Raw genomic sequence first — 55,151 nt, 5'->3', positions numbered from 1 at the left:
CGCCCGCCCTGTCGCTGACCCGGCCGCAGCTGATCACCTCGGCGCTGGCGTACAGCGAGTGGGTCCTGGAGGCCCTGCACTCCCGCGGGCTCGACGACCAGTCGGCCTTCACCGCGCACCTCACGCTGCTCAACTACATCCGCGGCCTCGCCCAGAACCTGGAGACGGAGCGGGAGGCGGAGGCGCAGAGCGGTCTCGACAGCGAGGAATGGATGGACACGCAGGAGTCCGCGTTCCGCGCGACCCTGGAAACCGGCCGGTACCCCGGGCTCGCGCGGCTCACCGGGACCGGGTACGACCTGGACCTCGACGGCCTCTTCGAGTTCGGGCTCCAGCGCCTGCTCGACGGCCTCGCGGTGCTCCTCGACGGGAACTCCCCGTCCGGCGGCCGAACCGGCGGAACCGCCGGATCCGTCGGCTGAACCCCCGGATCCGCCGGCTGAACTCCCGGGTCCGGTCCGGAGACCGGGCCCTGTGGGTCCGCGTGGGTCCGCCGCTGCGGCGCGTCAGTCGGGGGCGACCTGGAGGGCCACGACGTAGTGCTCGCCGTCGGTCCCCGCGACGACGCTGTCGACGAACGGGGAGACGCCGTTCACGGCGCCGCACGAGGCGTCGTGGTTGGTCCACCAACTGCCGTCCGGGCCGAGGAGCGAGACCGCCCGGCCCGCCGCGCGGTCCGCGACCTCGGCGGGGAGGTGCCGGTGCGTCGGCCAGTACAGATCGACGGCCGCGAGCCGGGCCAGGAACGGGGCGGCCTCGTGCGGCTCCAGCGGTTCCAGCGCGGCGCAGAGTTCCGGGACGGGCGGCGGTACGTACCCGGGGGCGAAGCGCCGCCACGCCTCGTCCGCCGCCATCTCGGCCAGCAGGAGGCCGATCCGGGCGGCCAGCTCCGGCAGATCGGGGTCCGGCTCGGTGAACCGCCCGGCCGCCACGTACACGCGCACCGGCGTGGCCAGTTCGGCCGCGCACGCGCGCAGGCCCGCCAGGACCGCCCCGTCGGACGTCACTCCGCGCCGCCGCAGGACGGCCGGGTGCCGAGGGGCTCGCCGGCCCCCGGGGAGACCGGGGACACGCCGAGCCGCCGCAGGACGCGCTCGCGCAGGAGTACGTACTCCTCGTGGAGCCTGCGCCACTCGGCGAACGGCGGGCGGGGGATCACTGTGCCGGCGGTGACGGTCTCCTCGGGGCCGAACTGCTCGCGGGTGAGGTCGATCTCGACGCCCTCCCCCAGCCGGTTCCACCAGTGGTAGTCCACCCGCACGCCGTCGACGTGCACCTCGCCGCGGAGCAGTTCGCCGCCCAGCAGGTCGTTGACCACCATGGCGGTCACCCCGCACTGGTCACGGGCCGGGTTGTCCCGGGTCCAGCGGGACCGGAACTCGGGCGTGCACGTCTCGGCGCTCCAGCTGTCGCGGACGGCCCGTTCGATGTCGGAGAGAAGCAGCGGCGTCATGCCGGTGATCCTGCCAGCCACCACCGACGGCCGGGGCCGCCCCGCACCGGGGACCGGTGCCCGCAGGGCCCGGTCGGAACCCGGCGACCCGTGGACGGACCCGCAGGCCCCGGGCAGAACCCGGCCGTCCGCACACGGGCCGGCGGCCCGGAGGACGGACGCACGTGCGAGGATCTCCGGGAGGCGGGGCACGGGGGCGGGTCCGGCCGACTCTTGCGGAGAGGGGCACGGGCGGAGTGGACGACGACGAGATGCGCCGCCGGTTCGACGGCGGCAGCCGCGTCGCCCTGACGTTCACCCGCCGCTACACGGCGGCCACGGGGCAGCGGGCCGAAGCGATCGGGCACGCGCTCGGCTACCGCCTGCTCGCCGTGGAGAACGGCGGCTGGTACAGCGTCCGGCTCGTCTTCGCCCGCGACGAGGCTCCGGACGCGCGCCGCCGCCGCGAACTGACCGTCGCCCGCCTCCGCGCCGACGGCCCGCTCCTCCCGCCCCTGGAGACCCCACCGCCGCCGCCCCCGCTCCCCCCGCCGCCGGCCGCCCCGCCGGCACGCGCCACCCGCCCGCGCACCGGCGGCCTGCCCCCGTCCCCTCCCCCGCCACCACCGGCGCGGCCGCCCCGCCCCCGGATCCCGCCGAGGCCGGCCGTGCCACCGCCGCCTCCGCCCGCGCCGCCCGCGCCGCCCGCGCCGCCGGGGCCGGGCTCCTGAGAGACGGCGGCGCTTCGACCGTGTTCCGGCGGGGCCACCGATCCCGCCGCTCCGCCCGCCGCCAGCGGGGCAGGAACTCCTGTCGCGGGGTGCCGAGGACGCGGGCCGCCTCCGGCCGACCCGGCTCGCGGCAGCGGGCCGCCGGCGGGATCCGGGAGAGGGTCCTCGCTCCCCGCTCGGCCGGGCGGACGGCACTCACCCCCGCGGTCCGTCGACGGTCCTCCGCTTCGGCCCCGGCGTGCCGGGAGGCCGGAGGGCAGCAGGAGGCCCGGCCGTGGTCTCACGGGGGCTCCGGTTGAGGAGGAGGAGTCCGGCGACGATGGCGAGTCCTCCCGCGACCGCCGTCGTCCGGGGGTGCTCACCGAGCCAGACGTAGGAGATGACCAGCGTGGCGACGGGAACGAGGTAGAGGGCCGCGGTGGCGGTGGTGACGCTGAGCCGGGCCATGGCGTACCCCCACGCGACGAAGCCCGCGGCCGAGGGCAGGAGGCCCAGGTAGACGGCGGCGGCGGTCGGCCCGGCCGGGGCGTCGAGAAGGGCCCGGACCGTACTGGGGGCGAGCGGGACGAGCAGGGCCGTTCCGGCCCAGGTGGCGTAGGCGGCGACCTCCAGACCCGTGTGGCGCAGGAGCAGGGGCTTGATCGTGAGGTGGTAGAGGGCCTGGCTGAGGGCCGCGCCGAGGACGGCCCAGGCCGCCCCGGTGTACCCGCTCTCCTTGCCGGACAGCGCGATGAGCGCCGCGCCGCCGAGCGCGATCAGCGACCCTCCGGCCTTGGCCCGGGTGAGCCGCTCCCCGGCGAAGCGCACGGCCAGCAGGGCGCTCATCGCGGGGACGGCGGCCACGATCAGGCCGGCGGTGCCGGCGGGCACACGGACCTCGCCCCAGTTCAGGAGGAGCTGGTAGGCGCTCATCCCGGCCGCGCCGGTCACGGCGATGCGCCAGAGGTCCGCACGGGCGGGGCGTCTCACTCCCAGCACCGGGGCGACGGCCGCCAGAGCGGCGGAAGCCACGGCGAGACGCAGGAGGGACAACTGCGCCGGGCCGAAACCCTCCAGGGACACACGGATCGCGGGGAATGCGGAGGCCCACAGCAGCACGGTGGCGGCCAGGGCGAGCAGGGTCTTGTCGAACTTCACCCGATCGACCCTGCCCGTTAGGATCGGTTAGGTCCATTTGCCTTTTCTTCCGTAAACATAAAGAGGATCTTCCTTGTTGGATGTTCGCCGTCTCCGTGTCCTGGCCGAGTTCGCCGCCCGGGGAACCGTCGCGGCGACCTCCCGGGCCCTCCACCTCACCGGCCCGGCCGTCTCCCAGCAGCTAGCCGCGCTGGAGCGGGAGGCGGGCCTGCAGCTCCTGGAGAAGCGAGGACGGACCCTCCACCTCACCGCCGCCGGACAGCGCCTCGTCGACCACGCCCACGTCGTCCTCGGTGACCTCGCCGCGGCGGAGTCGGACCTGGCGGTCCTCCGCGGAGGCGGTCACGGCACCGTCCGCATCGCGGCGTTCCCCTCCGCCGCCCGCATCCTCGTCCCCCGCCTGTGGCCGGAGCCCGGCACCGCACCGGACCCCCGGGACCCCGTCCTGCACCTCACCGAACACGAACCCCCCGCGGCCGAAGCCGCACTCCTGCAGCGCCAGGCCGACATCGCCCTCACCCACTCCTACAGCCTGCTCCCCCGCCCCCTGCCCCCCGGCTGCGAACAACGCACCCTCTTCGAGGAACCCGTCCACCTCGTCATGCACCCGGCCGTCGCCGCCGCCCACCACCTCGCCCCGGACGACCCGGCGGACCTCCGCGACTTCGCCCACGACCCGTGGCTGCTCCCCGACACCCGTACGGCCTGCCACGAGATGGCCCAGCGCGCGTGCGGCGCCGCCGGCTTCGCCCCCACGGCCACGGCCGTGGCCGGCGACTTCGCCGTGCTGTCCGCCCTGGCCGCCCGCGGCGCGGGCGTCGCCCTCATCCCGCGCATGGCCCTGCCGCCCCACGGCCCGGACCTCAGCGTCCACCCCCTGCGCGCCCCCGTGCACCGCGGCGTCCACGCCCTGTACCGCTCGGGAACCGCACGGCACCCCGCGATCCGGAACGTCCTCGACCGTCTCCCCACGACGAGCGGCTGAAACGACGCCCCGGGTCGCCGGCGGCGGAGCCGCGTCTCGCGGACGACGACCGTCAGGGGCGCAGGACGGGGAAGCCGGTGCGCGCCCAGAGGGCGCGGTCGGGGGCGGGGCGGTCCGTGGCCTGCTGGTCGCCGGGGGTCCAGACGTGGGCGGTCCGCTCGGTGGTGTCGGTGACCGGGGGCCAGCCGGGGTCGCCGGTCGCGGCGAAGTCGGACCAGGCGCGGACCATGCGGCGGGACAGTTCGCGGTCCTCGGCGCCGGGCGCGCCTCCGATGAGGAAGGAGAGGCGGGGGTCGTCGAGGGTGCCGAAGACGAAGGGGACGTCCGCGCAGTGCCAGGCCCGGACGGGCGCGCCGTCCGGGCCTCCGCGGCGGCGGTCGAACACGGAGCGGTGGGCCCGGCCGCCGCCGGCGGCGTGGGCCTCGGCGAGCCGGTGGGTGAACTCGCCGAAGAGCAGGTCGCCGAAGAGGGCGAGGTGGACCTCGGGGACGGAGGCGCCGGGCAGCGCGGAGCGGTAGCCCTCGACCAGGTCTCCGGAGAGCCCGAAGTCCGCGGCGAAGCGGTCGAGTTGCGCGTCGGTGGTGAGCTTCGCGCAGCTGCCGACGGCGTCGAGGAGCCAGTACTCCTCCGTGGTGTGGCAGACCAGCAGGTCGACGTCGCGGGCGGCTCCCGCGGCGAGGGCCGCGAGGGGGTCGGCGGGCAGGGTGGCGCCGCCGAGGACGGGGGCGAAGAGGGAGGGGTCGTAGTGGCGGGAGCCGGAGGAGGGATCGTTCCGGTACGCGTCGACCACCTGGTCCGAGGCCGCGACCAGGGCCTGCGGCGTCGCCGCGGCGAGGCCGGCGGGGGTGGCGTCGCAGCCGGCCGCGGCGGCGATCTCGCGGGTGGTCGCGGCGGCGATCTCCCGGGTGTGGAAGGGGCCGGCGGGGCTGTGGGCGATGGCGCGGCGGAACAGGCCGCGAGCCGCGTCCATCACCATCAGGCAGGCCACGGCGGTGGCGCCGGAGGAGTGGCCGGCGACGGTGACGGCCTCCGGGTCGCCGCCGAACGCCGCGGCGTTGTCGCGGATCCAGCGCAGGGCGGCGATCTGGTCGAGCAGTCCCCGGTTGTCGGGCGGGGCGGTGCCGTCGGCGCCCGGGGGCACGTGTCCGAAGCCCTCGAAGCCGAGCCGGTGGTTCAGCGTGACCACGACCAGCCCGGCCCGGGCCGGCACGGTGCCGTCGAAGTCGGGCTGGGCGGAGGAGCCGAAGGTGTAGGCGCCCCCGTGGATCCAGACCAGGACGGGCAGGCGGCCGGCGGCGGACACCGGGGTCCAGACGTTGAGGGTGAGGACGTCCTCGTCGCCGGGCGACCAGGAGGGGGCGCCGGGGAGTTGGGCCGACTGCGGGGCGACCGGCCCGAAGGCCGTACCGTCCCTGACCCCGCTCCACGGTGGGGCCGGGCGCGGCTCCCGGAACCGGTCGGCGCCGAACGGGGGCGCGGCGTACGGGATGCCGAGCACGGCGACGACGTCGTCCGCGGCGCGGAATCCGCGGACCGCGCCGCTCTTCGTCTCGAACACGTCGTCCATGGGACGGCCTCGTTTCAGGGGGGGGCGGGCGGGTTGCCGAAGATCAGCTTCGCGTTCCGGCGGCCGCCCGGTCCAACACCGGGGCGCCCTCGATCCACGCGCGCGCGTTGTCAATGGGGCCGTCCCGGCAAAGGCGCGCCCCGGCCCCGGGGGGAGGCGCCCGCGGGCCCGTGCGGGGCCGCTGCTAGGTTCGACGCCCATGCGATCACGTGACTTCGACCTCGACTTCCGCGACCGTGCCCTGCGGACGAGCCGCTGGGGCATGGGGCTGCTGGGTGTGGCCGCGCTCCTGTGGGCCTGGTGCGCCGTGCTGCTGCTCACGCCGTACGAGGTCGACCGGAAGCCCGACGACAAGTACCCCGCCCAGTGCGAGTCGCGCCTGTTCACCGAGCGCTCCACCGCCAACCAGGGCAGCGCCCGCGGCAGTTGGTGCCAGGGCGAGCGCGACTGGCCGGAGGCCCTGGCCGTGCTCGGGCTGTCCCTCCCCGTCTCGATCGCCGGCGTGGCCCTCTTCACGACCGGCCTGGTGAGCCGGCGGATGAGCGCGCACTCCCAGGCGATGCGCGAGCTGGAACGGCTCGCGGAGTCCGCCGACGCGTGACCTCCACGGGCCCCGAAGACGGGTGTGCGTAGTCGGGGTACAGGAAATCCCGGCGAGAACGAGCACGGTCCGGTCGGCGAGAGTGCGCTGCCCCCGTCCTCGTACGCGCGGCGACCCTTGCGCCGGGCCGGGCCGGGACCGCGGCGAGGCCCTGGGCGCCGCCGCGAACCCCTCGATCGCACGGGTTCACGGGACGCGCCGCCCACCTGTCGCCAAACGATCCTTCACCGACAGCCAGGCGCTCCGGCCGCCCCGCCCCCTCGAGGTCTACGCGGGGCCCGGGGGCAGGTGGACGGTCATGATCAGGTGGCAGGTCCCGGTGCCCGTGCCGCGGTAGGTGTGGGTGGTGTGGGCGTCGAAAGTGGCGGTCTGTCCGGCGGCGACGGGGTAGTCGACGCCGTCGACGACGAGGACCATCTCGCCGGCGGTGACGCTGACGGTCTCGGTCACGCCCGCCTGGTGGGGGTGGCTGGGGTACTCCTCGCCGGGCTCCAGGGTCCAGCGCCAGACCTCGGTGGCCGCCGGGCCGCCGGTGGTCAGCATCAGCCGGGCCTCGCTGCCGCGCTCGCCCTTCCACAGGGGCATGACGGCGTCGGCACTGACGACCCGCACGCGCTGGTCGGGGCTGCCCTCCAGGAGCGCGGAGACGGAGACGCCGAGGGTGTCGGCGAGGCGGACCAGGGTGGCGAAGTTGGGGTTGCCCTGGGCTTTCTCCAGTCCGACGAGGGCGCCCTTGCTGACCTTGGCGCGGCGGCCGAGCTCGTCCAGGGAGAGTCCCGCGCGGGTGCGGGCCGTGCGGACGTTGTGCGCGAGCGTCCGCAGTGCCGCCTCGGTCTCGGCCATCGGTTCGTCCCTCCAGCAGCAGGTCGGTTCGCTGCACCACGCGGTCGTTCGGTTGACGACCGGCGGTCGGTGCGTTGTACGGTGTGGTCGTTCTGTTGATAGTAAGGGATGTACGTACCGTGATCGCTCTCCTGCTGGCCCTGGGCAGCTCCCTAGCCTACGGGTGCGCCGACTTCCTCGGCGGCCTGGGCGCCCGCAAGGCCCACGTCCTGCGGACCGTGATGATCGCCGCACCGGCCTCGCTCACCGTCGAGCTGCTGCTGTGGCCCTTCCTCGGCGCCTCCTTCGCCCCGGCCACCCTCGCCTGGGGCGCGGCCTCCGGCGTGGCGTCGGCCGCCGCCTTCGCCCTGCTCTACAAGACCCTGGCGATCGGCCCGATGAACGTGCTGTCGCCGATCACCGCGCTGGTCTCGGCGATGCTGCCGGTCGGCGTCGGCCTGCTGCAGGGCGAGCACCTGGGCCCGGCCGGGCTGATCGGCCTGCCGCTGGCGCTGGCGGCGGTGGTGCTGGTCAGCGCCGGGCACGGCGCGAAGTCGGCGCGGCCGTCGCGCACCGCGCTGCTGCTGGCCTTCGGCGCCGGCGCCGCGATCGCCCTGCAGCTGGTCTTCCTGCACCAGGCGCCCTCCGACAGCGGCGTCGGTCCGCTGATCGTCGGCCGCGCCGTGTCCTCCGCCGTCATCCTGGCCGCGGCCGGCGTGATGTTCCGGCGCCTGGGCCCGGAGAAGCCCGCGTACGCGATCTCGGCGACGGCCGGCGTGCTGGACTCGGTGGCCAACCTGCTGTTCCTGCTCGCCGCCCGCAGCGGCGACCTCGCCGTCGTCGCCGTGATCACCGCCCTGTACCCGGCCGGCACCGTCCTGCTCGCCCGCAGCGTCCTGGCCGAGCGCATCCACCGGGGCCAGCTGATCGGCCTGGGCACCGCCGCCGTCGCCGTCAGTCTCCTCGCCCTCACCTGACCGCACACCACCCCCGGAACGGACCCTCCGATGACCACTGTCTTCCGCCTCGCCCCCGGCGTCGCCGGTGCCTTCCCCGACACCCTCGTCGCCGTCGTCACCGCCACCGGCCTGCGCGGCCGCGAGCCGTGGCCTGCCACGACCGCCGCGCTGGAGGAACTGGAGGCCCGGCTCGCCGACGGCTCCTGGTCCCCGGCCGACGAGAACGACCCGCGCATCGAGGCGTGGCATGCCGTCTACCGCGCCTTCGGCACCAACCCCCGCCGCATCCGGCCCAGCGTCGACGCCCTGGGCCGCCGCCTGGCGAAGAAGGGCTCCCTGCCCCGGATCAATCCGGCCGTCGACTCCTACAACGCCGTCTCCGTCCGCCACGGTCTGCCCGCCGGCGCCTTCGACCTCGACCGGGTCACCGGCGACGTCGAGATCCGCCACGCCGACGGCAGCGAGAGCTTCACCCCACTCGGCGAGCCCGGCACCACCGAGACGCCCAAGCCCGGCGAGGTCATCTACACCGACACCACCGACGTGCTCACCCGGCACTGGAACCACCGCGACGCCCACCGCACCCGCGTCACCGAGGACTCCACCCGCGTCGCCTTCGTCCTGGAGACCGTCGCCGCCACCCGCGACGGGCAGCTGCTCAAGACCGCGGCCGGCGACCTGCGGGCCCTCCTGCAGCCGCACTGCGAGAGCAGCACCGTGCACCACCTCAGCCCGGCCCACCCCGACGCCACCGCCTGACCGCCCCGGCCCGTCCGCTCAGCACGGCGGCGGGGCCACAGCCCGCCGCCGAAGGTCCGCCCCCCCGCTCCCTCTTGGAGGCCCGTCCTGTTCACCGGCCTGAGCGCCTTCCCGCTCACTCCCGTCCCCGGCAACGGCAACGTCGACGAGAAGGCGTACGCCGCGCTGGTCCAGCGGCTCGCCGCCGCCGGCGTCGACTCCATCGGCGCGCTGGGCTCCACCGGCTCCTACGCCTACCTGTCCCTCGAGGAACGCGCCCGCGTCGCCCGCCTCGCGGTCGAGCACGCCGACGGCGTGCCGGTCATCGTCGGCATCGGGGCCCTGCGCACCCGCCAGGTCCTCCGGGCCGCCGAGGACGCGCAGAACGCCGGGGCCTCCGCCGTCCTGCTGGCGCCGGTGTCCTACCAGCCGCTGACCGAGGAGGATGTCTTCGGACTGTTCGAGGAGGTCACCGCGAACCTGTCGGTCCCGCTGGTGATCTACGACAACCCCGGCACCACGCACTTCACCTTCACCGACGAGCTCTACACCCGCCTGGCCCGGCTGCCGCAGGTCGCCTCCGTCAAGATCCCCGCCCTTCCCGCCGATCCCGAACAGGCCCGGGCTCGCGTCGAGCACCTGCGCCGGCTCCTGCCCGAGACGGTGACCATCGGTATCAGCGGAGACGCCGCCGCGGCCCGGGGGCTGAACGCGGGATGCGACGCGTGGTACTCGGTGATCGGCGGCACCTTCCCCCGGCCGGCTCTCGCCCTCACCCGCGCGGCCCAGGCCGGCCGGCACGAGCAGGCCGAGCAGGAGTCGCAGCGGCTCCAGCCCCTGTGGGACCTGTTCGTCCAGCACGGAGGCTCCCTGCGCGTCGTCGCCGCGGCCGCGGCCCACCTGGGCCTGACCGCCCACCGCAACCTCCCGCTGCCGCTGCGCGGCCTGGACGCCAAGGAACGCGCCCACCTCGCCACGGTGATCGAGCAGCTCCGGCTCCACACCTGACACCCCGCCGCCGCCCTCCGCGCCCCGGGAGGGCGACGGCGCTCCGGACTTCCTTCCGCCCCACTCCCCCGCTGGAGAACGCGCGGCCATGCGCCCCCGCACCGACCAGCACGGGGCGGGCCGTAGCCGGCGCCGGCACCCTCTCGACGGTCTTTCCTCGAACCCCAGCGAGGCCGCAGAACGGTCTGCCGGCCGGCCGAGATCGATCTCACGGGATCCCCTGTGCCCCGACTGCTCACACCCGGAGGAGACGGACGTCACCGTGCGCGCTTCCGGCCGACCAGCTGGAGGAGACGGGCGGTGTGCATGTACGGGTGGCGCGCGGTGAGGGCGAGTTCGAGGCGTTCGAGGTCGGCGTAGAACGCGGGCTCGTGCTTGCGGGCGTCGTCGGTGATGTGGTCGCAGACGTTGCGGATGCCGTAGTGGCGCACGTCCTCGCAGCCCAGGTCGGTCAGGTGACGGGTGAGTTCCTCGGCCGTGTGCAGGGCGAGCGACGAGCCGAACATCCGCGTTCCCGCCCGGTCGGAGTCGAGCGCGGCCGTCGCCGCGGGCAGGTCGAGCTCGCGCACGGCGAGGGTCAGCGGCTGGGAGTGGCGGTTGATCGCCATCAGCGAGTAGAGGCCGCCGGGCCGGAGCGGGGCGAGGGAGGCGGCGAGGGTGCGCCGGGCGTCGTCCGTGTACGCGAGGAGGTTGTGGCACAGCACGACGTCGAAGGCGCCGTCGGCGAGGTCGTCGGGGAGCCGGTGCACATCGCCCTCGACGCAGGCGACGCGGTCCGCCAGTCCGCACGCTGCGGCCCGTTCGGCCGCCGCGGCGAGCATCGCGGGGGCGTGGTCGACGATCGTCACGTGGTGCCCGCGCGCCGCGAGGCGTACGGCGTCCCCGCCGTCGCCGCCCGCCAGGTCGAGGACGCTCAGCGGGCCGTCGCCGAGCGCCTCGGCGTGCCGGACGAGGTTCGCCTCGGCCGTCGCGTAGCGCAGGCGCCCCCAGGGGGCCTCCTGCCACTCCCGCCACACGGCCAGGGCGCTGTCGAACGTCCCGGGAGCCGGGGAGACTTCATGGTCTTCGGACATCCGCCGACCCTAGCGCCCGCCGCCGCGAGACCACCGGGGGCGGCGGGGAGCGGGCCTGGGCGGCCGAAAGTGGGCGGGTCGGCCCGGGGGCGGTCAGGGGGGCGGTCAGGGGGCCCGGGAGGCGGCCCCGGGGGGCGGTCCGGGGGGTGGGGCAGCCGAGGGCGGGTCGGGGCGGCCGCCGGATCGAGGCGGCCGCAGTGCCCGGGAGGAGACGGCACCCAGGGGGACAGCGTCCCGGCAGGCCCCGGATCTGGCTGGGCGCGGGATCTGGCCCGGCGCCGGATCTGGCCGAGGCCCGGGTCGGATAGGGCAGAGAATCGGGTCGGACAGGGCAGAGAATCGGGCCGGAGCCCCGGGGCGGATCGGGCCGGGGGCTGGGGCCGGGCCCTCCGGCGGGTGTAGGACCAGCGTCCGATGGGCGGGCGGGCGCCCGCTCCCTACGCTCGGTGACGCCCGCCGGTTCGCCCAGGACCGCGCCCGACGAGGAGGTCCTCCCGTGCCCGCCGACGCCACGGCCCACATCCGCATCGCCCGCCCCTCGCGTGACCTCGGAGCGGCGGAACGCTTCTGGGTGTCGGGGCTCGGCCTCGACGTCCAGTACCGGCACGGGGCCGACGGCACGCGGGGCCTGCACTCCCTGCTCATGGTCGGGTGGCGCGGGGCCTCCTGGCACCTCGAACTCGTCCACGACCCGGCCGCCCCGACGGAGCCCAGGCCGACCGCCGAGGACCTGCTCGTGGTCTACCTCGGCGAGGAGGTCCCGGACGCGCTCGTCCGCCGGCTCGAAGAGCACGGCGGCAAGCGCGTGCCCGCGCACAACCCGTACTGGGACACGTGGGGCGTGACGCTCCGGGACCCGGACGGCTACCTGCTCGTACTCTCGACCCGGGACTGGTCCATCGCCTGAGCCCGCGACGGCCCCGCCGCCCGGTCCGCCCCGGCCGACGCCGGGCGTCCCGCGCGGGCCCTCGCTCCTCCGCCCCCTCCCGGCGAGGGGAAAGCGGGCGGCCGGTTCCGTACGCTGGCGGCATGCGCATGCGGCCGACTTTGAGCTGGACACCGACCGGGGACCTCCCGCCGGCGACGACGGACCTGGAGCCGGTGGCCGACGTGGTACGGGCCGGCGGCGTGCTGGTGCTCAGCGGGGCCGGGATCTCCACGGAGTCGGGGATCCCGGACTACCGGGGCGAGGGCGGCAGCCTGACCCGGCACACGCCGATGACCTACCAGGACTTCACCGGCGGCGAGCGCGCGCGGCGGCGGTACTGGGCGCGCAGCCACCTCGGGTGGCGGACCTTCGGGCGGGCGCGGCCCAACGACGGGCACCGGGCCGTGGCCGCCTTCGGGCGGGCCGGGCTGCTGACCGGGGTCGTCACGCAGAACGTCGACGGACTGCACCAGGCCGCCGGGAGCGAGGGGGTCGTGGAGCTGCACGGCGGCCTCGACCGGGTCGTGTGCCTGGGGTGCGGGGACGTGAGCGCGCGGCGGGAGCTCGCGCGGCGCCTGGAGGAGGCCAATCCCGGGTTCGACCCGGTGCCCGCCGCGGTCAATCCCGACGGGGACGCCGACCTCACGGACGAGCAGGTGGCCGGTTTCCACGTGGTGCCGTGCGTGGTGTGCGGCGGGGTGCTCAAGCCCGACGTGGTGTTCTTCGGCGAGACCGTGCCCGCCGAGCGGGTGGAGCGCTGCCGGGAGCTGGTGCGGGGCGCCGCGTCGGTGCTGGTCCTGGGCTCGTCGCTGACGGTGATGTCGGGGTTGCGGTTCGTCCGGCAGGCGGCGCAAGCCGGCACGCCCGTGGTGATCGTCAACCGGGACCCGACGCGGGGCGACACGCTCGCCGCCGCCCGGGTGGCCCTGCCCCTCGGAAAGGCGCTGACCACGGTCGCCGAACGGCTGGGCCTCTCCGTGGAGTGAGCACCGGGCCCCGGGGACGTCCGGCCGGTCATGCGACCGCTCCGGGACCGGGCCGTCGTCGTGGGCACGGGGCGGGGCGGTCCGAGCGACGCCGAGGGGGAACGGCCTCGGCCGCTCCCGCCGGCGAGAGTCCGTGGCCTCACGGACGGCGATCGTCCCGGCTAGGCGGGCGGAGGACGGGATCGATTCCCGCCAGGCTCGCACGCAGGCGGCGGGCGCCCCGGGCGACACGGTCGTCGGCGTCGTCCGACATCTCCTCGCAGAGCCGGAGCGCCTCGTCCAGGTCCTCCGCGAAGATGCCGAAGGCATTGACGACCGCGGTGTGGATCCAATCGGCGTGGTTGTCGTCGGCGACCGCCAGGGCGGACGCGACGATCGCCAGGCCGGCCCTGTCCTTCCGTCGCAGCAGACCCTCCGCGGTCCGCAGGGTGACGTAGGTGTCGCCCGGATCGAGCACGAGCTCCAGGAGGGGCCCCACCGCCTCCTGCGTCTCGGCGAACCCCGCCAGGCTGTGGCCGGCGTCCGCCCGGTCGTGCCAGTCGTCGCTCCGCCCGAGTGCGGCGAGCGACACGACGGCCGCACGCCGCAGGTCACCGTCCACGGATCCGCCCGCCCCCTCCCACGATCCCGGTCGAAGGACCACCGTGCCGCTCTCCCCGTGACGGTGTCGGGTCCGCGAACGAGGCCGGCCACGCGACGTCGTCGATGGCGAGCCACGGCGCGGCGGCCACGGCGGTGGAGGTCGCCCCGGTGAAGGCTTTGACCTCGCGGTGGAGGTGGGCCTGGTCGGCGTAGCCGCCGGCGGCCGCCACCCGGGCGGCGGCCTCACCCGCCGCGAGGAGGTGGGCGGCGTGGTCGAAGCGCACCAGCCGGGCGGCCTGCTTGGGGGTGAGGCCGATCTGGGACCGGAAGCGGGACCACAGGCGCTTACGGCTCCATCCCAGCTCGTTCGCCAGCTCGTCGACCCGCACCCGTCCCCGGCCGGTGCGCATCAGCCGCCAGGCGGCGGCAACCTCCGGATCGAGCGGCGGGCGGGCGCTCATCCGCCGGCCGAGGGCGTCCGCCGCGATCGTGAACCTCTCGTCCCACGACGCGGCGGCGCGCAGCCTCTCCTCGGTTCTCCCGGCGTCGCGGCCCCAGACGTCCTCCCAGGAGACCACCGTCCCGCTGAGGTCGGCCGACGCTCCGAACACCGCGGCCGCCCAGACGGGCGACAGGCGGATCTGGAGGCACGCGATCCTTCCTGCCGCCCGGCCCCCGAGCCGAAGGGCGCCCGGCACCAGCCCGGCGACCGTGCTGCCGCACGCGCGCCGGCCGTGGGCGTCGCGGACGAGACCGTCTCCGTCGCTCAGGTCCACGAACAGCGTCACCGAGGGGTGCGGGACCATGGCGATGTCCACGTCCACCGCGGCGCACTGGCGGAACCCGGCCATGCTGACGCCGGGCAGCAGACCCGGCCTGCGGGGCACGGCGACCTCCACCGACGCCCAGTCGGGTGGTGATCCGGTGGGCTTCACGGCACCAGACTAGGCGATGGGCGTCAGCGGCCCGTCTCCGCGAAGCGCAGCAGCAACTCGCCGGTCGCCTCCGGCGCTTCGAGCATGGGGAAGTGCCCGACGCCGGACAGCTGCTCGACCCGCGCGTTCGGCACCGTGTCGTAGTGGTGCGCCGAGGCCGGATCCCAGCGGGGGTCGGCGGCGCCGAAGACCACCAGGACCGGGACGTCGAGCGCGGCCAGGCGCGCGGGCACGCTCCGCTCGGCGATGTACGCGCCGTTCCGGCGCAGCACCGTCCTGAACGTGCGGTACCCGATGTCCCGTACGTCGGCGACCAGGTCGTCCGGGACGTCCACCGGAAGGTTGCACACCGCGGTCACCCCCCGGCGGAGCATCGCGTCGGAACGGACCCTCCAGAGGAGCGGGCCGAGCGGCGGGGCGATCAGGGCCCGGAGGAGGGCGGGCTGCGGAAGGAGCGCGTCGGGGCTCGGACCGCTGCTGATCAGGGCGAGCGAACCCACCAGGTCCGGGCGCTGTTCGGCGAGGGCGGTGGCGATGTACCCGCCGCTGGAGTGCCCGGCCACGGTGACCGGGCGAAGGCCGAGCTCGTCGAGCGCCGCGGCCAGCCTGGCCGCCTGCCCGGGCACGTCGTACGACGTCGCGGGCGGGGACTGGCCGTGGCCCGGGAGGTCGATCCGGATGACGTGGTGCCGGCCGGCCAGTGCGGGGACCACCGGGCTCCAGGAGCTGCCCGCGGCCCCCGATCCGTGGATGAGGACGAGCGGCGGCGCGTCCCGCGGGCCGTCGTGGACCACGCGCATCCCGTGCGTCTCGTGTACCCCGTGTACGTGCTTGCCGTCGTGGAGAGCCATACCCGGGAGGATGCCGGGGCGGGCGGCCTCCGGTCTTGTACGAATGTCGTCGCGGGGCCGGACATCGCCGGAACCGCCGTCTCCACGGCGGGCGGTCGCGGAAGGGGGAGCCGTCAGGTGAGGGCCTGGAAGGCGTAGAGGGCGCCGACGGCGGTGGCGAGCGTGGCCAGGAGGAGCCGGAGGGCGCGTTCGGGCAGGCGGGGCTGGAGGCGGGCGCCGAGGTAGCCGCCGACGAGGCCGCCCAGCCCGCAGGCCAGGCCGAGCCACCAGTCGGGGGCGATGTCACCCGAGCCGGCCAGGGAGAGGACGGCGTACGCGGCGGCGCCGACGACCGAGGTCACGAAGGTCGTCGCGAGCGCCGCCGGGGCCACGCGGGACACGGGCAGCCCCCGGGCGACGAGGGCCGGGCCGATGAGCGAGCCGCCGCCGATGCCGTAGATCCCGCCCACCACGCCGACGGCCAGGGCGAGGGCGGTCAGTGCGCCGGGGGACGGTTCCCGGGGCGCGCCGGTCCGGTGGCGGGCCGGGCGGAGGGTGCGGACGAAGAGCCACGCGCCCAGCGGCAGGAGGAGCGCGGCGATGAGGAGCCGGAAGACGGCCGGGCCCGGGAGGACGTACACGCGGACCACCGCGCCGGCGACGACCCCCGGCAGGGTGCCGGCGACGAGGCGCCGGGCCAGCGGGCCGCGCAGGGCGCCGTCCCGGCGGTAGCGCCAGAGGGCGCCGGGGCCGGCCACCACGTTGAAGAGCAGGTTCGTCGGGGTGACCGCCGGGTTCGGCACGCCGAAGACGCTGAGGTGGACCGGCAGCAGGAAGACGGCGCCGGAGACCCCCACGGGGGCGGTCACCACCGAGATCAGGAGGCCGGCCGCGAGGCCCGCCCACACCGTCCACTCCACGTTCCCCGTCCCCTCCTCGTCCCTGCTGGTGGCTCGCCCTCCCGGCTACTCGCCGCTCCCCACTGCTCGCTGCTCGCTGCTCGCTGCTCGCTACCCGTCGTTCCCCGCTGCTCGTCACTGCAGGCGGCCCATCCTTCCCGACGGCCCGCCTTCCCGGTGGCTCGCCGCCTCCGGTGGCTCGCCGCCGCCGGTGGCCCGTCCCTCTCAGCGGGGTGCCCGGATACCCCAGGCCGCCGCGCGTGCGGCGGCCGCGGCGCGGTTGGGGAGGTCGAGCTTGGCGAGGATGTGCTCGATGTGGGTGCCGACGGTCCGCGGGGTGATGTACAGCCGTTCCGCGATCTGCCGGTTGGTGCGCCCGGCGGTCAGTTCGGCCAGCACCTCCAGCTCCCGGGGCGAGAGCCCGCCGGGCCGGCCCGGGGCGGGCTCCGGGGGCGCCCCGCCGGGCGCCGGGTCCTCGCAGGAGGCCACGGCGGCGGCGAGGGCCTCGGTGAGCAGGGTGACCACGGCGCGGGCCGGGTCGGGGGTGCGGCGCGGCCGGCGGATGCTGACGTTCAGCATGCCGACGTACCGCCCGTCGGCGGCGAACAGGCACTGGGCCACGCCGTCCTCGATGCCGAGCGGGGCGAGCACGTCCCGGAAGCCCGGGGAGGCGGCCAGGAGCGGCGGGGGGACGTCCCCGAGCCACAGGCCGCCCCGGTCCGGGCTGCGCAGCACGGGGAAGACCGGGTCGTGGTGGAGGCGGCCCTCGATGTACGCCGTGGCCTCCTGCGGGTAGCTCCCGGCCAGGGTGGTGTGGCGGCGGCGCTCGGGGTCCCAGCGGGCCAGGGAGGCGTGGTCGTGCTCGACCACCTCCGCCAGCGCCGTCAGGACCGTGCCGACACCGGTCGCGCCCGCGGTGGCGCTCCTGGCGGCTTCGCGGACGTGGACGGCGGCGTCCAGGAGGTCCGCTGTGCTGTGCCGTGCTGCCATCCCCCCAGGATGATCATCTGTCCGGGATACGTCAATCGCGCGGTTCGCCGGGCAGGGCGTCGTACACGACCCGTCCGTCCAGGACGGTGAGGACGACGGGCATGCCGGGGATGGCGCGGGGGTCGGCGCCGAGCAGGTCGCCGTCGACCACGCAGAGGTCGGCGGCCTTGCCGGTCTCCAGGGAGCCCTTCCAGTCGTCGGCGAAGTCCTGCCAGGCCGCGTCGATCGTGTACGTGCGGATCGCCTCGGCCAGCGCGATGCGCTGCTCCGGCCCGCTGACCCGGCCGGCGGCCTTGGACTCGCGCAGCACCATGGTGGCGACGCCCTGCCGCCAGTCGGGGTGGGTGACGGGGGCGTCGGAACCGCTGGCGACCCGCACCCCGGCGTCGAGGGCGTCGCGGTACGGCCAGGCGTAGGCGGCCCGGCCGGCGCCGACGAACTCCTCCTCCATGTCGGCGACGGTCCACTTGATGGTGGGGTTCATGTTGACGCCGTAGTCGTGCGCGGCGAGGACCTTCATGGCGTGCGGGGTGAGGAAGTCGCCGTGGATGACGTAGTGGCGGGCGTCGTCGCGCGGGTGCGCGGCGGCGGCCTCGGCGAAGGCGTCCGCGACGGTGTCGATGGCCCGGTCGCCGGTGGCGTGGACGCCGAGCTGGTGCCCGGCGGCGTGGGCGTGGCGGACCATGGCCCGGATCTCGTCGACCCGCTCGTCGTCGAGGTCGCCGCCGACGCAGAGGGAGCCGCAGCCGCCGCCGACGTACGGCTCGTGCATCCAGGCCGTCTTGTTGGGGACGATGCCGTCGGCGAAGACCTTCACGCCGTGGATCGTCAGGCGGCGCGGGTCCCGCTCCTCGGGGAGGTCGAGGGCGTCGAGGTTGCGGGCGAACTCCTCGGCGGTGCTCGTCATGCCGGTGGGGAGGACCAGGACGCCGACGCGGGCGGTCAGCTCGCCGTCCGCGAGCAGCTCGCGGTAGACCTCCAGGGTCTCGGTGCCGAGCGCGCCGCGCATGATGCCGTCGCCGCCGGGGCCGAGCCCGGGCTCGGTGTAGCTGGTCACGCCGAGGGCGGCGAGCGTGGCGAGGGTAGAACGGATCGCGTCGGTCCGCTCCTGCCTGCTGAGCGGGGGCAGCGCGTTCTGCACGAGGGCCTGCGCCCCCTCGTGGAGCAGCCCGGTCGGCTCCCCCGCCCCGTCGGTGACGATCGCGCCACCGGGCGGGGCGACGGTGTCCCGGTCGACGCCGATCAGCTCCAGGGCCTTGGAGTTGACCCAGGTGGCGTGCCCGGAGAAGGAGTACAGGACGACGGGGTGGTCAGGGCTCACCGCGTCCAGATCGGCCCGGGAGGGCTGCCGCGACGGATCGGCCGCGCACTCCGCGAGGAAGCCGGTGTCCCACCCGTGCCCCGTGACCCACTGCCCCGCGGGGGTCCGCCCGACCGCCTCCCGCACCGCCTCCGCCACGTCCGCGAGGGACGAGACGGCCGGATGCCCGACCTCCACCGACAAGGGCGGGGACGCCATCCCGAAAGCACAACCGTGCAGATGGGAGTCGTTGATGCCGGGAAGCAGCGTCGCCCCCTCCAGGTCCACGACACGGGTGGAGGGTCCGACGAGCGGCGCCACGTCCTCCCGCGTGCCCACGGCGCTGATGACCGACCCGGTCACCGCCAGCGCCTCCGCCACGGAGAACTCCGCGTCGACCGTGACCACCCGGCCGCCGACGAACACCAGATCCGCATACGTATCCACACAGGGTCCTTTCGAAGAACGGGCGCGCCACAACCGCCCGCGAACGATCTCCGAGAACTGTCGCCGAACCCGCCCCCGCCCCACATCGGTCATCCCACCGATACGAGCCGCGCGGATCGGACCGCCCCCTGGCGCCCGTCCGGACGGGAAGGGGGCGGGAGGGCGCGAGGGTCTGGCGGTGAGCGTCGCCGAGGGCCGCGGTGCCGGGCGCGGACCGGCACCGGCGAGATCGGCGAGGCGGATGCGGCGTGCGGGCTGTCGTGACGCGTACGCCGGGGCGGGGCGGGTAGCAGCCGGGGGCGGCGCACGACGGGTGCGCGGTGCCCGCAGGGAAGGACGGACCATGGCCGCCGGAGGCGCGTTCGAGCGCGATCGGAGCTATCTGACCACCCGCATCACGGCCGACGGGCGCGACGGGCGCCCGGTGGAGGCCGGCCGCTACCGGCTGGTCATCGCCAGGGCCTGCCCGTGGGCGAACCGGGCCGCGATCGTGCGGCGGCTGATGGGCCTGGAGGGCGTGTTGTCGCTGGGGGTGGCCGGGCCGCTGCACGACGAGCGCAGCTGGGCGTTCCACCGGGATCCGGGCGGGCGGGACCCGGTCCTCGGCATCGAACTGCTGCGGGAGGCCTACGAGCGGCGGCAACCCGGTTACCCGCACGGCATCACCGTGCCGGCGATCGTCGACGTGCCGAGCGGCGAGGTGGTGACCAACGACTTCGAGCGGATCACGCTCGATCTGGGCAGCCAGTGGCGGGCCCACCAGCGGGACGGCGCGCCGGAGCTGTATCCGGAGCGGTGGCGCGACGAGATCGACGAGGTCGCCGACGCCGTGTACCGGGACGTCAACGACGGGGTGTACCAGTGCGGGTTCGCCCGGGAGCAGGGGGCGTACGACGAGGCGTACGCGCGGCTGTGGGGGCGGCTGGACGCCCTGGAGGAGCGGCTCGCGCGCCGGCGCTATCTGGTCGGCGACACCCTCACCGAGGCGGACGTCCGGCTCTTCCCCACGCTCGTGCGCTTCGACGCCGTCTACCACGGCCACTTCAAGTGCAACCGCCAGAAGCTGACCGAAATGCCCGCGCTGTGGGGCTACGCGCGGGACCTGTTCCAGACCCCCGGCTTCGGCGACACCATCGACTTCGATCAGATCAAGGCCCACTACTACGTCGTCCACCACGCCATCAACCCGACCGGGATCGTGCCGCGCGGTCCGGACGTCCGCGCCTGGCTCTCGCCCCACGGGCGGGAGGCCCTCGGGGGCCGTCCCTTCGGTGACGGGACGCCGCCGGGGCCGCCGCCCGCGTCCGAGGCGGTGCCGCCGCTCACCTGATCCGGCGGGCCGGCGGTTCCGGGGGCGTACGTCTCAGAGCAGGTCGCGGCGCTCGTCCTCGGTGACCGTGGGGGCGACGGGCGGCACGACCATGCGGCGGCGGCGCAGGATGCTGGAGTAGACGGCGGTCCCGACGATGCCGACGGCCATGAGGATCAGCCCGACGAGATCGAGGTTGACCGATTCCGCCTGCCAGTCGGTCGCGAAGGTGAGGATGGCTCCGACCGCGATCAGGATGATGCACAGTCCCAGGCCCATGTTGGTTCTCCTCGCTGATGGGTTGGATGGGCTGCGCGTACCCCCGGGTCCTCCGTTCATTCCGGCCGTCCGGCTGCCCGGTCGTCGGCTGTCGGCCGGCGGCTTTCGGGACGCCTGTCGTCATCGGGCCTCGTGGTCGGGCGAGTTGGCCCCGCACGGGAACGGGACGCGCCCACGCCGGGGGTGCCGGCGTGGGCGCGGGAGTGCCGGGGGCGGGTGGCGCCGGGTCAGAAGACGCTGACGCCGTAGGCGCTGAGGGCCTCCGTCACCGGCTGGAAGAACGTCGTGCCGCCGGAGGAGCAGTTGCCGCTGCCGCCGGAGGTGAGGCCGAGGGCGGTGGTCCCGGAGAACATCGCGCCGCCGCTGTCGCCGGGTTCGGCGCAGACGTTGGTCTGGATCAGGCCGTAGACGATGTCGCCGTTGCCGTAGTTGACGGTGGCGTTGAGGCCGGTGACCGTGCCGCCGCGCAGACCCGTGGTGCTGCCGCTGCGCTGGACGGACTGGCCGACGTAGGCGTTGCCGGCGGCCGTGATGTCGCGGTAGCTGCCGTTGTAGAGGTAGACGCGCCCGTCGGCGGCGGAGGCGTTGGAGTGGCGGATGATGCCGTAGTCGTTGGTGGGGAAGCTGGAGCCGGCCCGGCTGCCGAGCAGCGTGGTGTTGGCGGAGTTGGTGTACCAGGTGCTCGCGGAGTCGGTGCAGTGACCGGCCGTCAGGGCGTAGTAGGTGCTGCCGCTGCGGACGTTGAAGCCGAGGGAGCAGCGGCCGCCGCCGGAGTAGATGGCCTGGCCGCCCGCGATCAGCTTGTTGAGCTTGCCCGTCGTGCGCTCGATCCTCAGGTGCGCGGCGTTGTCGCCCGCGGCCTTGCGGAGGGTGGCGATCTCCGCCTGCGAGACGGTCGAGTCGACGGTGACGACCACCTTGCCGGTGGCCTGGTCGGTGTACCAGGCGGTGCCGGGGACGTCCGCCCGGAGGACGGCGTCGCTGGTGACGGTGAGCGCGGCGGCGTCGGCGCGCGCGGCGTCGGCCTGCTGCGCCGAGGAGGTCGGGACGGCCAGGGCGGTCGCGGCGACGAACGCGCCGAGGACGGCGAGCAGGCGGGTGCCCTTGGCGCGGCGGTCGCCGCGGGTGCCGGTGCTCGTGCGGGTGGTGCGGGACGGACGGTTCACTGAATCCTCCATGGGGGGCGAGCCGCTGGGTGGGCGGCTCACGGCGGAGTGCGATCGGGGACGGCGCGACGAGGATGACGCGCGCCGCCATGAACCTGACAACTTCGACTACGGGAGGAATCCTCGGCTCCGCCGACGGTCGCGGCAAGGCGCACTTTCGGCCGCTCTACGCGCGTCCACCCCTCAGGGGGGAGGAGTGGATGCGCGAAAGGACCCCGTGGGGCGCGGCATTGAAGTTCCGTCAGAAAATTTCCGAGAGACGTTGCAGTTCACCGGCGGGGCGACCCGCCCCCGGGCCGCGCTCGCCCGGCGCCTTCCGGCACCGGGCGAGCGGGTGGGGCCGACCGCCCCGGCCGGAGCCGTACGGGGCGCTCGTCCGCCTTCGCGGCGATCCGCCCGCTGGCCGGATCGCGACCCTCCGGCCCGAAGCCCTCCGAGGCCGGGAACCCCCAGAGGCCGGAAACCTCCTCGGACCCGGGGCTCCCCCGGGCCCAGGACTTCCTCAGGCCCGGGACTCTCCCAGGCCCGGGACTTTTTCAGGCTCGGGACTCCCTCAGGCCCAGGACTTCCTCAGGCCCGGCACTCCCTCAGGACAGGAGCTCCCCGTCCCGTGCCACGACCACGCCGCCGTGGACGACGACGTCCCGCTGCGGCATGTCGACCACGACCTGCGGCAGGCCCTGCCCCTTGACGAGGACGAAGTCGGCGGGGGCGCCGGGCTTCAGGTCGGCGTGCGGCAGGCCCATGACGTCGGCGCCTCCGTGGGCGGCGGCGCGGTAGCAGTCGGCCAGCTCCTCGTCGAGGCGGACGTCGGTGACCCAGCCGAGGATGTGCGCGCGGTGGAGCATGTCGGCGTTGCCGAAGGGGCTCCAGGAGTCGCGGACGCCGTCGGAGCCGAGGCCGACGCGGACGCCGTGCTCGCGCAGCCGCGCGACCGGGAGGACGAGGTCGCGGGAGGGGGCGACCGTCGTGAGGGCGATGTCCTGGTCCGCGAGGTCGGCCGCGAGGGCGTCGAGGTCGCGGTCGGACAGGCCCGGCAGGCAGAAGACGTGGCTGATCGTCACCTTGCCGACGAGGGACAGGGCCCTGGTGCGGTCGATGATGCCGCGGATGGCCCGGACGCCTTCGTCGCCCCCGTCGTGCAGGTGGATGTCGACGCCGACGCCGTGCCGGTCCGCGATGCCGAAGACGGTGTCCAGGTGCTCGTCGAGGGCGTGGTCGAAACCGATGGGGTCGATGCCGCCGATCATGTCGACGACGCCCCTGCGGGCGCCCTCCTCCAGGAGGCGGGCCGTGCCGGGGGTCCTGATGACGCCGTGCTGCGGGAAGGCGACGATCTGCACGTCCAGCGCGTGGGCGAGGCGGCGGCGGGCCTCGGCCAGCCCCTCGACACCCGCCAGGCCGTACGCCGGGGCCACGTCGGCATGGGCGCGCATCCCGCGCGTACCGCGGCTGACGGCGTGGCTCATGAGGCCGTACGCGCGCTCCGCCACCGAGCGGGTCTGGGCCCGGAAGAGCTCCACGTCCTGCTCGACGAAGTCGGCGATCGTCTCGGCGGGCCGCCGCGAGACCCACGCGCCGCCCCACGTCGTCTTGTCGGGGTGGATGTGGGCGTCGACCAGCGACGGAAGCGCGATCCGTCCGCCGCCGTCGACGCTCTTCGCCCCACGGGGCGCCGGGCCGTCCGTGATCCGGCCGTCGACGACCACCAGGTCCGTGGCCGCCGCGCCGAAGGGGCGGACGTTGCGGAAGACGACGGTCCGCGCCCTGCGGTCCGCCCTGCCGGGCGCCGCGGGAGAGGCCGCCGGGGCCGTGGCGGAGGGCGCGGCGGAGGCGGAGGGCGCGGTCACGGCCGCCGCGGCCGTCGTGCCGGCGACGGCCGCGGCGCCGGCCAGCATCGAACGGCGTGACAGCGCACCGGTGGGCGCCGGGGACTTCTGCATCGACAACTCCATGGGTGAGGGAGAGAAAAGAGGAGGGGGAAGGAAGTCGGAAGGGCGGGAGGGATCACACGGGGACGCCCGCGCGGACCACGCGGACCGGGCTCCTGAGGAGCGAGAGGTCCGCGAGCGGGTCGCCGGCCAGGAGGATCGCGTCGCCGGCGTAACCGCGGGCGAGGCGGCCGGCCGTGCGGTCGAGGCCGAGGAGGCGGGCGGCGCCGGTGGTGGCGGTGCGCAGGGCGTCGAGGGCGGGGAGCCCGGCGGCGTGCATGAGTTCCACCTCGCCGCCGACCGGGTCGACCGTGCCCCCGGAGGAGTCGGTGCCCGCGGCGAGCGGGACGCCGAGTTCGTGCGCGGCCAGCACGGCCCGCTCGAGCACGGGCAGGAAGGTGCGGCCGCGCTCGGCGAGGACCGGGTCCGGGCTCTCGGCGAGACCGGCGATGGCCGTGAGCGTGGGGGTGAAGTACGTGTCGCGGCGGCGCATCTCGCGCAGGGTGCGCTCGCCGACGAACACCCCGTGCTCCAGGGAGCGGACGCCGGCCGTGACGGCGTCGTGGCAGCCCTTCTCGCTGTAGCTGTGGCAGAGCACGTCCTTGCCGTGGCGGCGGGCCGCCGCGACGATCCAGGACAGCTGCTCGTGCGAGTAGACCTGGGTGAGCGGGTCCTGGTCCGGCAGGCCGGCGCGTTCGTTGACCCTGGTCTTGACGACGTCCGCGCCGCGGGCGGCGTTGACGTCGACCACCCGGCGCAGCGCCTCGGCGGACCGGACGCCGTCCTTCGACCGCGCGAGCGGGGTCAGGTCGGGGTCGGCCAGGACCGTGTCGCCGAGGACGGGCGTGACGAAGACGCCGGCGGCCCTCAGCCGGGGCGCGCGTTCCGGGCTGTGCCGGGCCAGTTCGCGCAGGGCGATGTCCTGATAGAAGGAGGTCGAGCCGCTGCGCGCGCTCGTCACGCCGTGGCGGAGCGCGGCGCGGGCCTCGGCGGTGCCGCTGAGGTGGATGTGCGCGTCCGTGAGGCCCGGCAGCACCCAGTGCCCGTGCGCCTCCAGGACGGGCGGGCCGTCCGGGACCCGTACGGAGCCGGCGCGGCCGACGGCGGTGACGGTGCCGCCCCGGATGACGACCACCGCGTCCTCGGTGACGTCCCCGGTCGCGGGGTCGAGCAGCGTGCCGCCCCGGATGACCAGGTCCCCGGTCCGCGCACGCGCGGGGGACGTCGGCGCGGCGGCCCGGGCGGTGCCGGTCGCGACCGCGGTGCCGGCGAGCACGGCGGCACCGGCGAGGACGCCGCGACGGGTCAGGGCGGCGGGAACCGGCTGGGTGGCGTCGACGCACATGGGGACTCCTCGGGGGCAGGACGACCACGGGTCCCCGTTTTGTATACCAAGTTCAGGATGCGGAACAAGGGGTACCGGACGAGAGGAGCCTTGGATACAGGGATTTTCCCCTTCCGCCGAGGGTGCGAGGTTTAAAGACCTCGCCCTGGGGGATTTTTGGTATACGCAAACGTCGGCGGGTCCCCCTCACTAGCCCGTGGACCACGGGCGGCCCGGAGCCCCCGGGGGCCAGGGCGGGCGGGGGGAAGGCTTCGGCTGCTGTTCACGGGGGAAGTCCGGGCCGGAGGGGCGGCGTTCGGATGGGACCGCGAACGTCGTGGCGCTCTGCCCCTCGAACTCCAGGACGGACTTCCGTGACCGTTTCGCGTGCACGCCGCCGGCGCCGTGATCTGACCCTCGTCTTCGCCGCCGTACCGGCGCTCCTCCTCGGGGCGCTGACCGCCGCGCCGGCGCACGCCGCGCCCGCCGACGACATCCGCGTCAACGAGGTCGTCACCACGGGGTCCGTCGAGGACTCGATCGAGCTCTACAACAAGGGCACCGCGACGGTCGACGTCTCCGGCTGGATCCTCAAGGACGACAACAACGGCTCGAAGTACACGATCGCCGCCGGCACCACGCTCGCCCCGGGCGGCTTCCGCGCCTTCGACGTGCACGCCAGGTTCGGGCTCGGCTCCAGCGACAAGGCGCGCCTCTACCTGCCCGACGGCAGCACGCTCGTGGACAGCCACAGCTGGAGCAGCCACTCCTCGCCGTCCTGGTCCCGCTGCCCCGACGGCACCGGCGCGTTCAAGGCGGCCGCCGTCACGCTCGGCGCGGCCAACGCCTGCGGCGGAACCGGCGGTACGGGCCCGGCGGCCTGGCCCGGCGCCGGCGCGGTGGCCACGGCGGACGCGGCGGACGTCTTCGGCGGCGACCTGAGCGGGCTGCACCAGGAGGGCGACGTGCTCTGGGCCGCGCAGAACAGCGGCAGGCTGTGGCGGCTGGTCCGGGACGGCTCCGGCGGCTGGACCCCCGACACGGCGAACGGCTGGGCCTCCGGCAAGACCCTGCGCTTTCCCGGCGGTTCCGGCACGCCCGACGGCGAGGGCGTGACGGTCACCGGCGCGGGCGCGGCGGGCGGCGTCTTCGTGGCGAGCGAGCGGAACGGCGACGCGTCCGGCACCAGCCGGCTGTCCGTGCTCCGGTACGACGTCACGGGCACGGGCGCCACCCTGACCGCCACCCGCGAGTGGAACCTCACCGCGGACCTGCCGGCGACGGGCTCCAACGCCGGGTTCGAGGCGGTCACCTGGGTCCCCGACGCCGCCCTCACCGCCGCCGGCCTCGAGGACTCCTCCACCGGCGCCCCGTACGCCCCCGCCGGATATGGTGCCCACGGCGGCGGCGTGTTCTTCGTCGGCGTCGAGGGGACCGGGGCGGTCCACGGCTACGTCCTCCAGGACTCCGGGGCCTTCACCCGCGTCACCTCGGTGGCCACCGGCATGGCGGGCGTCATGGAGGTGCAGTGGGAGCCGCAGGCGTCCCGGCTGTGGGCCGTGTGCGACGACACCTGCGGCGGGCAGCACCGGACGCTGAAGGTCGACGCCTCCGGAGCCTTCGCCGTCACCGCCGCGTACGCCCGGCCCACCGGCATGCCCGACGTCAACAACGAGGGCTTCGCCCTCGCGGGCGCGGACGAGTGCGTGGCCGGCGGCAAGCCCGTCTACTGGTCGGACGACTCCAACACCGGCGGCCACGCCCTGCGCAGGGGCACCGTCACCTGCTGACCCGCGGCCGCCCGGCCGCCGCCCGGCGGGCCGACCGTCCGGCCGGCCGACCGTTCCGGCGCCCGGCCCCGGCGTCCACCGCCCCGCCCCCGCCCTGCGGTCACGACCGCTTGGCGGGGGCCTTCTTGGCGGGGGCCTTCTTCGCCGGCGCCTTTTTGGCGGGGGCCTTCCTGGCGGGGGCCTTCTTGGCGGGGGCGTTGTTCGCGGGCGCCTTCTTCTCGGGCGCCTTCTCGGCAGGGGCCTTCTTCGCGGGGGCCTTCTTCGCCTGCGCCTTCTTCGCCGGCGCCTTCTTCGCGGCGGCCTTGTCGGCGGACGCCTTCTTGGCGAGGGCCTTCTTGGCGAGCGCCTTGTCGGCCGGCTTGTGCTTCGCGGAAGCCTTCTTCGCCACCGCCTTCTTCGCCGGCTCCTTCTTGGCGGACTCCTCCTTCGCCGGCTCCTTCTTCGCGGAGGCCTTGGTCGGCTCCTTCTTGCCCGCGGGCTTCTCCGGGGCCTTCCGGTCGGCGACGACCTTCGCCGTCACCGGCTTCTTCGACGCGGGCTTCCCGGTGCCCCGGATGGGCCACTTGAGCTCCACCTCGATCTCGATCTCGCCGTCCTCGACGGACAGCTCGATCTCGCCGCGGAGGTCGTCGGGGATCCGGAGGTTCAGAACGCCCCCGCCCAGTCCGAGTTCCGCCTCCCCGCCCTTCCGGAGGGCGTCGGCCAGGGCGGACAGCTGGTCGGCGGCGTCCGCCCGGGAGAGCGAGCGCTTCCGCTCGTACTTGAAGTCCTTCATGACGGCCTCCGGTCGTCGTACGGGGTGTCGCGTGGCGTTACGGGGTCGTACGGGGTCATACATTCCGGACAATACTATTGATCTTGGTTGGCCGCTGGGCGGGTGAAGGCCGAACGGATTCGGTGCGGCGGGCGGGGACCTCGTACGCGGCGGTGGTAGCCGTCGGCCATGCAGCCGCAGTCAGCGGGGCCGCCCCAGGTGGCGCCCTTCCTCCGCACGGCCGCCGCGTACGCGTGGCGGCTGCTCGTCGTCGGTCTTCTCGTCTACGCCCTGTTCGCCCTGCTCGGGCGGTTCCACGAGATCGGGGTGGCCCTCTTCCTCGGGCTCGTGGTCACCGCGCTCCTGCGGCCGGTCGCGGACGTCGTCGCGCGCGGCCTGCCCCGTCCGCTCGCGGTCGCCCTCACGCTGCTCGGCGGGCTCGCGCTCGTCCTGGGCGTGCTCGCGCTGGTGGGCGAGGCGGTGGCGGACGAGCGGACGACGCTGGTGCGGGAGTTCCGGGACGGCGTCGACCGCATCCAGCGGTGGCTGGAGGCACCGCCGTTCCGCGTCCGTCCTGAGGCGCTGACGGATCTGGAGGCGAGGGCCGGGCAGTTCCTGTCCAGCCATCGGTCGGCGCTGGTCGGCGAGGCGGTGAGCGGCGCGCACCACGTGGTGGCGGTGCTGACGACGCTCGCCCTTGCGGTGTTCTCCTCGGTGTTCTTCCTCCACTCCGGGGACCGCCAGTGGACGTGGTTCCAGGAGCAGCTGCCGGAGCCGGTGCGGGAGCGGGTGGCGGTCGGCGGCCGGGCGGCGTGGCGGACGTTCACCGGGTACACCCACGGGATCGTGCTGGTCGCGGCCGTGAACGCGGTCCTCGTCGGGGTGGCGCTGTGGCTGCTGGGCGTGCCGCTCGCGGTGCCGCTGGCGCTGCTGGAGTTCGCGGCGGCGTTCGTGCCGCTGATCGGTTCGCCGATCGCCCTGGCGGTGGCCGCCGTGGTGGCGCTGGCGGCGAAGGGCCCGCTGGTGGCGGGGCTGGTGGTGGCCCTGATCGTGGTCATCGGCCAGATCGAGGGCCACGTCCTGCATCCGCTGGTGATGAGCTGGGCGGTACGGCTCCACCCGCTGGTGGTGGCCATCTCGGTGGTGGCGGGGTCGATCGCGGCCGGCATCGTCGGGGCGGTGGTGGCGGTCCCGCTGGTGTCGGTGGTGTGGTCGGTGCACTCGGCGCTGCGCGAGGCCCGGAGGCGTACGGACGCGGCCCCGGGGCGGGCGGAGGGAGTCGGGACGGCGGACTGACGCCCCCGGGGAGGGAACCCGGGCGGCGCCCTCCCCCGGCCCGGCCCGGCTCGACGGTCCGGTCCCACCGGCCCCGTCCGCGGTCCGGTCCACCGGCCCCGTCCGCGGTCCGGTCCACCGGTCCCGTCCGGCGGGCCGGTCCGCCATAGGTCAGGGCGCCGGGATCGCCGCCTCGGCCGCCGCCTTGATGCGCCGTCCGAAGTCGGGGGCGTCCTTGCGGGCCGCGGCGAGGGCGAGGCCGACGAGGAGCCTGCCGATGCCGTGGCCCTCCAGGACGTTGTGGATCCGGACCCGGGTGCCGCCGCTCGGCAGCGGCTCCAGGTCGTAGCCGCCGCGGGCCGCGGTGACGAGGTTCTTGGACTCCTCGGCCCAGCGGAGGGTCCGGGGCGGTTCGACGGCGGTGACGCGGAAGACGCGCGCGGTCTTCATCCCGGCGTCCTTGACGGTGCTGCGGAAGACGGTGCCGACGGCGGTGGGGCCCTCCGGGATCCGGTCGATCCGGAGCACCCGGGGGCTGAACTGGGGGTCGTTGCGCCCGTCGGCGAGGTAGGCGAACACCTCGTCGACGGGCCGGTCGACGTCGACCGTGGCCTCGAACTGGCCGGACATGGCAGCGCCTCCTGACGCGCGGGGAACCGGACGGACGGGCTCATCGTCACAGGCCGGCGCGGTTCGGGGCGTTCGACGCTCCGGACGGCTCAGTCCGCGGCGCCCGGTCGGAGCGGCGGGAGGGGCTCGCGGGCGGCGTGCCAGGCGGCCGGGAGGGCGGTGACGCCCGTGCGGCGGCGATCACGCCGCCGGCGACGGCGCAGGTGGTGTCGATGTCGCCGCGCCCGGCGACGGTGGTCCAGAGGCCCTCGTGCAGGTCGTCGAGGTGCCCGGCCGCGCACCACAGGGCGTAGGGGACGGTGTCGGGGCCGGACATGCGGTAGCCGGAGCCGAGGACCTCGGCGGCGTGCCGGACCGAGGTGCGCGCGGGCATGCGGGCGGCGATGCGCAGTCCGGACCGGACGTCGCCGTCGGGGAGGCGGTCGGCGACGGCCCGGAGGAAGTCGGGGCGGTCGGGGGCGGGGGCGCCCCGGCCGCGGACCGCCGGCGCGGCGGCGAGGGCGACGGCGACCGCTCCGGCGACCGCCTCGGGGTGGTGGTGGGAGACGACGGCCTGCCGGGCGGCCTGCTCGGCGGCGGTGTCGAGGTCGTGGGCGTGCCAGGCGCCGAGCGGGGCGACGCGCATGGCCGCGCCGTTGCCCCAGGAGCCCTGGCCGCCGAACTGGCCGGGAACGACCTCCCGCCAGGGCTCGCCGGCGCCGATCCGGCGCAGGACGTCGTGCATGGAGGCGCCGTAGCCGCGGTGGGTGTCGGCGGCGTAGGCGGCGGCGAGGGCGCGGGCGAGGCGGTCCTGGTCGACGGCGCCGGAGTTCCGGGCGAGTTCGCGGACGAGGACGAGGGCCTGGGCGGTGTCGTCCGTCCACCGCCAGGTCTCCTCGGCCGGCGGCGTCCGGGCCGCCAGGGACGCCTCGCCGTCGCGGCGGAGGATGCCGAACCAGCGGTCGCCGAAGGCGTCACCGAAGGCGAGCCCGCGCAAGGAGTCCCGTACGGCGGTCGGTATCGCGGTCATCGCGGGAGTATCGCAGCGTGCCGGAGGCTCAGGCACCCGGTTTCGGCGCGAGCGCGCCGCCGAGCACGAGGTCGACCAGCCGGGTGGCGAGGTCCTCGTCGAGGGGGGCGCCGCTGATGAGGGCGCGGGTGAAGAGGGGCCCCGCGAGGGCCTCGATGACGAGGGCGGGGTCGGTGCCGGCAGGGAGTTCGCCGCGGTCGACGGCGCGGCGGACCATGACGGCGCCGCGGTCGAGGCGGTCGGTCCAGTAGGCCAGGCGGTGGTCCGGCAGGCCGGAGTCGCGTTCGGCGCTGAGGCGGAGCAGGGCCTCTCCCTGGGGGGTCGCGAGGAGGCGGGCCAGGGCTCCGAAGTAGCCGACGAGGTCGGACCGGAGGTCGCCGGTGTCCGGGAGGGGCACGGCCGCGTCGAGCTGTTCGGCGAGGGCCTCCAGGATCAGCTTCTCGCGGGTGCCCCAGCGCCGGTAGACGGAGGTCTCGTGGACGCCTGCGGCGCGGGCGACGGCGCCGACGGTGGTGCCGGCGAGGCCGTGCTCCGTGAGGACGTCGACGGTGGCGGCGAGGACGGCGGTGCGCATCCGCGCGCCGCGGCGGCGCAGCGGCGGGACGGACGGGTCGGTGGGGGCCATGTGCCGAGCCTAACGCAAGTCGACTTGCTTTACAGGAGGCACGGGCGTACGTTTCATCGCAAGGCGACTTGCGTTAAGGGGGTCCCGAACCCCGGGTCGCCGTCGTGTCGAGGAGGTCACGTGATGGAGCAGATGCTCGCCGCCCGGCTGCACGTCCCCAGCCGCACCCTGCGGATCGAGGAGGTGGCGAAGCCCGCGCCGGGACCCGGCCAGGTGCTCGTGAAGGTGGAGGCCGCCGGCGTCTGCCTGTCGGACGTCCACCTGATCGACGGCACCCTCACCCCGCTGCTACTGCCCGGCGACACGGTCACCCTCGGCCACGAGGTGTCCGGCACCATCGCGGAGACCGGGCCCGGCGTCACCCGCTGGACCCCGGGGCAGCGGGTCGTGCTGTACGCGGGCGAGGTCCGCGACGGCGTCACCCACACCCGCGGGGTGGACTACGACGGCGGCTGGGCCGAGTACGCGCTCTCCGCCGAGGACGCCCTCACCGAACTGCCCGACGCCATCCCCTTCGACCAGGGCGCGATCATCCCGGACGCGGTCTCCACCCCCTGGGGCGCGATCACGGTCACGGGCGCCGTCCGGCCGGCCGAGGCGGTCGGCGTCTGGGGCGCAGGCGGACTCGGCGTGCACGCCGTCCAGCTGCTGCGGGCCGTCGGGGCGTACCCGATCGTCGCGGTCGACCCGAACCCGACGGCCCGCGAGCGCGCCCTCGCCCGGGGCGCGGACCTCGCGCTCGACCCGGCCGACCCGGCGCTGCGCGAGCGGATCGGCGCGGCGACCGGCGGGGCCGGTCTCGCGGCGGCCTTCGACTTCGCCGGTGTCCCGGCCGTCCGGGCGCAGGCGCTGTCGGTCCTCGCCCCCAAGGGCCGGCTGGTCCTGGTGGGCCTGACCGACCAGCCGCTCACCGTCGCCGACGGCACCCGCTTCAGCTACCTCCAGCAGCAGGTCCTGGGCCACTACGGCTCCGACATGCCGGTGGCGCTGCCGCAGCTGCTCGCGCTGGTCCGGGGCGGCCGGCTCGACTTCTCCGGGTCGATCAGCGGCGAACTCCCGCTCGCCCGGGCCGCCGAGGCGGTGGAGCGGCTGGAGAGCAAGGCCGGCGACCCGATCCGGCTGATCCTGCGCCCCTGACCCGCGGCCCCGGACCGACCGGCCGCGCCCGGCCCCCTGATCCGGCCCCCTGACCGGGCGCCCTCGAACCGGCCGGCCGAACCCGCGCCCTCGTGACCGGGCCCCCCGAACCGGGCCCGTGCCGTCCCCACCCCTGGCGGCGCGGGCCCGTCCGCGTGCGCGGCGGCGCCCGGTGGGCTAGAACGTCTCCCCGGCCGAGTCCGCGAGACGGCGGCGGGCCGTGCGGACGGCGGGGGGCAGGGCGGCGAGGGCGCCGGTCGCGGTGACGGCCAGGACGAGGGCGCCGAGGAGCGCGGGGCCGGGGAGGCGGGCGACGCCCGCGCCGAGGCCGGTCGCGGCGGCCTCCGCGTCGACGAGGCGGTGGCCGAGGGCCGCTCCGAGGGCCGTGCCCAGCAGGGCGGCGGCCAGGGCGGTGAGGGCGGCGGCGGTGACGACGACGGCGCCGATCTGGCGGGGCGTCAGGCCGACGGCCCGCAGGGCGAGCAGGTCACGCGCCCGGTCGCGGACCCCGGTGCCGATCAGGGTGAGCAGTTCGACGAGGGCGATGAGGGCGAGGACCGCGGCGAGGGCGGCGAGGACCCCGCGCGGGGCATCCTCGCCGCCCGCCGGGTCGGCCGTGGAGCGGATCTCGGCGTCGCCGCCGGTCGCGGCGGCGACGGCGGCGGCGGTCCGCCGGGGGTCGGCGCCGGGGCGCAGGACGAGGGCGTGGAAGGCGGGGCGGAGGTCGGGGACGGCGTCGCGGAGGGTGTCGAGGGTGGTGGAGACGACCCGGCCGCCGTGGTCGGGTTCGATGCTGCGGCCGACGAGGTGGAGGATCTGCGGGCGGCCGCCGACGGTCATCCGCACCCACTCCCCCACCCGGACGCCGAGCAGGTCCAGGAGGCCCTGCCCCGCGACGGCCTCGTCGGGTCCCGCGGGGGCGCGTCCCTCGGCGATCGTGTGCGGGTAGGGGGCGTCGGCCGTGCCGAGGCCGCGCAGGGTGATGGTGGCGGTCTGGCCGGGCACGAGGGCGAGGAACTCGGCGCCGGGGACGGCGTCGGCGACGCCGGGGACGGCTTCGAGCGCGGCGGCCCGGTCGGCCGCGGAGTCCGGCTGCTCGGTGCGTACGGTCAGGGCGGCGGCGCGGCCCACGCGGGCCGGGTCGGTACGGAACTGGCCCAGGGTCGACCAGGCGACGAGGGCCACGGTCATCAGGGCGATCGGGAGGGCGAGCCGGGCGGTGGCGCCGAGGGCCCGGGCGCGGCCGGGCGCGGTGAAGGCGGAGCGCCAGCCGAGGACGAGGACCGGGGAGAGGCGCAGTCCGAGGGCGCGGCGGCCGAGGGCGGAGAGCGGGCGGGCGGCGGGGTGGGCCCGGCGGGCGGCGGGGACCGGGGGGACGCGGCCGGCCCGCCAGGCGGCGAGCGCGGTGGCGGCGGCGATGAGGAGGACGGCGGCGACGGGGACGCCGGTCACGGCCGCGCGGTGACCGGGCATGCGGGGCCAGAGGGCGACGGCGTCGCCGACGCGGCCGGGGATCCACCGGCCGCAGGCGAGGGTGGCCGCCGTGCCGAGCGCCGCGCCGGCGACGGCGAAGCCGAGGTGCTGGAGGAGGAAGCCGCGGATCACCTGACCGGGGGTGAAGCCGACGGCCTTGAGGACGGCGATGTCGCCCGCCTGTCCCCTGACGCGGGCGCGGACCGCGCCGGCGACGGCGACGGCCGCGGCGAGGAGGGCGGCGAGGCCGAAGGCGGCGAAGATCTGGCCGAGGAGCCGGTCGTCGCCGCCGAGGTCGGCCCTGGCCTGCTGCCAGGTGGTGACCTGGTCGATCCGCTCGGCGCCGAGGAGGGTGACGGCGCGCTGGACGGCGTAGTCGGTGTCGTCGGGGTCCTTCAGGCGCAGCCCGACGGTCTGTCCGGTGGCGGCGGGGTCGAGGCGGTCCAGGGTGTCGGGGAGGAGCCAGCCGACGCCGTTGCCCTGGCCGGCGCGGTAGCGGGGCTCGGCGGTCTCGGCGACGCCGGCGACGTACAGGGTGCGGGTGGTGGGGCCGTGGCGGCCGGAGAGGGTCACGGTGACGGTCTCGCCGGGTTCGGCCCACAGGGTGCGGGCGAGGGTGCGTTCCAGCACGATCTGGTCGCGCGGGGGACCGGCGGTGAGCCAGCGGCCGTCGGTGAGGAGGGGGCGGGCGGTGTCGGGCGGCCGGGTGCCGGTGGCGCGCAGGGCGACGCCGGCGCGGGTCCCGCCGGCCTCCAGGGTGGCGGCGGCGGTCCGGAAGGGGCCGGAGACGGCGGCGACCTCGTCGAGGGAGGCGAGCGGGGCGAGGGCGGCCGGGTCGAAGCCGTCGCGTCCGTCACGTCCGTGGAGCCAGACGTGGCTTCCCTGGGACTGGTGGAAGACGCGCTGCCAGGGGCTGACCGCGTAGCCGAGGAGGGCGGCGGCGAGGAGGAGGGAGGCGATGACGCCGGCGCTGGCGAGCACGGCGAAGAGAGCTTCGCCCCGGTGGGTGCGGAGGTCGGAGTGGACCCACCGCCAGGTCGCCCGCATGCGCTCCGCCCTCCCTCTTCTCCTCGGCCGCTCCGGCGCGGCCCGTACCGTGCGGTCCGGGTCGCTTCGGGTGGGTCCCGTCGGTCCCGGTCAGTCCGCCAGGTCGAGCACGCCGGTCACCCCCAGGCGTGCGGGGGCGGGGCCGCCGAGGGCGGCGTCGTCGGCGATCCGGCCGTCGAAGAAGCTGATGACGCGGTCGGCGGCGCTCGCCATCCGGGCGTCGTGGGTGACCATGAGGATGGTCTGGCCCCGGGCGTGGAAGCGGGCGAGGAGGCGCAGGACGTCGCGGGTGCCCTTGCTGTCGAGGCTGCCGGCGGGCTCGTCGGCGAGGAGGAGCGCGGGCCGGTTGACGAGGGCGCGGGCGAGGGCGACGCGCTGCTGCTCGCCGCCCGAGAGGGCGCCCGGGAGGGCGTTCTCCCTTCCCTGGAGGCCGAGTTCGGCCAGGAGGCCAGCGCGGCTCGCGCGGGCGGCGCGGGGGGAGGCGCCGGCGAGGAGGGCGGGGAGTTCGACGTTGTCGGCGACGGTGAGGTGGGAGACGAGGTTGAAGAACTGGAAGACGATGCCGACGCCGCGGCGGCGCAGGACCGCCCAGCGGGCCTCGCCGTGGCCGTCGACGCGTTCGCCGCCGATCCAGAGGCGGCCGGCGTCGGGGCGCTCCAGCCCGCCGACGAGGTGGAGGAGGGTGGACTTGCCCGCTCCGGAGGGACCGGTGATCGCGACGAACTCGCCCTCGCGGACGGTGAGGTCGACGCCGCGCACCGCGTGGACGGGGGCGCGGTCGCCGCGGTGGGTCTTGGACAGGCCCTCGGCGCGCACGATGACGCCCGGCGGGGGCGGCTTCCCCGCGGTGTCCGGCTCGGTCATTCGAGCTCCTCCTGACAGCGCTCCAGCCAGTCGAGGTCCGCCTGGAGGTGCAGCATGGCGCCCTCGATGAGGAGTTGGGCGATCTTGTTGTCGCGGTCCTCGCCGGCGGCGAGCCGGGAGAGGCTGCGCATGGTGTTGAGGTGCTGCCGCCGCTGCCGGTTGATCAGGGCGATCGGGTCGGCGAGCCCGGAGAGGGGGGCGAGGGCGAGTTTCATGAAGAACCCGTCGCGCACCCTGGGCTCGTCGGTGGTGTCCTCGAACCACGCGGCGACGGCCTCCCGTCCTGCGTCCGTCAGGCGGTAGATCCGCTTGTTGGGGCGGCCCGTCTGTTCGACGTCCTCGCCCTCGATGAGTCCGCTCTTCTCCAGCCGGCCGAGGGTCACGTAGACCTGGCCGACGTTGGGCTGAGGGTAGGCGGAGCCGAGGAGTTGTTCAAGGCCCTGCTTGAGCTCGTAGCCGTGGGCGGGGCCCCGGGTGAGGAGTGCCAGCAGCTGCTGCCGCACGCGCTCCCCCTTCCGTGTCGTGCGCCGTTCCCGGCCGGTGGCGGCGGCCCGGGGGCCGCTGGACCGGCGGTCGCCGGGTCCGCCGGACCAGTATCACCGATGCGGCCCGCGCCGGGTCCTGCCACGATGGACCGTCGCGCGGGGCACCGCGTCCGGGAGGTGCGCATGGGGTGGGTACGGTCCGTGGCGAGGGGCGCGCTGGTCGTGGCGGTCCTGCTGGCGGGGTGCGCCGGGGGCGCGCCGCCGGGCGGGGCGGGGGCGGCCGGGGGGCGGGGCGCGCTGACGTTCGTGACGGCGGGGGACCTCACGGACTACCTGGCGCCGCTGGTGGAGGAGTGGAACGCGGGGCGGCCCGCGGAGCGGGTGTCGCTGGTCGAGCTGCCGGACGCGGCGGACGAGACGCGGGCGCAGATGCTGAGCGAACTGCGGTCCGGGAGCCGCCGGTTCGACGTGCTGAACATCGACGTGGCGTGGACGTCGGAGTTCGCGGCGGCGGGGCTGATCGCGCCGCTGGAGCGGGCGCGGTTCGACCTGGGCGCGTTCCTGCCGCCGGTGGTGGACACGGCGACGTTCCGGGGGCGGTTGTACGCGGTGCCGTACGTGACCAACGCGGGGTTGCTGTACTACCGGAAGGACGTGCTGGACGCGGCGGGCGAGCGGCCGCCCCGGACCTGGGCGGAGCTGGCGCGGCTGGCCCGGACGCTGGCGCCGCGGCACGGACTCGGCGGCTACGCGGGGCAGTTCCTGCCGTACGAGGGGCTGGCGGTGAACGTCACGGAGGCGATCCGGTCGGCGGGCGGTACGGTGCCGGGCGAGGAGGGCGCGCGGGCGGAGGCGGACGCGGAGGCGGTGCGGGCGGCGCTGTCGTTCCTGGCGGGCGGGGTGCGGGAGGGCTGGATCCCGGCGGAGGCGCTGCGGTTCAAGGAGGAGGAGTCGAAGCGGGCCTTCGAGGAGGGCCGGCTGCTCTTCCTGCGGAACTGGCCGTACGTGTACGCGGACGCGGCGCGCCCCGGGTCGGGGGTGGCGGGGCGGTTCGGGGCGGTTCCGCTGCCGGGTCCGCACGGGCCGGGCCGGAGCGTGCTGGGCGGTTCCAACCTGGCGGTGTCGGCCCGGTCGCGGCATCCGGCGACGGCCGCCGACTTCCTCGCGTACCTGACGAGCGAGCGGGTGCAGCGGCAGGTGTTGACGCGGGGTTCGCTGCCGCCGGTGCGGGCCTCGCTGTACGCGGATCCGGAGCTGGTGAGGGCCCATCCGTACCTGCCGATCCTGCGGGAGAGCGTGCTGGCGGCGGTGCCGCGGCCGAAGAGCGCGCGGTACGACCAGGTGAGCCTGGCGGTGCAGGTGGTGGCACAGGACGTGCTGGCGCTGCGGGCCTCGCCGGAGGAGGGGGCCCGGCGGCTGACCCGTGAACTGGCGGCGATCCCGTCCCTCCCTTCCTGGAACCCTCTGCCTGCGCGTTAGGTAGCCGATCGTCCGGACCTTCCTCAGTGCTGCCCAAATCAGCTCCATACCAAGCCTGTTGGGTCGCCACCGTTGACACGGATTCGTCTTCGCTACTTAACATGAATGCATCGAAGCGAAGGAAGGACGACCATGCGACGACCCTCCCTCACGACCCTCCGCGCCGGCGGCGCGCTCACCGCGGCGCTGGCCCTCGCGCTCACCGCCTGCGGCTCCGAGGACCCGAAGGCCGCCGGCGGCGAACTCGCCGGCACGACCGTCACCGTCGCCGGCGTGTGGACCGGCGGCGAGCAGAAGAACTTCAAGAAGGTCCTCGACGCGTTCAGCGCGAAGACCGGCGCCAAGACCGTGTTCGTGCCCTCCGGCGACAACGTCTCCACCTTCGTCGGCAGCAAGATCGAGGGCGGCAACGCCCCCGACGTGGTGCTCGTCCCCCAGGTCGGCGTCCTCCGGCAGTTCGCGAAGGCCGGATGGCTGAAGCCGCTCTCCGAGAAGACCGCCACGACCGCCACCGGGAACCTGGCACCGGTGTGGAAGGAGTACGGCACGGTCGACGGCGCCTACTACGGCCTGTACTTCAAGGCCGCGCACAAGTCGACGGTCTGGTACGCCCCCGACGCGCTGGAACAGGCCGGGGTCGCCGAGCCGAAGAGCTGGGACGCGCTCCTCGCGGCGGGGCGGACCCTCGCCGACTCCGGCAGGCCCGCGTTCGCCGTCGCCGGCGAGGACGGCTGGACGCTCACCGACTGGTTCGAGAACGTCTACCTGTCGCAGGCGGGGCCGGAGAAGTACGACCTGCTCGCCCGCCACGAGCTGAAGTGGACCGATCCCAGCGTCGTCACCGCCCTCACCACCCTGGCCGAGGTGTTCGAGGACGAGCGGCTGGTCGCGGGCGGCGCCACCGAGGCGCTGCGGACCGACTTCCCCGGCTCCGTGGAGAAGGTCTTCGGGCCCGAGCCGAAGGCCGCCCTGGTCTACGAGGGCGACTTCGTCGGCGGCGTCGCCAGGGACGAGTTCGGCAGGAAGCCGGGCGAGGACGCGAAGTTCTTCCCGTTCCCGCCGGTCGGCTCCGGGAAGCCGCCCGTGGTCAGCGGCGGCGACGCCGCCGTCGTCCTCAAGGACGCGAAGAACGCGGACGCCGGGATGCGGCTCCTGGAGTTCCTGGCCACCCCCGAGGCCGCCGAGGTGTGGGCCGGGGCCGGCGGCTTCCTCTCCCCCAACAAGGACGTGAAGCCGGAGGCGTACGCGGACGACACCGCCCGCGCCACGGCCGCCTCGCTGGTCGCGGCGGGCGACACCGTCCGCTTCGACATGTCCGACCAGGCACCCGCCGCGTTCGGCGGCACCAAGGGCGCCGGCGAGTGGAAGCTGCTCCAGGACTTCCTCCGCGACCCCTCGGACCCGAAGCGGACCGCGGCCGCCCTGGAGGCCGCGGCGGCCAAGGCGTACGGGAACTGAGGCCGGCCCGTCATGGACCGGCAGCCGACAGCGCGCGCCGCGGCGGATCCGCGGCGCCGCGCCCTGCGCAGGAGGCGGCTCCTCGGCGCCGCCTTCGCCCTGCCCGCCCTGCTGCTCCTCGGGGCGCTCGTCGCCTACCCGGTGGTCTTCTCCGTCGGCCGCAGCCTGTTCGACGCGAGCGGCGACCGGTTCGTCGGCGCGGACAACTACGTGGAGATGGTGCGGGACCCGGCCACACTGAAGGCGCTCCGCAACAGCGCCGTCTGGGTGGTGGTCGCCCCCGTCCTGCTCACCGGGCTCGGCCTGCTGCTGGCCGTGCTCACGGAGCGGGTCCGCTGGGCGACGGCGTTCAAGCTCGTGCTCTTCCTGCCGATGGCCGTGTCGTTCCTCGCGGCGGGCATCGTCTTCCGGCTGGCGTACGAGCAGGATCCCGACCGGGGCGTCCTCAACGCGGTGGTGGTGGGCGTCCACGACGCCTTCGCCGAACCCTCGCCCTATCCGACCGCCCGCGCCCGGGACGGCCGGGGCCTCACCGGCGGCCCGGCCGGCGGGTACACCACCGGCGAGCTGCGGGCGGGCTCCGTGGCGGTGCTGCCCTTCGTGGGCGTCGCCCCCGGGGCCGTACCGGGCGGTGCGGAACCGGCGCGGGCCCCCGCGCCCGCGCCGGACGGCCTGTCGGGGACCGTCTACCTGGACTTCACGCCCGGGACCGGCGGCCGGCCGGGGGTCGTCGACGACCGGGAGAAGGGGCTGCCCGGGATGACGGTCGAGGCGGTCCGGGACGGGAGGGCGGTGGCGTCGGCGCGGACGGCCGCCGACGGAACCTTCCGCCTGGACGGGCTCGGCGAGGGGACGTACCGGCTGCGGGTGCCGGCCGCCAACTTCGCCGCCGGGTACGAGGGGGTCGACTGGCTCGGCCCCGCCCTGGTCACCCCGGCGATCATCGGCGCCTACCTCTGGGTGTGGACCGGCTTCTCCATGGTGCTGATCGGGGCGGGGCTCGCCGCCCTCCCCCGGGACGTCCTGGAGGCGGCCCGGGTGGACGGCGCGAACGAGCGGCAGATCTTCCGCCGGATCACCGTGCCGCTGCTCGCCCCCGTCCTCACGGTCGTCTTCGTGACGCTGGTCATCAACGTGATGAAGGTCTTCGACCTCGTCTACGTCATCGCCCCCGGCCCGGTGCAGGAGGAGGCGAACGTGCTGGCCACCCGCATGTGGCTGGTCTCCTTCGGCGGCGGCAACGACCAGGGCCTCGGCAGCGCGCTGAGCGTGCTGCTGCTCCTGCTCGTCGTCCCGGCGATGGTCTTCAACATCAGGCGCTTCCGGAAGGGCGGCTCATGAGGAGGCCCACGCGCGTCACGCGGTGGCTGGGGAGCACGGCCGTGCAGTGCCTGCTCGTCCTGGTCGCCCTCGTCTGGATCACCCCGCTGGCCGGGCTCCTGCTCTCCTCGCTGCGCTCGGAGCGGGACAACGCCTCGGAGGGCTGGTGGACGGCGTTCACCGACCCGGCGCAGCTGTCCTTCGACAACTACCGCGCCCTGCTCGACGACGCGGGGCTGGTCCGGGCGTTCTGGAACACCGTGCTGATCTCGGTGCCCACCACGCTCCTCGTGGTCGGCGTGGCGGCGCTCGCCGGATACGCCTTCGCCTGGCTGGAGTTCCCCGGCCGGGACGCGCTCTTCCTCGTGGTGGTCGGCCTGTTGGTGGTGCCGGTCCAGATCGGCCTGCTGCCGGTGGCCAAACTCTTCGGCGCGGTGGGGCTGTTCGGGACGGTGGCCGGGGTGGTCCTCTTCCACGTCGCGTACGGCCTGCCGTTCGGCGTGTTCCTGCTGCGGAACTTCTTCGCGGAGATCCCGCGGGAGATGCTGGAGGCGGCCCGGCTCGACGGCGGCGGGGAGTGGCGGATCTTCCGGCGGCTCGTCCTGCCGCTGGGGCGGCCGGCCCTCGCGAGTCTGGCGATCTTCCAGTTCCTGTGGGTGTGGAACGACATGCTGGTGGCCCTGCTCTTCGCGGACGGCGAGTCCCAGCCGCTGACGGTCGCCCTCCAGTCGCAGATGCGCCAGTTCGGCAGCAACATCGGGGTCCTGGCGCCGGGCGCCTTCCTCTCCCTGGCCGTGCCGCTGGTGGTGTTCCTCGCCTTCCAGAAGCACTTCGTGCGGGGGGTGATGGCCGGTTCGGTGAAGTAGGAAGCGGGTCGCCCCCCCCCCGGGGGGGGGGGGGGGGCGACCGGGGGGGCGGGGCGGCCGTCAGCAGGCGCCGAGGTCCTGCCAGACGCCCCACTCGCCGGTGGTGCCGGGCTCCTCGCCCAGCGTCCACCACTTGGCCTTCCAGGTGTGGCCCTGGTGGGAGACCTGCTGGCCGCCGGTGTAGGTGGTGGCCTTCGCCCACGGGGCGGCGGTGCACCGGGGGGTGCCGCCGGTGACCGTCAGGTCGTAGGTGGCGGTGTGCGCGGCGGAGGGTCCGGCCGCGGTGACGGTGATCCGGTACGTCCCCGAGACCGCCGTCGCGCCGGTGGAGAGCGTCAGGGTGGACGAGCCTCCGGCGGTGACGGAGGCGGGGCTGAAGCTCGCGGTGACGCCGGCCGGGAGACCGGAGGCGGTGAGGTTCAGGGGCTGGGCGGAGCCGGCGGTGACCGCGGTGGCGACGGTGGTCGTGGCGGAGGCGCCGGCCGTCACGGTGCCGCTCGCGGGGCCGGTGGTGACGGAGAAGTCGTCGGCGGGGGTGGTGGTGCCGCCGGTGAACGGGGCGAAGACGTGACTGAAGTCCCAGGTGTTCTGGGCGATGCCGGAGCAGTGGTCGGCGGCGGCGCCGCCGGGGCAGGCGCCGTTGTCGCGCTGGAGCGCCCAGAAGGAGAGGGTGTTGATGCCCTTGCCGACGGCCCAGTCGTACACGGTGCGGGCGTTGGCGAGGGTGAAGGTCTCGGCGGGGCCGAAGTCGTCGACGCCGATCATCTCGGTGACGCCGATCATGCCCCAGAGCTGGGCGGCGCTCTTCGTGGGGTAGAGCTTGGCGAGCTGGTTGTAGAGGCCCTGGGCCGCGGTCTGGGTGTCCTTGGCCATGTCGTGGACGGCGTTGTCGTAGTAGTCGAAGGTCATCAGGTTGACGACGTCGACGCGGGCGCCGTTGGCGACGGCGTTCTTGAGGACGGCGAGGCCGCTCGACGCGAGGCCGCCGGTGGTGGTCGGCAGGGTGTAGGAGATCTCCAGCGTGCGGCCGGAGGCGGCGGCCCGGTCCTGGAGGACCTTGATGGCCTTGTTGCGGCGGTCGATGCCGGCGGTGTTGTCGAGGGAGTCGACCTCGATGTCCATGTCGAGGCGGGTGACGTCGTAGGTCGTGAGGACCTTCTCGTACGCGTCGGCGATCCGGTTGACGTCGGTGCAGCTGTCGGCGATCTCGGTGCCGGTGGTGTCGGCGGTGTAGCCGCCGAAGGACGGGATCACGTCGCCGCCGCGGGCCTGCATGGTCTTGATGTCGGCGCCGAAGGTGGCGGCGGCGACCGGCATGCTCGTGTCGCCGTTCCAGTACGGCGTGCAGGAGCCCTTGGCGGCGGTCTGGAGGAACGCCATCGTGAGGTGCTTGGCGCCGGACTGGGCGGAGAGCGCGGCGGGGCTCTCGCCGGTCCACGCCTCGAAGTACGGGGCGAACACGCGGTTCGGCAGGGGTGTCGCGGCCTGGGCGGAGCCGCCGCCGAGCGCGGTCAGGCCGGCGGCGGCCACGACCGTGGTGACGGTGGCCAGAAGGGCCCGGAGGGGGCGCGTGCTTCTCATGTCGGTCATTCCCCGGAGGTGTGAGGGGTGGTCGGGACGTGGTCGGGAGGCCCCTGCCGGGTGGAAGCCGGGCGAGGTGCCGGGTACTGGGATAGGGGGCGGCGCGGAAGCGGGTCAACAGCCCGGACCGAGACTGGACTAGACCTGTCGGGCGCGTGGTCGCGCGTTTCCCCTGCCCACCCGGAACAGGCTTGGACTAGACCAATTCCCGTGATTTTCCCTCCCCTTGACCAAGCGTCGGGACCGGTCCCGCGGCCCGCACGCCCCGGCCACCCGGACGGCGGATGCCGGAATCGTGGCCGCGCGGCCGTGGCGGAAAGTATGATCAGGCGATGTCTGACATGACTGAGACCACGCCCGGCTGGATGAGTTCGGACGAGCTGGAGACGGCCCGCGGCCGGATGCCGATCCTGTACGTCGACGCGGTTCCCGTACGGGTGGACGACAGCGGTGAGGTCACGAGCATCGGACTGCTGCTCCGCATCGGCGCCGACGGAACGATCAACCGCACGCTCGTGTCCGGCCGCGTGATGCACCACGAGCGCGTCCGGGACGCCCTGCTGCGACACCTGGAGAAGGACCTCGGCCCGGTCGCCCTCCCGCGCGTGCCCGCCTCCCTCCAGCCCTTCACGGTCGCCGAGTACTTCCCCACCGCCGGCATCACGCCGTTCCACGACCCCCGCCAGCATGCCGTCTCGCTCGCCTACATCGTCCCGGTCAGCGGCGACTGCCGCCCCCGTCAGGACGCGCTCGACCTGGTCTGGTTCACCCCCCACGAGGCGGCCTCCCCCGCGGTCCAGAGCGAGATGCCCGGCGGCCACGGCGTCCTCCTCAAGCAGGCGCTGGCGCACGTGGGCGTCACCTGCTGAACCGCCCCCCGCCCCGACGGCACCGGCCCGGTCGCGCGCGTGCGCGACCGGGCCGGTGCGTGTCTCGCCGCCCCGGGGTCAGATCCCGCAGGACGAGGCCGACCAGTAGCGGCTCGGCCGGTGGTCGACGTGGGCGTGGTCGGAGTGACCGGGGTAGCCCGGGCCGAGGATGCCGTTGAAGCCGTGGTACCGGGCCTGCTGGGCCAGACGGCACAGCGAGTGCGGGCCCGAGCCGAGGTCGGCGGCGTCGCCGTAGAGATGACGGCTGTCGGAGGCGCCGCCGACCGCCGCGTTGCAGGCGCTGCTGCGGAAGCCGCTGGTCACCCGGATGGACTGGTCGCCCAGGGCGTGCCGGAGCGCCTCCAGCTTCCACATGGTCCGCAGGGCGTTGGACTTGGCGGTGGCGGCGCTGACGGCCCCGCCGGCCCAGGTGGTGTTGCAGGTGTTCAGCTCGGCGTAGCTGAAGTGGATCGGGGTGCAGTCGTCGTCCTGGAGGGCGTACAGCTTGCTGAAGGTCGCGGGCCCGGCGACGCCGTCGGCGGCGAGGCCGTAGGCGGACTGGAAGCGGGTCACCGCGGCGGCGGTGGCCGGGCCGTAGGAGCCGTCGACGGCCAGGACCCCGCCGTAGCCGGGGTAGCCGGCGACCCGGATCTGGAGCTGGGTGACGTCGGCTCCGGTCGCCCCCTGGGAGAGGGTGCGCGACCAGGTGTAACAGCCGTCGGCGCGGGCGGGGCCGGCGCCGGCGACGACGCCGGTGAGGCCGGCGACCAGCAGGACGAGGGCGAGCAGGAGCCGTGCCACGGGGGACACGGCGGGAGCGGGAGCGCGGGTGTGCAGGAGCATCGGGGGACCTCCACCTCGGCGGGCGCGCGAACCGGGCGCGACGGGGCACGGCACGGCGGCTCGCCGTGTCATGCATCTGTCAGGGAGCCTGTCGGGAGGAAGCCTGGCCCTTCGGGTCGACGCGCGTCAACCACGCGGGACGCCCCCGGACGGCCGAGGGGCGACGGGCCGGGAGCCGCCCGCGCCGCGATGATGAAGGGGTGAAGGGCGACGGGAGCGCGGAAGGGCCGGCCGGCCCCGGCCCGGCCGTGCCCGGCCCGAACCCGACCGCCACCGCACCCCACGGCGCCCCGGAGGCCGGACCCGCCGCGCACACCCCCGGAAACGACCACGGCACCGGTACGGCACCCGGCGCCCCCGGAAACGGGCCGGAGACCGGCGCGACGGCGAACGGCGCCGGGACCGGCACCGGCGCGCGTACGCCGGCGGGCGGGGACGGGGTGAGCGGGGCGCCGGAGGACGGGGCGGGCGACGCTCCGGGGGACGGGCTGAGCGGGACGCCGGAGGACGGGGCGCGTGGGGCGCCGGTCGATCCGCGGATGTTCGACGGGGCCGTCGCCGCCGTCGCCGTGCTGGCCGGGCCCGAGGACCGGCTGCTCTACACCAACTCCGCGTTCACCCGGATGTTCGGCCACCGCGGGATCGGGCTGCCGGCCCGTGCCGCGTTCCCGGACCCGGACGGGCACCGCTTCCTCGCGGTGATCGACTCCGTACGGGTCACGGGCCGGGCCCGGCAGGTCGTCGGCGAGCGGCGGACCGACCCCGGGGCACCCGGGCAGGCCCGGCACTTCGTCTACTCGTGCAGCCCGGTCACCACCGACCGGGGCCCCGGGATCCTCGTCCTGGCCATGGACACCACGGCCGAGACCCTCGCGCTCCAGCGCTACGAGGCGCTGGTCTCGGCCATCTCGCAGATGGTGTGGGTGATGGGGGCCGACGGCTCCATGGAGGAGATCGTCCCCGGCTGGGAGCAGCTGACCGGGGCCCCCTGGCACCCGCGGGCCGACGCCGGCTGGTACGCGCACATCCACCCGCGCGACCGGGAGAAGCTGAGCGAGGCCTGGCGGCGGGCGGCGGCGGGCGGCGGGCGGCCCCGGGTCTTCGAGGCGACGTTCCGGGTGCGGGCGGCGGACGGTTCGTACCGACACCTGACCACCCGCTCCGTACCGGTCCTGCGGGACGGCGGCCTCACCGAGTGGGTGTCGGCCACCGCCGACGTCGAGGGCGCCTGGGGCACCCGGTTGCGCGAGCGGCTCCTCGGGAAGGTCGCGGCGGTGTCGGGGGCGAGCCTGCACGAGGCGTTCGCCGAGGTGGTGAAGGTGGTGGTGCCGGAGCTGACCGACGCGTGCCTGATCCTGCTGCTCTCGCACGAGGGCTGGCCGCTGCCGGAGCACGCCGAGGTGACGGCGCGCCGGATCGCGTCGGCCACCCGGCCCGGACTGCCGGCCCCGCCCGCGCTGCGCGGCCAGCGGGTGGCGGTGACCCCGGCGGTGCGGGCGGTCCTGGACCGCCGGGAGCCCGTCACCTTCCTCCTGGAGCCCGGCACGCCGTTGCCGCCGGGGCTGATCCCGACGGTCAGCGAGCGCTGGCTGCACGCCTCGGGGGCCACCAGCCTCACCCTGATCCCGCTGATCGTCGACGACCTGGTGCTCGGCTACGCCGCCACCAGCAGCAACGGCGACACGCCCGTCCCCGGTCCGGCCGAGACCGAGCTGCTGCGGGAGGTGCTCCACCACGCCCAGCGCCCGATCCGGAAGGTCGTGGACCTCCAGCGGGCGCGGCGCACCGCCCTCGGCCTCCAGCGGGCGCACCTGACCGAGCCGCCGTCGGTGCGGGGCGGGACGCTGGCCGCGCGGTACCAGCCGGCCGTCGCCGGCGGGGAGATCGGCGGGGACTGGTACGACGCCTTCACGCTTCCGGACGGCACGCTCGTCCTCGGCATCGGGGACGTGGCGGGCCACGACCTGACGGCGGCGACGGCCATGGGCCAGATGCGGAGCATGCTGCGGGCCCTGGCGTACGCGGGCGGCCCCGGGGCCAGGCCGGACGCGGTCCTGGCCCGGCTCGACCACGTCTCCGCGGGCCTGGGCACGGCCTCGCTGGCCACCGCCCTGCACGTGGTCCTGCACCACCGGCCGGACGGCACGTGGCTGATGACCTGGTCCAGCGCGGGCCATCCGCCGCCCCTGGTCGTCTCGGCCTCCGGCGACGCCGGCTACCTCCCCGGCGCCGCGGACCCGCCGCTCTGCGTGGCCTCCGACCTCCTCCGGACGACCCACACCCACGTGCTGGGCCCCGGCGACACCCTGCTCCTGTACACGGACGGCCTCATCGAGACCCCGTCCGCCCCCATCGACGAGGGCCAGCGCCGGCTGGCCGCCGAGGCCGCCCTCTGCCGCCGCCGTTCCCTCCCCGACCTCCTCCGCGTCCTCCAGGGCCTCTCCGACCACCGCGACGACACGGCGATGCTGGCGTTCCGGGTGGACGAGGAGGAGGACCCGGCGGACGAGGAGGACTGACCGTCCCGGCCCCGTGCTCCGCCGGCCGCGGCGGTCGGCGGAGCACGGGGCCGGGACGGTCAGCGGGGTGCGGCGCCGGCGGGGTCGGCGGCACGTCCGGCGCGTTCGGCGGCGCGGGCGATGTTGTCCGCCATGGTGCCGAAGACCGCCGTGTGGAAGGGGGCGATGGCGCGCCAGTAGAGGTGCCCGGCCAGGCCCCGGGGGTGGAAGAGGGCGCGCTGGTGGTAGTGGGCGCGGCCACCGGGTGCCGGGGTGACGCGGAGTTCGAGCCAGGCGAGGCCCGGGAGGCGCATCTCGGCGCGCAGCCGGAGCAGGCGGCCCGGTTCGACCTCCTCGACCCGCCAGAAGTCGAGGGCGTCGCCGACGCGGAGGCGGTGGGCGTCGCGGCGCCCCCGGCGCAGGCCGACGCCGCCGGAGAGCCGGTCGAGGCGGCCCCGGACGGCCCAGGCGAGGGGGAAGGAGTACCAGCCGTGTTCGCCGCCGATGCCCTCGACGACGCGCCACAGGTCGGCGGGGTCCGCGCGGACGGCGCGGTCGCGCTCGTCGGTGTAGAGGCTGCCGCCGGCCCAGTCGGGGTCGGTGGGCAGCGGATCGCTGGGCGCGCCGGGGTACGCGGCGGAGGACCAGCGGGTCGTCACGTCGGCCTCCTGGATCCGTTTCAGGGCGAGGGCGAGCGCCTCGTCGAAGGGGACGGGCCCGCCGGGCGGATCGGGGACGTACCGCTCGATGTCGTGCTCGGCGCGGACCACCTCGTGGCGGAGCGATTCGGCGAGCGGGCGGGCGAGGGCGGCCGGCACGGGGGTGACCAGGCCGATCCAGAGGCTGGAGAGGCGCGGGGTGAGCACGGGGACGGGGAGGATCAGGCGGCGCGGGAGGCCGGCGACGGCCGCGTACCGCTGCATCATCTCGCGGTACGTGAGGATGTCGGGGCCGCCGATGTCGAAGGCGCGGCTGACGTCGGCGGGCATGCGGGCACTGCCGACGAGGAGGCGCAGGACGTCCCGGACGGCGATGGGCTGGACGCGGGTGCGGACCCAGCTGGGGGTCACCATCACGGGCAGGCGCTCGGTGAGGTGGCGGAGCATCTCGAAGGACGCGGAGCCGGAGCCGATGACGACGGCGGCCCGCAGGACGGTGGTGGGGACGCCGGACGCGAGGAGGATGTCGCCGACCTCGGTGCGGGAGCGCAGGTGCGGGGAGAGCCGGTCCGGGGGCACGCCCTGGGGGGTGAGGCCGCCGAGGTACACGATCCGGCGCACCCCGGCGGCCCGGGCCTCCGCGGCGAAGGTGCGGGCGGCCCGCCGGTCCGTGTCCTCGAAGTCGGCCGTCGAGCTCATGGAGTGGACGAGGTAGTAGGCGACGTCGACGTCCCGCAGGGCCTCCCGCAGGCTCTCCGCGTCGGTGACGTCGCCGCGGAGGATCTCCGTCCGCCCCGCCCAGGGGAAGTCCCGCAGGTGGGAGGGGGTACGGGCGAGGCAGCGGACGCGGAAGCCGTGGTCGAGCAGCTCCGGGACGAGCCGCCCGCCGATGTAGCCGCCGGGCCCGGTGACCAGACAGCGGGCCCCGGGCGGCGGCACGTCGCCGGACGGGGGCGGGGACTCGGGCTCGGGCCGGAGCTCGGGCTCGGAAGGTGTGGTCATGGCCGTTCCGTTCCGTTCTTTTCCGTTCCGTTCCGTTCCATGGGACCGGAGCGAGCGGGGGCTCGCCCCCTCGTCTCGTCCCTTCCCTCTCGGCGGCCTCCGCGGATGCGCCACGGACGGTGCCGGGCCCGGGGCCGGGTGCCGGGGAGGCGGGTTCAGGTACGGGGGGCGCGCTGTTCCGACAGTTCGGCGTTGAGGGCGTCCAGGAAGCGCAGCACCGTGGCGAGTTCGGTCTCGTCGAACCGCTCGCGGGCCCTCTCGGTCGCCTCCGCCAGCGGCCGGAAGTGGTCGCGGGCGACGGCCATGGCGCCGTCCGCGTACTCGACGTGCACGACGCGCCGGTCGGCGCTCTCACGGGTCCGGCGGATGTGCCCGGCCTTCTCCAGCCGGTCCAGGCAGGCGGTGACCGCGCCCGAGGTCAGCCCCAGATGGGTCCGGAGCAGGCCGGGGGTGACGGGGCCCTCGTGGTCGAGGACGAACGAGAGGGCCTGGACGTCGGTGGGGTGCAGGCGCTGGCCGGCGGCGAAGTCGTGGGCCACCCGGTTGAGCTCGCCGAGGGTGCGGCGCAGCGCGACGGCGAACCGGTGCAGTCCGACGTCCCCGACGGCCCCCGCCGCCGGGAGCCCACCGTCCCGACCGCCCTGATCGCCCTGATCGCTCTGCCTGCTCCGCACGTCCCGCACTTCGCGCTTCCCCTGTCCGCCGGCCACGTGACCAGCGTATACAGCGCGGACGGCGGGCCGTGCCAGGCACGGGGCCGGGTACCCGCTGCCGCGCGTCCCGCCTCCTGCCGCGAGCGGGGCCCGTCAGTAGCGCAGTACGGCGGCGATGCGCCCCTGGCCGTCGAGCGTGCCGCCGGGGACGAAGCGCACCTCGGCGCCGGTGTCCAGGGCCCGCTCGACGATCTCGTCGACCATGTCGTCCCGGGCACCCGCGTCGCCGGCCTCGGCCGGTTCCAGGTGGTCGCCCTCCTCGCGCACGACCGTCCGGTAGTCGTCCTCGACGGCGACGAGCCGGGCGCGGCCCTCCTTGGCGGCCCGCCACACCTCGTCGATGCCGCCGGCGAACTCGCGCCGGCCGCGGGCCGCGTCGAGGTCGGCGGTGAGCACCGTGACGGCGGCGGCCTCGCGGGCGGCGCGGGAGGGCTCGACGGCGGCGTGGACGGCGGCGGCCGGCCCGTCGGCGAGACCGCCGTGCCGCACGGTGACGGTGCCGGGGCCGAGCGAACCCAGCTCCTCCACCAGGCCGAGCGCCTCGGGCGAGCCGAGGACGTACAGCGGACGGGGCTCGGAGGCGAGGACGCCCCGCAGCTTCTCGTGCGCCTCGCGCAGGAACTGCCGGGTGGCCTCGTCCCGGAAGGCGCCGGGGACGTCGCCGACTCGTTCCTTCCGTTCGGCGTCCGGGTCCTCCAGGCTGCGGGTCAGCGGGAAGCCGTCCCGGACGGCCTCGACGGTCCGCTCGGGGTTGCCGCTCCACAGGGAGACCCGGTCGGCGGCGACGGCGAGCGCCCAGTAGGGCTGTTCGGCGGCGCGGGCGGCGACGAGGTTCCGGGTGAGGAAGGTGTCCGCGAGGACCACCCGCTCGGGCACGGCCCGGGGCAGCGACCACACCTGGTGCTCGCCCTGCGCGGCGTAGATGACGAGGCCGTCCTCCGCGTGCGCGAGGTCGACCTCGGCGGCGGCGCGGCTCAGCTGGTCGAGGACGTCGAGCCGCCGCTCGCGCGGCACGTCCGGGTCGCCGGTGAGCGCCTTCTCCGCCTCCGCGAGCAGATTGCGCAGGCGCACCGGGTCCTGGGCGTTGTCCGGTTCGCGGCGGTGCGTGGGCATCACCAGCGAGACGGCCGGGTAGGGCCGGGGCCGGCGCAGTTTCGCGAGCACCTCACTGCTGAGCACGGGTTCCATGGACGGGGCCTTCCTGTGGGGACGGGCGGGCTGATGCCCGAACGGGGAATCGGACGGTCGTCCGAAGCAGGGGTCGTACCGGGCCGGTACGGGTCGCCCGGGGCCGGGGGCATCCGGGACCGGGGGCCGGGGCATCCGGGTCAGGGGGCGTCCGGGTCAGGCGGGGCCGGCGAGCTGTTCCGCGAGTTCCCTCTCGTCCGCGTCGCTGAGGGAGGTCTTCAGGACGGTGCCGCCGTGCCGCCGCATCGCCGCCGTGAACTTGTCCTCGGTGAGCTTCGCGGCCATGACCACGAGCGCCGCGGAGCCGGGCCGCAGCAGGTCGCCGACCTGCTGCCGGAAGCGCTCGTCGACGCCGGACCGGCTGAGCCGGCCGACGAGTCCGCCGAGCGCGGCGCCGGTGAGCGCGCCGACCGCCGGGACGAGGAAGAGGATGCCGAAGATGGTGCCCCACAGGGCTCCCGTCGCGGCGGTGACCCCGACGACCCGGTTCGAGGTGTCGACGTGGGTGCGCCCCTCCGCGTCGACGGAGACGACGGCGAGCCCGTTGAGGACGACTACCTGGTCGCGCTGGAGTTCCTGCACCGTGCCGAGGGCCTCCTCGGCGACGGCGGGGTCGTCGTACCCGATCACGATCAGCTCGGCCACTGCCGCCTCCTCGGACGCGCGGGGCGGAGGGTCCGGGACCGTACGACCGTGCGGGGGCGTCGTCGCGCGCCCCGCTCTCCACCCGATCTCTCCGCCCGATCCTGTCCCGATATGTCCGTTCCCGCGAATCGGGGCCTCCCGTCCTTCTCGGGGCCGGGCCGCACCGTCGGCGGTGCGGCACCGGACCGGCCGCACGGCAGGGCGGCACGCACCGCCGCCGGGGCCCGGGACCCCGCCCCGGGAGCGATGCGGCCGGCGGGCCCGCGCGAAGCCCTGGGCCCCCCTGTCCGCCGGGGCGTCCGGGGGGGGGGCGGTCAGGCGGGCGTGGGGGCCAGGGTCTCCAGGGCCAGCTCGGCGGCGCGCCGGTGCCAGAGGCGGGCGCCGCGCAGCATGGCGTGGCCGCCGGTCGGCATCGGGATGCCGGTCGCGTCCGCGCCGGCCTCCCGGGCCCGGGCCACGAAGGCCCAGGAGTCCCGGGCCCCGGTGACCCGGTCGGCCTCGTCGTGGAGGAGGTGGAGGCGGCGGCCCGCGAGGTGGGCGACCGGCTCGTCCGGCGGGCACCAGGGCGCGAGGGCCACCACGCCCCGCACGGCCGGGTCACCGGCGACGGCGAGCGCAGCCCGCCCGCCCATCGAGTGGCCGACGAGGACGACCGGGAGCGGCCCGAAGCGTGCCCGCAGTCCGGCGAGCGCGGCCTCGGCGTCCCGCGCGGCGTCGGCGCGCTCGCCGTTCCAGCCCCGGTGCCGGTAGCGGCCCTCGGCGACCAGGACCGGCCGCCCGCGCGCGGCCCGCCGCACGGCCTCGGCGAAGGGCCGCATGCGCAGGGCCGGCAGGTTGAGCAGCGGCGGGGCCTCCAGCCCGTCGGCCCGTCCGCCGTGCAGCAGCAGCACCGCGCCGGCCGGGGCCTCGGCTCCGTACCGCACGAGCGGTTCCCGGAACGGGGCGGGCCGGGGACGTACGGACATCGGACCTCCCGTGGGCCGTCCGGGTGACGGCCGAGGACCGCAGTCTGTCACGGGCCGGCCGCCGGGCCCCGGGGAGTGGAGGGCTAGGGACCTCACCGGGCGGCGCCGGCGCTCGGGCGCCGGGCCCGCCGGGTCGCCGCGCGCGTTCCTTCACCGGACGGCCGCTCCGGGTGGCCGCTCGCGGTCACGGCGCCGCTCCTCCCGTCCGGGGACCTCCAGGGTCCCGCGGCGGGAGGCCGGCGTCCACGGCGCGTCGACCGTGCGTCGAAGCGGCGTCGGGCCCTCAGTCCGAGGCGCGGCCCGTCCGGAAGCGCTCGAGGCCGTCGGCGAGCCCGACGACCGGGTCCGGGTAGGCGTACGCGGCCCGGTCCGGGCCCTTCAGCCGCCACGGTTCGTGCACGGCGGCCCCTTCGAGGCCCGCCAGCTCCGGGACCCAGTGGCGCACGTACGCCCCTTCGGGGTCGTAGCGCTGGGCCTGGCGCACCGGGTTGAGGACGCGGTTGGGGCGGCTGTCCGTGCCGGTGCCGGCCACCCACTGCCAGTTCAGCTGGTTGTTGGCGACGTCGCCGTCGACCAGCAGGTCCAGGAAGTGCCGGGCTCCGTCGCGCCAGTCCAGGTAGAGGGTCTTGGTGAGGAAGGAGGCGGTGACGAGCCGGGCCCGGTTGTGCATCCAGCCCTCGTGGGCCAGCTGTCGCATCCCCGCGTCGACCAGCGGGTAGCCGGTCCTGCCCTCCCGCCAGGCCGCCAGGTCCCGCTCCGCCTCCTTCCCGCGCCGCCAGCGGTCGTGGCGGGGCCGGTAGTCGGCGTGGGCGGCGGCGGGCCGGGCGGCGAGGACCTGCCGGTGGAAGTCGCGCCAGCACAGCTGGCGCACGAAGGCGTCGGCGCCCGCGCCGGGGCCGTGGGCGCGGGCCCGGTGGACCGCCTCCGCCGGGGAGAGCGCGCCGAAGTGGAGGAAGGGCGAGAGCCGGGAGGTGCCGTCGCCCGCCCGGTCGTCCAGGACGTCGTGGCGGTCCTCGTACGCGTCGAGGTGCCGGGACAGCCAGGCCCGCAGCCGGCGCCTCGCCTCGCCCTCTCCCCCGGCGGCCAGCCCCGCGGACGTACCGGGCACGTCGGCGCGCGACGGCAGCGGCTCGGAGCCCACGTGGCGGGGGACGCGGACGGCGCGCGGGGCGGGCAGCGGGGCCCGTACCGGCTGGTCCGCCCAGCGGCGGAAGTACGGGGTGAAGACGGCGAAGTGGTCCGATCCCTGCGGGACGACGTCACCGGGCGGCACGACGGAGTCGACGCCGTCGTGCACGGACAGGCGGCAGCCGTACGCCTCCAGGGCGCGCCGCAGCCGGGCCTCGCGGGCGCGGGCGAAGGCGGTGCTGCCCGCCGCCGTGTGCACCTCCTCCGCGCCCGTCTCCCGCACCACCCGGCACACCTCGTCCACCGGGTCGCCTGTGCGCAGGACCAGCCGCCCGCCCCGGTCCCGCAGCGCGCCGTCCAGGTCGGCGAGGCAGTCGGCGAGGAAGGCGAGCCGGTTGGGCGCGGCGAAGCCGGCCCGGTCGACGGCCGGGTCGCGGACGAAGAGCGGCACGAGCGCGTCGGCTGACCGGTGGGCGGCGTGCAGCGGCGGGTGGTCGTGGACGCGGAGGTCGGCGGTGAACAGGACGACGGCGGTGCGCGGAGCCGGGACACCGCCGGAGGCGGCGGCGGTACGGGGGGCCGCGGCGTCACCGGAGGCGGCGGGGGTGCGCGGGGTGTCGTTCACGGGGGCGTTTCGCTTCCGGACGGGCCCGGGTGGGGCGGTGGTTCGCGGGAGGTGCGGGGAGGGCGGCGGGCGTTCGGGCCCGCGGCGGTCCCGTGCCCCCTTCGGCGGCGGGGCCGCTTCCGGATGCGCGCGGGACCGGTGATTGTGCCGATGACGGCGTTCCGCGGCGCCCTCACAGTGGCGGGGCCGCCCCACGGCACCGGCCGCCCCTCCCCCCGGGACGGCCGTACCACGACACGAGAGGACGACTTCGTCGTGAAGCGATACCTTGCCGCGGCCACCGCCTCGGCCGCCGGCCTCGCGCTGCTCCTCGCCCCGGGCGCGGGAGCCGCGACCGGCAACCCGTACGAGCGCGGCCCCGCCCCCACCCAGTCGAGCATCGAGGCGCTGCGCGGCCCGTACGCGGTCGCGGAGACCTCGGTCTCCTCGCTCGCCGCCACCGGGTTCGGCGGCGGCACCATCTACTACCCGACGAGCACCGCCGACGGCACCTTCGGCGCGGTGGCGATCTCGCCGGGGTTCACCGCCACGCAGTCCTCGGTCGCCTGGCTGGGGCCGCGGCTGGCCTCGCAGGGCTTCGTCGTCTTCGTCATCGACACGATCACCACGGTCGACCAGCCCGACAGCCGGGGCCGCCAGCTCCTCGCCGCGCTCGACCACCTCACCCAGAAGAGCACGGTCCGCGGCCGCGTCGACGCCTCCCGGCTCGGCGTGATGGGCCACTCGATGGGCGGCGGCGGCACCCTCGAAGCGGCGAAGAGCCGCCCGAGCCTGAAGGCGGCCGTGCCGCTCACCGGCTGGAACACGGACAAGACCTGGCCAGAGATCAGCACGCCGACGCTGGTCATCGGCGCGGACGGCGACACGATCGCGCCCGTCGCCACCCACTCCGAGCCGTTCTACGAGAGCCTCCCGGACAGTCTGGACAAGGCGTACCTGGAGCTGAACGGCGCCACGCACTTCACGCCCAACACGTCGAACACGACGATCGCCAAGTACAGCCTGGCGTGGCTGAAGCGCTTCATCGACGACGACACCCGCTACGAGCAGTTCCTCTGCCCGCTGCCGCGGCCGAGTCTGACGATCGACGAGTACCGGGGCACCTGCCCGCTGGGTTCCTGACGGGCTGTGCCCGGGCACAGCCCGGCGGACGGGGGTCTGGGCCCGGGCCCAGACCCCCGTGCCGCTCCGTTGCCGGTCCCCGCCGGGCCCGGTTGCGTGGCGGGCGTGTCCGTGTCGGGCGGCCACGGGGAGGGCGGGGGCG

The 55,151-nt window shown here is 75.7% G+C and carries 50 protein-coding genes and 1 pseudogene (1 of these 51 only partly in view); 20 read left to right on the top strand and 31 right to left on the bottom strand.

Features of this window, described 5'->3' with window-relative positions:
- Positions 1-422, top strand: the end of a protein-coding gene (locus ACFW6A_RS12295) for a TetR/AcrR family transcriptional regulator C-terminal domain-containing protein (RefSeq protein ID WP_351842557.1). Its footprint begins 631 nt before the window's first position; only the last 422 of its 1,053 coding nucleotides appear in the window; its start codon lies off the left edge, out of view; its stop codon occupies positions 420-422.
- A gap of 84 nt (positions 423-506) precedes the next feature.
- Here ACFW6A_RS12295 and ACFW6A_RS12290 read toward each other — a convergent pair whose 3' ends face one another.
- Entirely contained in the window at positions 507-1,007 is a 501-nt protein-coding gene (locus ACFW6A_RS12290) for a hypothetical protein (protein ID WP_351842559.1), read from the bottom strand.
- A complete protein-coding gene (locus ACFW6A_RS12285; RefSeq protein WP_351842561.1) occupies positions 1,004-1,453 on the bottom strand; it encodes a hypothetical protein in 450 nt (149 codons plus the stop codon). The genes ACFW6A_RS12290 and ACFW6A_RS12285 overlap by 4 nt, the downstream gene beginning before the upstream one ends.
- 236 nt (positions 1,454-1,689) lie before the next feature.
- Here ACFW6A_RS12285 and ACFW6A_RS12280 point away from each other — a divergent pair, with 236 nt between their 5' ends.
- On the top strand, positions 1,690-2,163 hold the full coding sequence (locus ACFW6A_RS12280) for a hypothetical protein (protein ID WP_386640286.1): 474 nt from the start codon (positions 1,690-1,692) through the stop codon (positions 2,161-2,163).
- A gap of 195 nt (positions 2,164-2,358) precedes the next feature.
- Here the strand turns inward: ACFW6A_RS12280 and ACFW6A_RS12275 are convergent, their stop codons facing one another.
- Entirely contained in the window at positions 2,359-3,300 is a 942-nt protein-coding gene (locus ACFW6A_RS12275; protein WP_351842565.1) for a DMT family transporter, read from the bottom strand.
- Positions 3,301-3,376: 76 nt separating this feature from the next.
- Here ACFW6A_RS12275 and ACFW6A_RS12270 point away from each other — a divergent pair, with 76 nt between their 5' ends.
- Positions 3,377-4,285 (top strand): LysR family transcriptional regulator, encoded by a 909-nt coding sequence (locus ACFW6A_RS12270; RefSeq protein WP_386485669.1) that lies wholly within the window; start codon positions 3,377-3,379, stop codon positions 4,283-4,285.
- Positions 4,286-4,337: 52 nt separating this feature from the next.
- On the opposite strand, the gene ACFW6A_RS12265 is transcribed toward ACFW6A_RS12270, so the two are convergent.
- Positions 4,338-5,852, bottom strand: coding sequence for a carboxylesterase/lipase family protein (locus tag ACFW6A_RS12265; protein WP_386640283.1), 1,515 nt, complete (start codon positions 5,850-5,852; stop codon positions 4,338-4,340).
- A 199-nt stretch (positions 5,853-6,051) separates the two neighbouring features.
- On the opposite strand from ACFW6A_RS12265, the gene ACFW6A_RS12260 reads away from it, so the two are divergent.
- Positions 6,052-6,453 carry a hypothetical protein gene (locus ACFW6A_RS12260; protein WP_351842571.1) on the top strand — a complete coding sequence of 134 codons (402 nt, stop codon included), beginning with the start codon at positions 6,052-6,054 and terminating at the stop codon, positions 6,451-6,453.
- Positions 6,454-6,720: 267 nt separating this feature from the next.
- Here ACFW6A_RS12260 and ACFW6A_RS12255 read toward each other — a convergent pair whose 3' ends face one another.
- Positions 6,721-7,296 (bottom strand): helix-turn-helix domain-containing protein, encoded by a 576-nt coding sequence (locus tag ACFW6A_RS12255; protein WP_386640279.1) that lies wholly within the window; start codon positions 7,294-7,296, stop codon positions 6,721-6,723.
- A gap of 119 nt (positions 7,297-7,415) precedes the next feature.
- Here ACFW6A_RS12255 and ACFW6A_RS12250 point away from each other — a divergent pair, with 119 nt between their 5' ends.
- From ACFW6A_RS12250 to ACFW6A_RS12240, 3 genes are all read left to right on the top strand, one after another.
- Positions 7,416-8,252 carry an EamA family transporter gene (locus ACFW6A_RS12250; RefSeq protein ID WP_386640276.1) on the top strand — a complete coding sequence of 279 codons (837 nt, stop codon included), beginning with the start codon at positions 7,416-7,418 and terminating at the stop codon, positions 8,250-8,252.
- Between the two features lie 30 nt (positions 8,253-8,282).
- Positions 8,283-8,993 (top strand): B3/4 domain-containing protein, encoded by a 711-nt coding sequence (locus ACFW6A_RS12245; RefSeq protein ID WP_386640273.1) that lies wholly within the window; start codon positions 8,283-8,285, stop codon positions 8,991-8,993.
- Positions 8,994-9,080: 87 nt separating this feature from the next.
- A complete protein-coding gene (locus ACFW6A_RS12240) occupies positions 9,081-9,980 on the top strand; it encodes a dihydrodipicolinate synthase family protein (RefSeq protein ID WP_386640374.1) in 900 nt (299 codons plus the stop codon).
- Between the two features lie 257 nt (positions 9,981-10,237).
- Here the strand turns inward: ACFW6A_RS12240 and ACFW6A_RS12235 are convergent, their stop codons facing one another.
- Positions 10,238-11,053, bottom strand: coding sequence for a class I SAM-dependent methyltransferase (locus ACFW6A_RS12235; protein WP_386484343.1), 816 nt, complete (start codon positions 11,051-11,053; stop codon positions 10,238-10,240).
- Between the two features lie 496 nt (positions 11,054-11,549).
- Between ACFW6A_RS12235 and ACFW6A_RS12230 the strand changes: the two genes are divergently transcribed.
- Both ACFW6A_RS12230 and ACFW6A_RS12225 read left to right on the top strand, forming a co-directional pair.
- Complete coding sequence (locus tag ACFW6A_RS12230) at positions 11,550-11,960, top strand: VOC family protein (protein WP_386640269.1); 411 nt, start codon at positions 11,550-11,552, stop codon at positions 11,958-11,960.
- A gap of 122 nt (positions 11,961-12,082) precedes the next feature.
- On the top strand, positions 12,083-12,967 hold the full coding sequence (locus ACFW6A_RS12225) for an NAD-dependent protein deacetylase (RefSeq protein ID WP_351842583.1): 885 nt from the start codon (positions 12,083-12,085) through the stop codon (positions 12,965-12,967).
- A gap of 139 nt (positions 12,968-13,106) precedes the next feature.
- Here ACFW6A_RS12225 and ACFW6A_RS12220 read toward each other — a convergent pair whose 3' ends face one another.
- The 6 genes from ACFW6A_RS12220 to ACFW6A_RS12195 form a co-directional block, all read right to left on the bottom strand.
- The gene (locus ACFW6A_RS12220; protein WP_386640265.1) at positions 13,107-13,568 is read right to left on the bottom strand and encodes a hypothetical protein; all 462 of its coding nucleotides are present in this window, start codon (positions 13,566-13,568) and stop codon (positions 13,107-13,109) included.
- Positions 13,558-14,400, bottom strand: a complete 843-nt coding sequence (locus tag ACFW6A_RS12215; RefSeq protein ID WP_386640371.1) for a helix-turn-helix domain-containing protein — start codon at positions 14,398-14,400, stop codon at positions 13,558-13,560. Before ACFW6A_RS12215 ends, ACFW6A_RS12220 begins: the two co-directional genes overlap by 11 nt.
- Before the next feature lie 107 nt (positions 14,401-14,507).
- Complete coding sequence (locus ACFW6A_RS12210; RefSeq protein ID WP_386640262.1) at positions 14,508-15,335, bottom strand: alpha/beta fold hydrolase; 828 nt, start codon at positions 15,333-15,335, stop codon at positions 14,508-14,510.
- A 113-nt stretch (positions 15,336-15,448) separates the two neighbouring features.
- Positions 15,449-16,234 carry a sulfite exporter TauE/SafE family protein gene (locus ACFW6A_RS12205; RefSeq protein WP_351842591.1) on the bottom strand — a complete coding sequence of 262 codons (786 nt, stop codon included), beginning with the start codon at positions 16,232-16,234 and terminating at the stop codon, positions 15,449-15,451.
- Between the two features lie 204 nt (positions 16,235-16,438).
- Positions 16,439-17,203 carry a LuxR C-terminal-related transcriptional regulator gene (locus tag ACFW6A_RS12200; protein ID WP_351842593.1) on the bottom strand — a complete coding sequence of 255 codons (765 nt, stop codon included), beginning with the start codon at positions 17,201-17,203 and terminating at the stop codon, positions 16,439-16,441.
- Positions 17,204-17,234: 31 nt separating this feature from the next.
- Entirely contained in the window at positions 17,235-18,950 is a 1,716-nt protein-coding gene (locus ACFW6A_RS12195) for an amidohydrolase (RefSeq protein ID WP_351842595.1), read from the bottom strand.
- A gap of 343 nt (positions 18,951-19,293) precedes the next feature.
- Here ACFW6A_RS12195 and ACFW6A_RS12190 point away from each other — a divergent pair, with 343 nt between their 5' ends.
- Positions 19,294-20,280: a glutathione S-transferase family protein gene (locus ACFW6A_RS12190; RefSeq protein ID WP_386640259.1), complete on the top strand. Its 987-nt coding sequence runs from the start codon at positions 19,294-19,296 to the stop codon at positions 20,278-20,280.
- 33 nt (positions 20,281-20,313) lie between these two features.
- On the opposite strand, the gene ACFW6A_RS12185 is transcribed toward ACFW6A_RS12190, so the two are convergent.
- The 4 genes from ACFW6A_RS12185 to ACFW6A_RS12170 form a co-directional block, all read right to left on the bottom strand.
- Entirely contained in the window at positions 20,314-20,538 is a 225-nt protein-coding gene (locus ACFW6A_RS12185; RefSeq protein ID WP_351842599.1) for a DUF6458 family protein, read from the bottom strand.
- Positions 20,539-20,765: 227 nt separating this feature from the next.
- Positions 20,766-21,716 (bottom strand): S1 family peptidase, encoded by a 951-nt coding sequence (locus tag ACFW6A_RS12180; protein WP_386640256.1) that lies wholly within the window; start codon positions 21,714-21,716, stop codon positions 20,766-20,768.
- Between the two features lie 575 nt (positions 21,717-22,291).
- Positions 22,292-23,647, bottom strand: coding sequence for an amidohydrolase (locus ACFW6A_RS12175; RefSeq protein WP_351855880.1), 1,356 nt, complete (start codon positions 23,645-23,647; stop codon positions 22,292-22,294).
- A 64-nt stretch (positions 23,648-23,711) separates the two neighbouring features.
- Positions 23,712-24,980: an amidohydrolase family protein gene (locus tag ACFW6A_RS12170; RefSeq protein WP_386487230.1), complete on the bottom strand. Its 1,269-nt coding sequence runs from the start codon at positions 24,978-24,980 to the stop codon at positions 23,712-23,714.
- Positions 24,981-25,333: 353 nt separating this feature from the next.
- Here ACFW6A_RS12170 and ACFW6A_RS12165 point away from each other — a divergent pair, with 353 nt between their 5' ends.
- Positions 25,334-26,749, top strand: coding sequence for a lamin tail domain-containing protein (locus ACFW6A_RS12165; RefSeq protein WP_351855874.1), 1,416 nt, complete (start codon positions 25,334-25,336; stop codon positions 26,747-26,749).
- A 100-nt stretch (positions 26,750-26,849) separates the two neighbouring features.
- Here ACFW6A_RS12165 and ACFW6A_RS12160 read toward each other — a convergent pair whose 3' ends face one another.
- Positions 26,850-27,524 (bottom strand): amphi-Trp domain-containing protein, encoded by a 675-nt coding sequence (locus ACFW6A_RS12160; RefSeq protein WP_386640251.1) that lies wholly within the window; start codon positions 27,522-27,524, stop codon positions 26,850-26,852.
- Between the two features lie 168 nt (positions 27,525-27,692).
- Here ACFW6A_RS12160 and ACFW6A_RS12155 point away from each other — a divergent pair, with 168 nt between their 5' ends.
- Positions 27,693-28,799 (top strand): AI-2E family transporter, encoded by a 1,107-nt coding sequence (locus ACFW6A_RS12155; RefSeq protein WP_386485414.1) that lies wholly within the window; start codon positions 27,693-27,695, stop codon positions 28,797-28,799.
- A gap of 150 nt (positions 28,800-28,949) precedes the next feature.
- Here ACFW6A_RS12155 and ACFW6A_RS12150 read toward each other — a convergent pair whose 3' ends face one another.
- From ACFW6A_RS12150 to ACFW6A_RS12140, 3 genes and pseudogenes are all read right to left on the bottom strand, one after another.
- Positions 28,950-29,408: an SRPBCC family protein gene (locus ACFW6A_RS12150; RefSeq protein ID WP_386485417.1), complete on the bottom strand. Its 459-nt coding sequence runs from the start codon at positions 29,406-29,408 to the stop codon at positions 28,950-28,952.
- Positions 29,409-29,497: 89 nt separating this feature from the next.
- Positions 29,498-30,417: pseudogene (locus tag ACFW6A_RS12145) on the bottom strand (ADP-ribosylglycohydrolase family protein).
- A 28-nt stretch (positions 30,418-30,445) separates the two neighbouring features.
- The gene (locus ACFW6A_RS12140) at positions 30,446-31,042 is read right to left on the bottom strand and encodes a TetR/AcrR family transcriptional regulator (protein WP_386485420.1); all 597 of its coding nucleotides are present in this window, start codon (positions 31,040-31,042) and stop codon (positions 30,446-30,448) included.
- A gap of 123 nt (positions 31,043-31,165) precedes the next feature.
- Here ACFW6A_RS12140 and ACFW6A_RS12135 point away from each other — a divergent pair, with 123 nt between their 5' ends.
- Positions 31,166-32,179, top strand: a complete 1,014-nt coding sequence (locus ACFW6A_RS12135; RefSeq protein ID WP_386485426.1) for a zinc-binding dehydrogenase — start codon at positions 31,166-31,168, stop codon at positions 32,177-32,179.
- Between the two features lie 177 nt (positions 32,180-32,356).
- Here the strand turns inward: ACFW6A_RS12135 and ACFW6A_RS12130 are convergent, their stop codons facing one another.
- The 3 genes from ACFW6A_RS12130 to ACFW6A_RS12120 all read right to left on the bottom strand — a co-directional run bounded on the left by ACFW6A_RS12130 (position 32,357) and on the right by ACFW6A_RS12120 (position 36,066).
- The gene (locus tag ACFW6A_RS12130; RefSeq protein ID WP_386640248.1) at positions 32,357-34,699 is read right to left on the bottom strand and encodes an FtsX-like permease family protein; all 2,343 of its coding nucleotides are present in this window, start codon (positions 34,697-34,699) and stop codon (positions 32,357-32,359) included.
- Positions 34,700-34,789: 90 nt separating this feature from the next.
- Positions 34,790-35,563 (bottom strand): ABC transporter ATP-binding protein, encoded by a 774-nt coding sequence (locus tag ACFW6A_RS12125; RefSeq protein ID WP_386640245.1) that lies wholly within the window; start codon positions 35,561-35,563, stop codon positions 34,790-34,792.
- Complete coding sequence (locus tag ACFW6A_RS12120) at positions 35,560-36,066, bottom strand: PadR family transcriptional regulator (protein ID WP_031003756.1); 507 nt, start codon at positions 36,064-36,066, stop codon at positions 35,560-35,562. Before ACFW6A_RS12120 ends, ACFW6A_RS12125 begins: the two co-directional genes overlap by 4 nt.
- Before the next feature lie 165 nt (positions 36,067-36,231).
- Between ACFW6A_RS12120 and ACFW6A_RS12115 the strand changes: the two genes are divergently transcribed.
- The 4 genes from ACFW6A_RS12115 (at position 36,232) to ACFW6A_RS12100 (ending at position 41,171) form a co-directional block, all read left to right on the top strand.
- Complete coding sequence (locus ACFW6A_RS12115) at positions 36,232-37,527, top strand: ABC transporter substrate-binding protein (protein ID WP_386640242.1); 1,296 nt, start codon at positions 36,232-36,234, stop codon at positions 37,525-37,527.
- A gap of 132 nt (positions 37,528-37,659) precedes the next feature.
- Positions 37,660-38,985 (top strand): ABC transporter substrate-binding protein, encoded by a 1,326-nt coding sequence (locus ACFW6A_RS12110; RefSeq protein ID WP_386640239.1) that lies wholly within the window; start codon positions 37,660-37,662, stop codon positions 38,983-38,985.
- 12 nt (positions 38,986-38,997) lie between these two features.
- A complete protein-coding gene (locus tag ACFW6A_RS12105; protein WP_351855847.1) occupies positions 38,998-40,326 on the top strand; it encodes an ABC transporter permease subunit in 1,329 nt (442 codons plus the stop codon).
- Positions 40,323-41,171, top strand: coding sequence for a carbohydrate ABC transporter permease (locus ACFW6A_RS12100; protein ID WP_351855844.1), 849 nt, complete (start codon positions 40,323-40,325; stop codon positions 41,169-41,171). The genes ACFW6A_RS12105 and ACFW6A_RS12100 overlap by 4 nt, the downstream gene beginning before the upstream one ends.
- Positions 41,172-41,231: 60 nt before the next feature.
- Here ACFW6A_RS12100 and ACFW6A_RS12095 read toward each other — a convergent pair whose 3' ends face one another.
- Positions 41,232-42,752 (bottom strand): chitinase, encoded by a 1,521-nt coding sequence (locus tag ACFW6A_RS12095; protein ID WP_386640236.1) that lies wholly within the window; start codon positions 42,750-42,752, stop codon positions 41,232-41,234.
- 332 nt (positions 42,753-43,084) lie between these two features.
- On the opposite strand from ACFW6A_RS12095, the gene ACFW6A_RS12090 reads away from it, so the two are divergent.
- Positions 43,085-43,621, top strand: coding sequence for an NUDIX hydrolase family protein (locus tag ACFW6A_RS12090; protein ID WP_351857183.1), 537 nt, complete (start codon positions 43,085-43,087; stop codon positions 43,619-43,621).
- Between the two features lie 78 nt (positions 43,622-43,699).
- On the opposite strand, the gene ACFW6A_RS12085 is transcribed toward ACFW6A_RS12090, so the two are convergent.
- Positions 43,700-44,464 (bottom strand): D-Ala-D-Ala carboxypeptidase family metallohydrolase, encoded by a 765-nt coding sequence (locus ACFW6A_RS12085; RefSeq protein WP_351857185.1) that lies wholly within the window; start codon positions 44,462-44,464, stop codon positions 43,700-43,702.
- Positions 44,465-44,664: 200 nt separating this feature from the next.
- Between ACFW6A_RS12085 and ACFW6A_RS12080 the strand changes: the two genes are divergently transcribed.
- On the top strand, positions 44,665-46,983 hold the full coding sequence (locus tag ACFW6A_RS12080; RefSeq protein ID WP_386640232.1) for a SpoIIE family protein phosphatase: 2,319 nt from the start codon (positions 44,665-44,667) through the stop codon (positions 46,981-46,983).
- Between the two features lie 59 nt (positions 46,984-47,042).
- Here the strand turns inward: ACFW6A_RS12080 and ACFW6A_RS12075 are convergent, their stop codons facing one another.
- The 6 genes from ACFW6A_RS12075 to ACFW6A_RS12050 all read right to left on the bottom strand — a co-directional run bounded on the left by ACFW6A_RS12075 (position 47,043) and on the right by ACFW6A_RS12050 (position 53,785).
- Positions 47,043-48,623 carry an SDR family oxidoreductase gene (locus ACFW6A_RS12075; protein WP_351857084.1) on the bottom strand — a complete coding sequence of 527 codons (1,581 nt, stop codon included), beginning with the start codon at positions 48,621-48,623 and terminating at the stop codon, positions 47,043-47,045.
- A gap of 155 nt (positions 48,624-48,778) precedes the next feature.
- Positions 48,779-49,297 carry a MarR family winged helix-turn-helix transcriptional regulator gene (locus ACFW6A_RS12070; protein WP_386486673.1) on the bottom strand — a complete coding sequence of 173 codons (519 nt, stop codon included), beginning with the start codon at positions 49,295-49,297 and terminating at the stop codon, positions 48,779-48,781.
- A gap of 132 nt (positions 49,298-49,429) precedes the next feature.
- Positions 49,430-50,524 (bottom strand): chemotaxis protein, encoded by a 1,095-nt coding sequence (locus ACFW6A_RS12065; RefSeq protein WP_386640229.1) that lies wholly within the window; start codon positions 50,522-50,524, stop codon positions 49,430-49,432.
- A 156-nt stretch (positions 50,525-50,680) separates the two neighbouring features.
- Complete coding sequence (locus tag ACFW6A_RS12060) at positions 50,681-51,169, bottom strand: DUF1269 domain-containing protein (RefSeq protein ID WP_351857080.1); 489 nt, start codon at positions 51,167-51,169, stop codon at positions 50,681-50,683.
- A 314-nt stretch (positions 51,170-51,483) separates the two neighbouring features.
- Positions 51,484-52,134: an alpha/beta hydrolase gene (locus ACFW6A_RS12055; RefSeq protein ID WP_351857078.1), complete on the bottom strand. Its 651-nt coding sequence runs from the start codon at positions 52,132-52,134 to the stop codon at positions 51,484-51,486.
- A gap of 283 nt (positions 52,135-52,417) precedes the next feature.
- Positions 52,418-53,785, bottom strand: a complete 1,368-nt coding sequence (locus tag ACFW6A_RS12050; protein WP_351857086.1) for a deoxyribodipyrimidine photo-lyase — start codon at positions 53,783-53,785, stop codon at positions 52,418-52,420.
- A gap of 252 nt (positions 53,786-54,037) precedes the next feature.
- On the opposite strand from ACFW6A_RS12050, the gene ACFW6A_RS12045 reads away from it, so the two are divergent.
- The gene (locus ACFW6A_RS12045; protein WP_386480218.1) at positions 54,038-55,009 is read left to right on the top strand and encodes an alpha/beta hydrolase family protein; all 972 of its coding nucleotides are present in this window, start codon (positions 54,038-54,040) and stop codon (positions 55,007-55,009) included.
- Positions 55,010-55,151: the final 142 nt, after the last annotated feature.

Source organism: Streptomyces sp. NPDC058758 (genome assembly GCF_042746075.1).
Classification (GTDB): domain Bacteria; phylum Actinomycetota; class Actinomycetes; order Streptomycetales; family Streptomycetaceae; genus Streptomyces.
The sequence above is the reverse complement of the archived record's forward strand: the minus strand, read 5'-3'. Positions and strand labels throughout refer to the sequence as shown.

Excerpts from the sequence above, each read along its gene's own strand:
- ACFW6A_RS12090 (WP_351857183.1), top strand. The coding sequence starts at position 43,085 with ATGTCTGACATGACTGAGACCACGCCCGGCTGGATGAGTTCGGACGAG.
- ACFW6A_RS12260 (WP_351842571.1), top strand. The coding sequence starts at position 6,052 with ATGCGATCACGTGACTTCGACCTCGACTTCCGCGACCGTGCCCTGCGG.
- ACFW6A_RS12105 (WP_351855847.1), top strand. The coding sequence starts at position 38,998 with ATGGACCGGCAGCCGACAGCGCGCGCCGCGGCGGATCCGCGGCGCCGC.
- ACFW6A_RS12065 (WP_386640229.1), bottom strand. The coding sequence starts at position 50,524 with ATGGAACCCGTGCTCAGCAGTGAGGTGCTCGCGAAACTGCGCCGGCCC.
- ACFW6A_RS12100 (WP_351855844.1), top strand. The coding sequence starts at position 40,323 with ATGAGGAGGCCCACGCGCGTCACGCGGTGGCTGGGGAGCACGGCCGTG.
- ACFW6A_RS12225 (WP_351842583.1), top strand. The coding sequence starts at position 12,083 with ATGCGCATGCGGCCGACTTTGAGCTGGACACCGACCGGGGACCTCCCG.
- ACFW6A_RS12125 (WP_386640245.1), bottom strand. The coding sequence starts at position 35,563 with ATGACCGAGCCGGACACCGCGGGGAAGCCGCCCCCGCCGGGCGTCATC.
- ACFW6A_RS12085 (WP_351857185.1), bottom strand. The coding sequence starts at position 44,464 with ATGCTCCTGCACACCCGCGCTCCCGCTCCCGCCGTGTCCCCCGTGGCA.
- ACFW6A_RS12190 (WP_386640259.1), top strand. The coding sequence starts at position 19,294 with ATGGCCGCCGGAGGCGCGTTCGAGCGCGATCGGAGCTATCTGACCACC.
- ACFW6A_RS12200 (WP_351842593.1), bottom strand. The coding sequence starts at position 17,203 with ATGGCAGCACGGCACAGCACAGCGGACCTCCTGGACGCCGCCGTCCAC.
- ACFW6A_RS12110 (WP_386640239.1), top strand. The coding sequence starts at position 37,660 with ATGCGACGACCCTCCCTCACGACCCTCCGCGCCGGCGGCGCGCTCACC.
- ACFW6A_RS12185 (WP_351842599.1), bottom strand. The coding sequence starts at position 20,538 with ATGGGCCTGGGACTGTGCATCATCCTGATCGCGGTCGGAGCCATCCTC.
- ACFW6A_RS12045 (WP_386480218.1), top strand. The coding sequence starts at position 54,038 with ATGACGGCGTTCCGCGGCGCCCTCACAGTGGCGGGGCCGCCCCACGGC.
- ACFW6A_RS12265 (WP_386640283.1), bottom strand. The coding sequence starts at position 5,852 with ATGGACGACGTGTTCGAGACGAAGAGCGGCGCGGTCCGCGGATTCCGC.
- ACFW6A_RS12055 (WP_351857078.1), bottom strand. The coding sequence starts at position 52,134 with ATGTCCGTACGTCCCCGGCCCGCCCCGTTCCGGGAACCGCTCGTGCGG.
- ACFW6A_RS12180 (WP_386640256.1), bottom strand. The coding sequence starts at position 21,716 with ATGGAGGATTCAGTGAACCGTCCGTCCCGCACCACCCGCACGAGCACC.
- ACFW6A_RS12140 (WP_386485420.1), bottom strand. The coding sequence starts at position 31,042 with ATGGCCCCCACCGACCCGTCCGTCCCGCCGCTGCGCCGCCGCGGCGCG.
- ACFW6A_RS12170 (WP_386487230.1), bottom strand. The coding sequence starts at position 24,980 with ATGTGCGTCGACGCCACCCAGCCGGTTCCCGCCGCCCTGACCCGTCGC.
- ACFW6A_RS12115 (WP_386640242.1), top strand. The coding sequence starts at position 36,232 with ATGGGGTGGGTACGGTCCGTGGCGAGGGGCGCGCTGGTCGTGGCGGTC.
- ACFW6A_RS12075 (WP_351857084.1), bottom strand. The coding sequence starts at position 48,623 with ATGACCACACCTTCCGAGCCCGAGCTCCGGCCCGAGCCCGAGTCCCCG.
- ACFW6A_RS12210 (WP_386640262.1), bottom strand. The coding sequence starts at position 15,335 with ATGGCTCTCCACGACGGCAAGCACGTACACGGGGTACACGAGACGCAC.
- ACFW6A_RS12155 (WP_386485414.1), top strand. The coding sequence starts at position 27,693 with ATGCAGCCGCAGTCAGCGGGGCCGCCCCAGGTGGCGCCCTTCCTCCGC.
- ACFW6A_RS12095 (WP_386640236.1), bottom strand. The coding sequence starts at position 42,752 with ATGAGAAGCACGCGCCCCCTCCGGGCCCTTCTGGCCACCGTCACCACG.
- ACFW6A_RS12235 (WP_386484343.1), bottom strand. The coding sequence starts at position 11,053 with ATGTCCGAAGACCATGAAGTCTCCCCGGCTCCCGGGACGTTCGACAGC.
- ACFW6A_RS12135 (WP_386485426.1), top strand. The coding sequence starts at position 31,166 with ATGGAGCAGATGCTCGCCGCCCGGCTGCACGTCCCCAGCCGCACCCTG.
- ACFW6A_RS12160 (WP_386640251.1), bottom strand. The coding sequence starts at position 27,524 with ATGAAGGACTTCAAGTACGAGCGGAAGCGCTCGCTCTCCCGGGCGGAC.
- ACFW6A_RS12150 (WP_386485417.1), bottom strand. The coding sequence starts at position 29,408 with ATGTCCGGCCAGTTCGAGGCCACGGTCGACGTCGACCGGCCCGTCGAC.
- ACFW6A_RS12255 (WP_386640279.1), bottom strand. The coding sequence starts at position 7,296 with ATGGCCGAGACCGAGGCGGCACTGCGGACGCTCGCGCACAACGTCCGC.
- ACFW6A_RS12285 (WP_351842561.1), bottom strand. The coding sequence starts at position 1,453 with ATGACGCCGCTGCTTCTCTCCGACATCGAACGGGCCGTCCGCGACAGC.
- ACFW6A_RS12245 (WP_386640273.1), top strand. The coding sequence starts at position 8,283 with ATGACCACTGTCTTCCGCCTCGCCCCCGGCGTCGCCGGTGCCTTCCCC.
- ACFW6A_RS12130 (WP_386640248.1), bottom strand. The coding sequence starts at position 34,699 with ATGCGGGCGACCTGGCGGTGGGTCCACTCCGACCTCCGCACCCACCGG.
- ACFW6A_RS12215 (WP_386640371.1), bottom strand. The coding sequence starts at position 14,400 with ATGGCCGGGTTCCGCCAGTGCGCCGCGGTGGACGTGGACATCGCCATG.
- ACFW6A_RS12175 (WP_351855880.1), bottom strand. The coding sequence starts at position 23,647 with ATGCAGAAGTCCCCGGCGCCCACCGGTGCGCTGTCACGCCGTTCGATG.